Here is a 55,959-nt window from a genome sequence, read left to right as displayed (position 1 = left end):
GCCCGACCGGTGGGAGGAGGAGCGCCGCCGCGGCCTGACCATCGACCTCGGCTTCGCCTGGACGACGCTGCCCTCGGGCCGGGTGGTCGCCGTCGTCGACGTGCCCGGGCACGAGCGGTTCGTCGGCAACATGCTCGCCGGGGTCGGGTCGGTGCCCGCGGCGCTGGTCGTGGTCGCCGCCGACGACGGCTGGTCGGCGCAGACCGCCGAGCACGTCGCCGTCCTCGACGCGCTCGGCGTGCGGCACGCGCTGCTCGCCGTCACCAAGGCCGACCTCGCCGACCCCGCGCCCGTGCTCGCCGACGTCACCGAGCGGCTGGCGGCCACCTCGCTGGGCGCGGTGCCGGGGGTGGCGGTCAGCGCGCCCACCGGCCGCGGCGTGCCGGAGCTGGCCGCCGCCCTGGAGACGCTGCTCGCCGGCCTGCCCGCACCCGACGCCGCCGCGCCCGTGCGGCTGTGGATCGACCGCGCGTTCCCCGTGCGCGGCGCCGGCACCGTGGTCACCGGGACCCTCGCCGCCGGCACGGTGGCCGCCGGCGACCGGCTGCGGCTGCGCGACCGCGAGGTGGGCGTCCGCGGCGTGCAGTCGCTGGGCCGGCCGGTGGCCCGGGCGACGGCGACCGCGCGGGTGGCGCTCAACCTGCGCGGCCTCGCTGTCGAGGACCTCTCCCGCGGCGACGCGCTGCTCACCCCCGGGGCCTACCGCGACACCGCCGAGGTCGACGTCGTCCTCGACCGCGAGCCCGCCGACCGGCTGCCGGCCGAGGCGGTGCTGCACGTCGGCTCGGCGGCGGTGCCGGTGCGGCTGCGGCCACTCGACGGGACCGCGGTGCGGCTGCGGCTGGCCTCGGCGCTGCCGCTGCGGGTGGGCGACCGCGTGCTGCTGCGCGACCCCGGCGCCCGGCGGGTGCTCGGCGCCGACGTGCGCGACGTCGCCCCGCCCGAGCTGCGCCGCCGCGGCGCGGCCCGGCAGCGCGCCGCGGACCTGGCCGGGCAGGACACCGGACCGGCCGGCGCCACGGCCGACCTGGTCCGCCGCCGGGTGATGCGCGCCGACGACTTCACCGCGATGGGCTGGCCGGTGCCCGACGACGCCGTCCGCGCCGGGCCGTGGCTGCTGGCCCCGGGGCTGGTCGAGACGCTGGCCCGGCGGGTGCCCGGGCTGGTGGCCGCGCACCGGCAGGCCTTCCCGCTCGAGCCGGGGCCGCCGGTCGCCGTCGTCCGCCGGGAGCTGGACCTGCCCGACGACGACCTGGTGCGGCTGGCGGTCCGCCCGCCGCTGGCCCTGCGCGAGGGGCGGGTGGTCGTGGCCGCCGCGGGGCTGCCGCCGGCGGTGCAGCGCGCGGTCGACACGATCCGGGCGCGGCTGGCCGTCGACCCCTTCGCCGCCCCCGACGCCGAGGAGCTGCGCGCGTCGGGGCTGGGCCCGCGCGAGCTGGCGGCGGCGGTGCGCGACGGTCAGCTCGTCCGCGTCGCCGAGGGCGTGTACCTGGCCCCGGGCGTCGAGCGGGTGGCGCGCGAGCGGCTGGCCGCCCTGCCGCAGCCGGTCACGCTCAGCCAGGCGCGCTCGGCGTGGGGCACCTCCCGCCGCGTCGCCGTGCCGCTCATGGAGTGGCTGGACGCGCGCGGGGTGACCGAGCGGCTGCCCGACGCGACCCGCCGGCTGCGCTGAGCCCGCGCCCGCCGGCTCGGCCGGGCGACCGCCACCTCCGCGTGCTCGGACACTCGTGCTCCCCAGTCCGCGGGGGACTCAGGGCACGACCTCCGCGGACAGCTGGTCCGTCCCCGCGCCGCTCGTGCTCTGCCCCCGATGCGAGGTCAGAGCACGAGCCGCACGGGTGCGGTAGCCCGGGCACCGGGACGGGTAGCCCCGCACCCCCGGCCGCCGTCCCTGCCTGCCGGGGCCGCCGCCAGGGAGGGCAGCATGGCCGAGGAGACGAGGACCGCGGGCCGCCGCGCAGCCGGTGCCGCCGAGTCGGGGCAGACGCAGCGGGCCGCGCGGTCGGCCGCGGGGCGCCGGTCGCGGGAGACCCGGCCCGAGCAGGTCGTCGTGGCCGACCCGCCGCCCGAGCCGGACTACCCGCGGTACCGGGTGGAGCCCGGCGCCGGCGTCCGGCTGGCCGACGTCGACCCGGACGAGTCCGAGCACTTCGGGCGCAAGAAGGACGCCGCCCCCGAGCTGGCCCGCCACCGCGACCGCATCGCCGACCTGCAGGCCCGGCTGTACGGGGAGAACCGGCGCAGCCTCCTGCTGGTGCTGCAGGCCATGGACACCGGCGGCAAGGACGGCACCATCAAGCACGTCTTCCAGGGCGTGAACCCCCAGGGCTGCCAGGTGTCGTCGTTCAAGGCGCCCAGCGCGGAGGAGTCCGCCCACGACTTCCTCTGGCGCTACCACCAGCGGGTGCCCTCCCGCGGGATGATCGGCATCTTCAACCGCTCGCACTACGAGGACGTGCTGGTCGTGCGGGTCAAGGGGCTGGTGCCCGAGGAGGTCTGGCGGCCCCGCTACGAGGTGATCAACCAGTTCGAGCAGGCGCTGTCGCTCAGCGGCGTCACGGTGCTGAAGTTCTACCTGCACATCTCCAAGGAGGAGCAGAAGCGGCGGCTGGAGAGCCGGCTGGCCGACCCCGACAAGCGCTGGAAGTTCTCCGCCAACGACCTGCGCGAGCGGGGGTACTGGGACGACTACATGGCCGCCTTCGAGGAGGCGATCAGCAACACCTCGACCGACGTCGCGCCCTGGTACGTCGTGCCGGCCAACACCAAGTGGTACCGCAACCTGGTGATCGCCCGGACCATCGCCGACACCCTCGAGGCGATGGACCCGCGGTACCCGGAGGCCGAGGAGGGCCTCGACCAGGTGACCGTCGACGACTGACGGTGCGGAGGTCAGCCCCCGGCCTGGCGCAGCAGGGTGTCCCGCTCGTCGCCGTCGGTGGTGTCCGGCCGCGTCGTGCCGGCGTCCACGGTCTCCACCGTGTCCTCCGGGTCGACCGGCTCGGGCAGGGTGCGGAAGCGCGCGCGGGGGTCCTCGGGTGCGGTCACCGGCGCAGCATCCCGCGCCCGGCCGGCTACAGCGAGGGCACCCAGCGCGCCGGGCGCTTCTCCCGGAACGCCGCGATCCCCTCCTGCCCGTCCTCGCCGGCGAAGGCCCGGGCGGAGAGCTCCAGCAGGTCGTCGAACGAGCCGCGCAGCCCGCCGGCCCGCAGCAGCCGCTTGGTCTCGGCCAGCGCCCACGGCGATCCGGCCGCCAGCGCGCGCACCTGCACGTCGGCGGCGGCGTCGACCTCCCCGTCGGGCGCGACGAGGTCGACCAGCCCGCCGGCGGCGGCCGCCGGCGCGTCGAAGACCTCGCCGGTCAGCATCAGCCGGTGCGCCACGTGCGGCAGCATCCGCGGCAGCACGACGGCGGAGATGACCGCGGGCACCAGCCCCAGCCGCACCTCGGACATGCCGAAGGTCGCCGAGGCCGCCGCCACCACGACGTCGCAGGCGGCCGCCAGCCCCACCCCGCCGGCCCTGGCCGGACCGCGGACGACGGCGACCACCGGCTTGGGCGAGGTCCAGACCGTCTCGAGCAGGTCGGGCAGCTCGCGCACGCCCTGGTCACCCACGCCCGCCCCGGCCGCCTCCGACAGGTCCATCCCCGAGCAGAAGACCCGGCCGGTGTGGTCGAGCACCACCACCCGGACGGCGTCGTCGGCGAGGGCGGCGTCCAGCGCCTCGCGCAGCTGCGCCCGCAGCGGGCGGGAGAGCGCGTTGCGGTTGGCCGGCGAGTCCAGCACGAGCCGGGCCACGCCTCCCTCGACGGTTCGCTGCAGCAGCCGGCCGTCGTCCACGGGTGCAGAGCTCACCCCGGCATCCTGCCCACCCTGGCGGCGGCGCGGCACACTGGGAGCAGATGAACACCGTCCTGCCGCTGCTCCCGGGGTCCCCGGCGAGCCCGTCCGACCTCCCCGACGCCGCCCGCGAGCACCTGCCGACGACGCCGTTCGGCCTCTACGTGCACGTGCCCTTCTGCGCCACCCGCTGCGGCTACTGCGACTTCAACACCTACACCTCCGACGAGCTGGGGCCCGGCGCGAACCGAGCCGAGTACGCCGGCACCGCGATCGCCGAGCTGCGCCGCGCCGCGGAGGTCCTCGGGCCCGACCTGCCCACGGTGTCCACGGTCTTCGTCGGCGGCGGCACCCCGACGCTGCTGCCCGCCGAGGACCTGGCCGCCGTCCTGGCCGCCGTCCGCGAGCTGTTCCCGGTCGACCCCGCCGTCGAGGTGACCACCGAGGCCAACCCGGAGTCGGTCACCCCGGCGTCGCTGGCCACCCTGCGCGCGGCGGGCTTCACCCGGCTGAGCCTGGGCATGCAGTCGGCCGCCGAGCACGTCCTCGCCGTCCTCGACCGGCGGCACACCCCCGGCCGCGCGGCGCAGGCCGCCCGCGAGGCGGTCGAGGCCGGGTTCGGGCACGTCAACCTCGACCTGATCTACGGCACCCCCGGTGAGACCGACGCCGACTGGGCGGCCTCCCTCGACGCCGTCCTCGCCGCGCCGGTCGACCACGTCAGCGCCTACGCGCTCATCGTCGAGGAGGGCACCCGGCTGGCCCGCCGGATCGCCCGCGGCGAGCTGCCGCTGCCCGACGACGACGTCCTCGCCGACCGCTACGTGCAGGCCGACACGGTGCTGCGCGGCGCCGGGTTCGACTGGTACGAGGTCAGCAACTGGTCGCGCGGGGAGGCGGCCCGCTGCCGGCACAACGAGCTCTACTGGGCCAACGCGAACTGGTGGGGGATCGGCCCGGGTGCGCACAGCCACGTCGGCGGCGTGCGGTGGTGGAACGTCAAGCACCCCGCCGCCTACGCGCAGCGCCTGGCCGCGGGGGAGAGCCCGGTGGCCGACCGCGAGGTCCTCGGCGACGCCGACCGCGCGCTGGAGACGGTGATGCTCGGCCTGCGGCTGCGCGACGGGCTCCCGCTGACCGCGCTGTCGGACGCCGGCCGGCTGCGTGCCGCCGACGCCGTCGCCCGCGGGCTGCTCGACCCGGGAGCGCACGCGGCCGGGCGGGCGGTGCTCACCGACCGCGGCCGGCTGCTCGCCGACGCCGTCGTCCGCGACCTCACGGACTGAGCAAGGACCCCGTCCTCCTCACGCCTCGCAGGCTCGGCGCGAGCCTCCGGACGGGGCCGAACTGACGGATGTCAGGGCGGACCGGCGACGTCCCGCACTACTGCCGGCACCGCCCGCCCGGCCAGGCTCGACGGCGTGACCACCCCCGCCCTCGACGTCTCCGGCCTCACCGTGCGGCACGGCGACGTGCTCGCCGTCGACGGCCTCGACCTGCGCATCGGCCGTGGCGAGACCGTCGCGCTGCTGGGCCCCAACGGCGCCGGCAAGTCCTCCACCGTCTCCGCCGCCCTCGGGCTCGTGCGACCCGCCGCCGGCGGCGTGCGCGTGCTCGGCCGCGCGCCTGCCGACGCGGTCCGGGCCGGCTGCGTCGGTGCGATGCTGCAGCACGGCGGCCTGCCGACCGAGGCGCGGGTCGGCGAGGTGCTGCACCTGGTGCGCCGCAGCTACCCCGACCCGTGGCCGCCGGACGACCTGGTCGCCACCACCGGCATCGACGGGCTGCTGGGCCGCCCGGTCGAGGCGCTGTCCGGCGGGCAGCGGCAGCGGGTGCTGCTCGCGCTCGCGCTCGCCGGCCAACCGCCGCTGCTGCTGCTCGACGAGCCCACCTCGGCCATGGACGTCGAGGGCCGCCGCGCTTTCTGGGTCACGATGCGCGCGCTGGCCGCCCGCGGCACCACCGTCGTCTTCGCCACCCACCACCTCGAGGAGGCCGATGCCGTCGCCGACCGGGTGGTGGTGCTGGCCGGCGGGCGGCTGGTGGCCGACGGGTCGTCCGCGGCGGTCCGCTCGGCGGTGTCCGGGCGCAGCGTCCGGCTCACCGCCGAGCGGCTGCCCGACGACCTCCCCGGCGTCACCGCGGTGACCCGCCAGGGCGCCGTCGCCACCCTGGCCACCGCCGACGTCGAGGCCACCCTCCGGGCGCTGCTCGACCACCGCGTTCCGCTGACCGACCTCGAGGTGCGCGGCGCGAGCCTCGAGGACGCCGTCCTCACCCTCACGACGGGAGCCGCCCGATGAGCCCGCTGCTCGCCTTCCAGCTGCGCCGGATCGGGCGCAACCGGCAGTTCCTGTTCTTCACCGCGCTGCTGCCCGCGGGCTTCACCGTCTTCTTCACGCAGGTCTTCGCCGCCGCGCCCGGCGGCGTCAGCCAGGACGTGGCCGCGGCCACGATGGTCGCGATGATGGCCTACGGCGCGATCGGCGCGGCGCTGGGCGCCACGATCCGGCTGTCGTTCGACCGGGCCTCGGGCTGGCTGCGGCAGCTGCGCGTGACGCCGGTGCCGCCGGGCTCGGTGGTCGCCGTCGACGTCGCCGTGGGGATGCTGCTCACGCTGCCGCCGCTGCTCGTCGTGGCGCTGGTCGGCAGGTTCGTCAACGGGGTACGGCTCGAGCCCGGCGCGTGGGTGGCCCTGGTGAGCGTCCTGTGGCTCGGGTCGGCGGTGTTCGTGGCGCTGGGGCTGCTGCTCGGCTGGGCGCTGGAGGAGAAGGCGGCCGGCGGCGCGATCGGCATCACCAGCGTGGTGCTGGCCGCCCTCGGCGGGCTGTGGGTGCCGGTCGAGGTCTTCCCGTCGGGCCTGCGCGTGGTGGCGCACGCACTGCCGTCGTACTGGTACGCCCAGGCGGGCCGGGACGCCGCCGCCGACGGCGTGCCCGCCGCGCTGCCGCTGCTGGTGCTCGCCGCCTTCGCCCTGGCCTTCGCCGCGCTGGCCGTCGTCGTGGCGCGGCGGCGCCCGCTCGCCGCCGTCGCCGGCTGACCCCGGGCTACGGTCGCTTCCCGTGGGACCCCGCACGCGATGGCAGCGCCTCGGGTGGCCGCTCCCGTGGCTGCTGTTCCAGCTCTTCCCGCTGGCCGACCTGTTCTTCGGCGCCGACCGGTCGCCCGCCGTGCAGGTGGTCGCCGGCGCCGGCCTGCTGGTGTTCACCGTCGTCTACCTCGACGTCTTCCGCCGGGGGTTCGACGGCTGCTGGTCGGGGTCGACACTGGGGCGGCTGCTCGTGGTCGCGGGCCTCGGGGCCGCGCTCGCCGTCTGGCTGGGACCGTCCTGGGCCGGGCTGATGATCTACGTGTCGGCCGCCTCGGCGGCGGCCCTCCCGCAGCGCTGGGTGTGGCCGGCGGTGCTGGCCGCCGCCGCGGTCTGCACGGGTGTCGTCACCGCCCACGGGATGTTCGGCGACCTGTTCATCCTCCCGGCCATGTGCCTGCTCACCGCGTTCGCGCTGCGCGGCACGCGCCACCTGGTCGAGGTCAACGGCGAGCTCGCCGAGGCCCGGGAGGAGCTGGCCCGCAACGCCGTCGCCGAGGAGCGGCTGCGCTTCGCCCGCGACCTGCACGACCTGCTCGGCCACAGCCTGTCGCTCATCGCGCTCAAGAGCGAGCTGGCCGGCCGCCTCGCCGAGGTCGACCCCGCCCGGGCGCGCACCGAGATGGCCGACGTCGAGGCCGCTGCCCGCCGCGCGCTGGCCGAGGTCCGCGACGCCGTCAGCGGCTACCGCCAGGTCAGCTGCGCCCAGGCGCTCGCCGAGGCCCGCTCGGCGCTGTCCGGCGCCGGGATCGCCGTGCGGCTGCCCGGCCGGGTGCCCGCGCTGCCCGGTCCGGTCGACGCCGCGCTGGGCTGGGTGGTGCGCGAGGCGACGACGAACGTGCTGCGGCACAGCGGCGCCCGTTCGGTCGCCGTCGCCCTCACCGACGACGGCACCCGAGCGGTGCTCACCGTGACCGACGACGGCCGCGGCCCGGCGGACGACACCGAGCCCGGGTCGGGGCTGACCGGCCTCGCCGAGCGGGTGGGCGCCCTGGGCGGCGCCCTGACCGGCGGTGCCGGCCGCACCGGCGGGTACGAGCTGCGGGCCGTGCTGCCGCTGGCGCCCGCGGCGGTCCCGGCGGGGGCCGCCCGGTGATCCGCGTCCTGGTGGCCGAGGACCAGTCGATGGTCCGCGGCGCGCTGCGGGCGCTGCTGGAGCTGGAGGAGGACATCGAGGTCGTCGCCGAGGTCGGCCGCGGCGACGAGGTGCTCACCGCCGCCCGAGCGCACCGCCCCGACGTCGCGCTGCTCGACATCGAGATGCCCGGGCAGGACGGCATCGAGGCCGCGCGCGAGCTGGCCGCCGCGCTGCCCGCCGTGCGCGCCGTCGTGCTGACCACCTTCGGCCGGCCGGGTTTCCTGCGCCGCGCGATGGAGGTGGGCGCGGCCGGGTTCCTGGTCAAGGACGCCCCGGTCGCCGAGCTGGCGAGGGCGATCCGCGCCGTCGTCGCCGGGGAGCGGGTGATCGACCGGGACCTGGCCGCCGCCGCGCTCGCCCTCGGGGCGACGCCGCTGTCGGCGCGCGAGGCCGACGTCCTGCGCGAGGCCGCCGACGGCGCGACCGTGGCCGACATCGCCCGCCGGCTGTTCCTGTCGGAGGGCACGGTGCGCAACTACCTGTCCTCGGCGATCGGCAAGACCGGCGCCCGCACCAGGGTCGAGGCCGCCCGCGTGGCGGCCGACAAGGGCTGGCTCTAGCGGCTCAGAGCACGGGGTCGGTGACGGGGTCCGTCACCGGGCCGGGTCGGCGGGCATGAGCGCGTCGAGGTCGAGGACCCGCACGTGGATGACGGTGCGCTGCTGCAGCGCGGCCCGCAGCGCCCGGTGCAGGCCGTCCTCGAGGTAGAGGTCGCCGTGCCACTGGACGGCGTGCGGGAACAGGTCGCCGTAAAAGGTCGAGTCGTCGGCGAGCAGCGTGTCGAGGGCCAGCTCGCGCTTGGTGGTGACCAGCGTGTCGAGCCGGATCTGACGGGGCGGGATCATCGCCCAGTCCCGCGGGGCCAGGCCGTGCTCGGGATAGGGGCGGCCGTCGCGCACCGCTTTGAAGATCAGGGACCCGACCTCCGTCCGAACCCACCCCGTGCCGGCACCGTCCGCCGTCACCCTATCGACCGTCCGGGTGATGCGTTCGGCCCCGTCCGGAGGCCCACCGCGAGCTCGCGGGCGGAGAGGAGGACGGGGTCCTTCGCGTATGCTGGTCTGGCACTCAGTCCGTGCGAGTGCCAGCCCGCCGCAGGGCGGCCGGCGCGCCCCGACCGCGCACCCGGGCCCGCCCGCACGACGACGTCGACCGGTACGGGGAGGTGTCACCGTGGCGCACGACGAACGCCGCCTGCAGGTCCTGCGGGCCATCGTCCAGGACTTCGTCTCCACCAACGACCCGGTGGGCAGCAAGGCCCTGGCCGAACGGCACGACCTCGGGGTCTCGCCGGCGACGATCCGCAACGACATGGCGGTGCTCGAGGAGCAGGGCTACATCACCCAGCCGCACACCAGCGCCGGCCGGGTGCCCACCGACAAGGGCTACCGGCTGTTCGTCGACCGGCTCTCCTCGGTCAAGCCGCTGTCGGCCGCCGAGCGCAAGGCGATCGAGCGGTTCCTCGACGGCGCCGTCGACCTGCACGACGTGCTGGGCCGCACGGTGCGGCTGCTCGCGCAGCTGACCCACCAGGTCGCCGTCGTGCAGTACCCCACGCTCTCGCGCAGCGCCGTCCGCCACCTCGAGGTGGTGCAGCTGACCGGCTCGCGGCTGCTGCTGGTGCTCATCACCGACACCGGCCGGGTCGAGCAGCGGGTCGTCGACTGCCCGGCCGACGTCACCCGCGACGACGTCGCCGACCTGCGCACGCTGCTCAATGCCGCGTTCACCGGCGCCCGGCTCGCCGACGCCGGCGGCAAGGTGCCCGACCTGCTCGACACCGCCCCGCCGCACCTGCGCGTGCTGGTCGCCGCGGTCAGCGCGGCGCTGGTGGAGACGCTGGTCGAGCCGGGGGAGGACCGCCTGGTCGTGGGCGGGACGGCGAACCTGGCGCGGGTCGCCGTGGACTTCCCCGGCAGCCTGCGGCCGCTGCTGGAGGCGCTCGAGGAGCAGGTCGTGGTGCTCCGGCTGATCAGCGAGGTCGACTCCGGCGGTGCGGTGCTCGTGCGCATCGGCGAGGAGAACGCCCACGAGGCGCTGGCCGGTGCGTCGGTCGTCTCCGTGGGGTACGGAACCGGCGACCGGGCGCTGGGCGGGCTGGGCATCGTGGGCCCGACCCGCATGGACTACCCGGGCAACATGGCCGCGGTCCGCGCCGTGGCCCGCTACGTCGGCCAGCTGCTGGCCGAGAGCTGAGGTCTGTACACCAGATGGCAACCGACTACTACGGCGTCCTCGGGCTGTCCCGGGGCGCGTCCGACGCCGACATCAAGAAGGCCTACCGGCGGCTGGCGCGCGACCTGCACCCCGACGTCAACCCCGATCCCGAGGCCAAGGAGCGCTTCCAGGAGGTCAGCCGCGCCTACCAGGCGCTGACCGACCCGGACAAGCGCCGCATCGTCGATCTCGGCGGCGACCCCTTCGACGCCGGCGCCGGGGCCGCCGGCGGCTCACCCTTCGGCGCCGGGGCCGGCTTCGGCGGGCTCGGCGACATCATGGACGCATTCTTCGGTGGCGGCGCCATGGGCGGCCGGGGCCCGCGCAGCCGGGTCCGCGCCGGGGACGACGCGCTCATCCGCCTCGAGCTCGACCTCGAGCAGACGGTCTTCGGCACGACCGAGGAGATCACCGTCGACACCGCCGTCCTGTGCGGCACCTGCAGCGGTGCGGGCACCGCCCCGGGCACCCACCCGGTCACCTGCTCCACCTGCTCCGGCCGCGGTGAGGTGCAGAGCGTGCAGCGCTCCTTCCTCGGCCAGGTGGTCAGCTCCCGGCCGTGCCCGACGTGCGCCGGCACCGGCCAGGTCATCCCCGACCCCTGCCCCGAGTGCGGCAGCGAGGGCCGGGTCCGCGCCCGCAGGACCATCCCGGTCAAGGTGCCGGCCGGCGTCGAGGACGGCATGCGCATCCGGCTCACCGGCCGCGGCGAGGTCGGCCCCGGCGGCGGGCCGGCCGGCGACCTCTACGTGGAGATCCGCGAGCGCCCGCACGAGGTCTTCACCCGCGACGGCGAGGACCTGCACTGCCACGTCACGCTGCCGATGACCGCCGCGGCACTGGGCACCACGCTGCCGCTGACCCTGCTCGACGGCGAGGACACCGACGTCGACGTGCGGCCGGGCACCCAGTCGGGCACCGTCCTCACGCTGCGCGGCAAGGGCGCGCCGCGGCTGCGGGCCACCGGCCGGGGCAACCTGCAGGTGCACGTCGACGTCCAGACGCCGACCCGGCTCGACGCCGAGCAGGAGAAGCTGCTGCGCGAGCTCGCCGCGCTGCGCGGTGAGGACCAGCGCCAGCCGGCCGCCGAGGGGCACGGGGGGCTGTTCTCCCGGGTCCGGAACCCGTTCAGGTGAGCGCCCCGGCCACCGACGACCAGCACCCGGCGCAGGACGGCTCCCCGCTGTTCCTGCTCGACGAGCTCCCCGACGCGGCGGAGCTGGTCGTCGGGGACGCCGAGGGCCGGCACGCCGTCGACGTGCTGCGGCTGACCCGCGGCGAGCCGGTGCGGGTGGGGGACGGCCGCGGCACCGTCGTCGAGGCGACCGTGCTCGACGCCGGCCCGGCCGGCCTGCGCGTGCGGGTGACCGCCCGGCACGAGGTGCCCGCGCCGGAGCCGGAGTTCGTGCTGGTGCAGGCGCTGCCCAAGGGCGACCGCGGCCCGCTCGCGGTGGAGCTGGCCACCGAGCTCGGGGTCGACCGGATCGTGCCGTGGGCCGCCGCTCGCTGCGTCACCCGCTGGCGCGAGGACCGCGTGGAGAAGGGCCTGGCGCGCTGGCGGGCGGCGGCGCGGGCGGCGGCCAAGCAGGCGCGCCGGCCGCGGGTGCCCGAGGTCGCCGACCTGCTCACCACCCGGCAGGTGTGCGGCGAGCTCGAGGACGTCGACCTCGCGCTGGTCCTGCACGAGCAGGCCCGCACCCCGCTCACCGGCGTCGACGTGCCGCGCACCGGCACGGTCGCCGTCGTCGTCGGGCCCGAGGGCGGGCTGACCGACGGCGAGGTGGTCGCGCTGCGCGCCGCCGGTGCGCGGGCGGTGCGGCTGGGCCCGGAGGTGCTGCGGACCTCGACCGCCGGCGCCGCCGCGCTGGCCGCCCTGTCGGTCCGCACCCGCTGGGCCTGAGGGCGGGCACTGCCGCGGAAGTGCCCGCCCTCAGGCGCGCCCTAGGGTGCACGACGTGACCGACTGCCTGTTCTGCCGGATCGTCGCCCGGGAGATCCCCGCCGACGTCGTGCACGAGACCGACCGCACGCTCGCCTTCCGCGACGTCAACCCGCAGGCCCCGACGCACGTGCTGGTGATCCCCAAGGACCACCACCCGACCGTGGCTGCGCTGGCGCACGCCGACCCCGACCTGCTGGGCGCCGTGGTGCGGGACGTGTCGGCGGTCGCCGTCCAGGAGGGCCTGGCTACCGAGGACGGCGTCGAGCCGGGGTACCGGGTGGTCACCAACACCGGCCCGCAGGCCGGTCAGTCGGTCGACCACGTGCACCTGCACGTCCTCGGCGGCCGCGACCTGCGCTGGCCCCCGGGCTGAGCCGCGCGGGCGGTGGCAGGGTGGCCGGCATGACCGACGCCGGCAGCGCCGCCCCCGTCCGGATCGAGCGGGACGGCGACGTCGCCGTCGTCGTGCTCGACAAGCCGCCGCTGAACCTCTTCGACGAGCCGGTGTTCGCCGCGCTGGAGCAGGTGGCCGCCGAGCTGGTCGCGCTCACCGCGCCCGGCCGCCCCGACCGCGCCCGCGCGGTGCTCGTCGAGGCCCGCGGGCGGGTCGTCTCCGGCGGGGTCGACGTCACCGCCTTCCGCGACATCGCCGAGGGCCCCGACCCGGCGCAGGTCGGCGCGGCGCTGTGGGCGCGGCTGCTGCGCGTGGCGCAGACCGTCGAGGACCTGCCGGTGCCCACCGTATTCGCCGCGCACGGGCTGACCCTCACCGCCGCCTTCGAGCTGGCGCTGGCCTGCGACCTGCTGCTGGCCGCCGAGCGGGCGTCGTTCGGGCTGGTGGAGATCGTCGTCGGGCTCACCCCGTCGATGGGCGGGCCGCAGCGGCTGGCCGAGCGGGCCGGGCCGGCGCGGGCCAAGGAGCTGATCTTCACCGGCGAGCGGTACCCGGCCGCGGTGCTGGAGCGGTGGGGCGTGGTCAACCGCGTGCTGCCCGACGAGGGCTTCGCCGCGGCCGCCCGCGACACCGCCTCCCGGCTGGCGGCCGGCCCCACGGTGGCGCACGCGGCGACCAAGCGGCTGGTCACCACCGCCGTGCGGCACGGCGCCCGGGCCGCCGACGACATCACCCCGCAGGTCTCCGGGCCGCTGTTCGCCACCACCGACCTGCGCGGCGCCGTCGCCTCGTTCCTCGAGGAGGGACCCGGCAAGGCCACCTACGGGGGCCGCTGACCCCGTCGCGGGCGGGATTCCCGGTGGCGGCCCGCGGGTAGACTCGGGCGGTCAGATCCCCGTGCCAGGAAGGCAGGGTCGAGGGTTCTTGCCCGACACCTCCCCGAACGTCCCCGTGCCCGGCGTGCCCACCTCGCGTGAGGCCTCCGCCCAGGCCGCCGCGGCGGACGTCGCCACCGCCCTCGCGACCCCCGCACCGGCGGCGGTCCGCACCACCATCACCGTCCCGGACTCGGTGTCCATGGTCGGCCTGCTCGGCTCCGGCGACGAGCTGCTGCGGCTGGTCGAGGGCGAGCTCGAGGCCGACGTGCACGTGCGCGGCAACGAGATCGCCGTGACCGGGCAGCCGGCCGACAACGCCTTCGCCGTCCGCGTCTTCGACGAGCTGATCGCGCTGCTGGGCACCGGGCAGGCGCTGCGCCCGGACTCGGTGCGCCGCGTCATCGGCATGCTGCGCAGCGGCGGCTCCGAGCGCCCGGCCGACGTGCTGAGCCTGGACATCATCAGCCGCCGGGGCCGCACCATCCGGCCCAAGACGCTCAACCAGAAGCGCTACGTCGACGCCATCGACGCGCACACCGTCGTCTTCGGCATCGGCCCGGCCGGCACCGGCAAGACCTACCTGGCCATGGCCAAGGCCGTGCAGGCGCTGCAGACCAAGCAGGTCAACCGGATCATCCTCACCCGCCCCGCGGTCGAGGCCGGCGAGCGGCTGGGCTACCTGCCGGGCACGCTCAGCGAGAAGATCGACCCCTACCTGCGGCCGCTCTACGACGCGCTGCACGACATGGTCGACCCCGAGTCGATCCCGCGGCTGATGCAGTCGGGCACCATCGAGGTGGCCCCGCTGGCCTACATGCGCGGCCGCACGCTCAACGACGCGTTCGTCATCCTCGACGAGGCGCAGAACACCACCGCCGAGCAGATGAAGATGTTCCTCACCCGGCTCGGCTTCGGCTCGAAGATCGTCGTCACCGGCGACGTCACGCAGGTCGACCTGCCCGGCGGCGCGCAGAGCGGGCTGAAGGTGGTGCGGGAGATCCTCGACGGCATCGAGGACGTGCACTTCGCGAACCTGACCAGCTCCGACGTCGTCCGCCACCGGCTGGTCGGCGACATCGTCGACGCCTACGAGCGCTGGGACGCCGCCCACCAGCAGGGTGCCGGCCGTCCCGCGACGCCGGCGCGGCCGGCCCGGCCCACGCGCCGGCAGGGGAGCTGAGCGCGGTGCCGGTCGAGGTCGCCAACGAGTCCGAGATCGCCGTCGACGAGGCCGAGCTGACCGGGATCTGCCGGTACGTGCTCGCCGAGATGGGCGTCAACCCGATGGCCGAGCTGTCGGTGCTGTGCGTCGACCCGGACTACATGTCGGTGCTGCACGAGCGCTGGATGGGGGAGAAGGGCCCGACCGACGTCCTGGCCTTCCCCATGGACGAGCTCGACACCGCCCGGCCCGACGACCCCGAGCCCGGCCCGGCGCTGCTCGGCGACGTCGTGCTGTGCCCCTCGGTCGCCGTCCGCCAGGCCCGCGCCGCCGGGCACACCATGGACGACGAGCTGCTGCTGCTGGCCACCCACGGCGTGCTGCACCTGCTCGGTTACGACCACATGGAGCCGGAGGAGGAGCGGGAGATGTTCGGCCTGCAGAACCGCCTGCTCGAGGGCTGGCGGTCCGCGCCGCGGCAGCCGGTCACCGGTGAGCCGGCCGAGCGGGGGCCCGGCACCCGATGAGCGCCGGCGCGGTGACCCTGCTGGTCGTCGCGATCTGCCTGGTGCCGCTGGCGGGCGCCTTCGGCGCCATGGACGCCGCCCTGCAGCGGGTGTCGCTCGCCCGCGTCGAGGAGCTGCGCCGCGACGGCGTCCGGCGCGCGGCCGGCCTCGAGCAGGTGCTCGGCGAGCGCGCCCGCGCCGTGGCGCTGCTGCTCCTGCTGCGGATCGTCTGCGAGATGGTGGCGGCGGTGCTCGTCGCCGTGCTGTTCGTCCGGGTCCTGGGCATGGGCTGGCAGGCGGTGCTGGCCGCGGCCGGCGTCATGGTGGTGGTCAGCTACGTGCTGGTCGGCGTCGGCCCGCGCACGCTCGGCCGCCAGAACGCCTACCCGATCGCGCTGGCCACCGGCGGCGTCGTGCGGTTGCTGGTGCGGGTCCTCGGGCCGGTCGCGACGCTGCTCATCCTGATCGGCAACGCCATCACCCCCGGTCGCGGCTACCGCGACGGCCCGTTCTCCACCGAGGTGGAGCTGCGCGAGCTCGTCGACCTCGCCGAGGAGCGCGGCGTGGTGGAGTCCGGCGAGCGCAACATGATCCACTCGGTGTTCGAGCTCGGCGACACCATCGCCCGCGAGGTCATGGTGCCGCGCACCGACGTCGTCTGGATCGAGCGCACCAAGACCGTCCGGCAGGCCCTGGCCCTGGCGCTGCGCAGCGGGTTCAGCCGCATCCCGGTGATCGGGGAGAACGTCGACGACGTCGTGGGCGTCGTCTACCTCAAGGACCTCGTGCGCCGGTCGCAGAACCTCGGCGACGCCCGCGGTCCGCGGGTCGAGGAGCTCATGCGCCCGCCGGCGTTCGTGCCGGAGTCCAAGCCGGTCGACGAGCTGCTGCGCGACATGCAGGCCCGCCGCACCCACATCGCCATCGTCGTCGACGAGTACGGCGGGTTCGCCGGCCTGGTGACCATCGAGGACATCCTCGAGGAGATCGTCGGTGAGATCGCCGACGAGCACGACGCCGTCCAGCGTCCGCCGGTCGAGCACCTCGAGGACGGCTCGGTGCGGATCACCGCCCGGCTGCCGGTCGAGGACCTCGCCGAGCTCTTCGACGTCGAGCTGCCCGGTGACGACGACGTCGAGACCGTCGGCGGCCTGCTCGCCCGCGAGCTGGGGCTGGTGCCGATCGAGGGGTCCTCGGCCGACGTCGCCGGCCTGCACCTGGTCGCCGAGAGCACCGGTGGGCGGCGCAACCGCATCGACACGATCCTGGTCACCCGCCTGCCCGACGCCGACCCCGATCACCAGTCCGGGGCCACCCGGGCCGAGGTCTCAGCGGCGGTGGAGAGCTGAGTAAGGACCCTCCCGCCCCCCACCGCTCGCAGGCTCGCGGCGGGCCCCTGCGCGAGGGCCGGTTCCACCGGTAGGAGACTTGTCCGGTGCCCGACCTGCAGCCCGAGGACGCCAAGCTCGTCACCCTCGCCCGCTCCGCGCGCGGCCGCACCGGCGCCGCCGAGGGCGCCGCGGTCCGCGACACCGACGGGCGCACCTACGTCGCCGCGTCGGTGGCGCTGCCCTCGCTGACGCTCTCGGCGCTGCAGGCCGCCGTCGCCGCCGCCGTCTCCAGCGGGGTCGAGGGGCTGGAGGCCGCCGCGGTGGTGTCCGGCGCCGACGCCGTCGAGCAGGCCGGGCTGGCCGCCGTGCACGACCTCACGCCGTCGGCCCCGGTGTTCCTCGCCGGCCCCGACGGCGCCGTCCGCGCCACCGTCTGGGTCCCCTGAGCCCGGGCGACCCGATCGGGGAGCGTCCCACCCCACCGTGGGACGTGCGGTGGGACACCGCGGGATCCGGTCACCTGATCACCGCTGCCTCCGCGTGGGTGTCACCCGGCAGTGGGAGACTGGACCGGTGAGCACGCCGGAGCAGCCGTACCGCAGCGGCTTCGCCTGCCTGGTGGGCCGCCCCAACGCCGGCAAGACCACGCTGACCAACGCCCTGGTCGGCGAGAAGGTCGGCATCGTCAGCAACCGGCCGCAGACCACCCGGCACGCCATCCGCGGCGTCGTCCACCGGCCCGGCGGGCAGCTCGTGCTCGTCGACACCCCCGGCCTGCACAAGCCGAAGAGCCTGCTCGGCCGCCGACTCAACGACGTCGTCCGCGACACCCTCTCCGAGGTCGACGTCGTGGTGTTCTGCATCCCGGCCGACCAGCCCGTCGGCACCGGCGACCGGTTCATCGCCCGCCAGCTGCAGGAGGTGACGGCGCCGGTGGTCGTCGTCGTCACCAAGACCGACGCCGCGAGCAAGAAGCAGGTCGCCGAGCAGCTGGTGGCCGCCAGCGCGCTGGTCGAGGCCGCCGAGGTCGTGCCGGTCAGCGCGGTGGCGGGCGACCAGGTCGAGCTGCTGGAGGACCTGCTCGTCGGCCTGCTGCCCGAGGGGCCGCCGCTCTACCCCGAGGAGCAGACCACCGACGAGGACACCGACCGGCAGATCGCCGAGCTGATCCGCGAGGCGGCGCTGGAGAAGGTGTTCCAGGAGGTGCCGCACTCCCTCGCCGTCACCGTCGAGGAGCTCGTCCGCCGCCCCGACCCCAAGCGGGAGGGCGCCGAGCTGGTCGAGGTGCACGCGCTGCTGCACGTCGAGCGCCCGACCCAGAAGCCGATGCTGCTCGGGAAGGGCGGGTCGGTGATCAAGGCGATCGGCACCGAGGCCCGCGCCGGCCTCGAGCAGCTGCTCGGCGCGCGCGTCCACCTCGACCTGCACGTCACCGTCCTCGGTGAGTGGCAGGACGACCCCAAGAAGCTCAACCGGTTGGGCTACTGAGTGAGCACCACGCCGAAGTCGCTCTACCGCGACGAGGGGGTCGTCCTGCGCACCCAGAAGCTGGGGGAGGCCGACCGGATCGTCACGGTCCTCACCCGCCGGCACGGCAAGGTGCGGGCGGTGGCCAAGGGCGTGCGCCGCACCAAGAGCAAGTTCGGTGCCCGGCTCGAGCCGTTCAGCCACGTCGACCTGCAGCTCTACACCGGCCGCAGCCTCGACGTCGTCAGCCAGGCCGAGTCCATCCGCTCCTACGGCTCGGTCATCGCCGCTGACTACCCGGCCTACACCGCCGGCACCGCGGTGCTCGAGACCGCCGACCGGCTGACGGCGGAGGAGAAGGAGCCCTCCCTGCGGCTGTTCCTCCTCGTCGTCGGCGCGCTGCGGGCGCTGTCGGACCGCACCCGCCCCGCCGGGCTGGTGCTCGACGCCTTCCTGCTGCGCGCCATGTCGGTGGCGGGGTGGGAGCCGGCGCTGGGCGACTGCGCGCGCTGCGGCACCGAGGGCCCGCACCGGCACTTCTCCGTGCCGGCCGGTGGCTCGGTGTGCCGCGAGTGCCGCCCGACCGGCTCGGCCATGCCCAGCCCGGTCACCATCGAACACCTGGAGGCGCTGCTGTCCGGCGACTGGGAGCGGGCCGAGGCCAGCGAGAACGCGCAGCGCCGGGAGGGCAGCGGCCTGGTCGCGGCCCTGCTGCAGTGGCACCTCGAGCGCGGCCTGCGGTCGCTGCCGCTGGTCGACCGCTCCGACGTCGCGCCGCGGCGGGAGGCGGGCCTGCTGAGTGAGGCGTGAGGTGAAGGCGCCGAACCCGCACCCCTCGGGTGTCCGGCCGCCGGCGATCCCGGCCGACCGGGTGCCCCGCCACGTGGCGATCGTCATGGACGGCAACGGGCGGTGGGCCAAGGAGCGCGGGCTGCCCCGGACGGCGGGTCACGAGGCGGGGGAGTCCTCGCTGTTCGACTGCGTCGAGGGGGCCATCGAACTCGGCGTCGGGGCGATCAGCGCCTACGCCTTCTCCACGGAGAACTGGCGGCGCAGCCCCGAGGAGGTCCGCTTCCTCATGGGCTTCAACCGCGACGTCATCCGCCGCCGCCGCGACGAGATGCACGAGCTCGGTGTGCGGGTGCGCTGGGCCGGCCGCCGCCCGCGGCTGTGGCGCAGCGTGATCAAGGAGCTCGAGATCGCCGAGGAGCTCACGAAGGACAACGACGTCCTCACCCTCACCATGTGCGTCAACTACGGCGGCCGCGCCGAGATCGCCGACGCCGCCGCGGCCATCGCCCGGGAGGCAGCCGCCGGCCGCCTCGACCCGGGCAAGGTCGACGAGCGCACCGTCGCGCGGTTCCTCGACGAGCCCGACATGCCCGACGTCGACCTGTTCGTCCGCAGCTCCGGGGAGAACCGGACGAGCAACTTCCTGCTCTGGCAGTCGGCCTACGCGGAGTTCGTCTTCCTCGACACCCTCTGGCCCGACTTCGACCGCCGGCACCTGTGGGCCGCGTGCGAGGAGTTCGCCTCCCGCCAGCGCCGCTTCGGCAGGGCCTGAGGAAGGACCTGCCTGCCCCCACCACTCGCACGCTCGCGGCGGGACCCTGCAGGCAGGCCGTTGCATCCCGTCACCAGGGCGCGCGGCGGAATCCGTTGACAGCCCGGCGGACCGGCCCGACAGTGGCGGCTCCCCCGACAGAGGACGGACGACACCACCGTGAGCGAGAGCACCGCCGCGCCCCCGCACGCCCCGACCCCGGCGCAGCCCGGTGACCTGACCGACCACCTGGTCGCCACCGACGTCTGGACCGACCAGATGCTGAGCGACGCGGGCATCCCCGTCGTCGACGTCCCGTTCGTCACCGTCGGCGGCGGCGTCGGCTCGTTCGTGCTCGTCGACTACCTGCGCATCTGCGGTGTCCCCACCGACGCCATCCGCGTCCTGACGCCGCTGCGCACCCCCTGGGAGAGCTACGAGTACCTGACGACGGTCTCCCAGATCCCGCGCGGTGAGCGGCTGCGCTCGGACTCCTCCGGCACCCCGGACAACATCTGGGGGTTCCCCGGCTACGCCATCCGCGAGGCCCTGCAGGGCAACCTCCGGGCGGCGTGGAACGTCCTCGTCGAGCCGGTGTTCGCCGACTACTACACGCCGAAGGCCGGGATGGTCTTCGAGTCGATGGAGAAGGAGATGCACCGGATCCGGTGGCCGGAGATGGTCGTCCCCGGGCAGGTCCGGATGGTCCGCCGGCGGGCCGGCGGCGGGTACTTCACCGTCCTGACCCCGCCGGAGGGCGCCACGCCGACCCGGCGGATCGCCTACCGCAGCCAGTTCGTGCACGTCGCCGTCGGCTACCCGGGCCTGCGCTTCCTGCCCGACCTGCAGCGGTACCGGGCGGAGCACAACGACTACCGGCGGGTGGTCAACGCCTACGAGCCGCACGAGCACGTCTACGAGCGGCTGGCCCTGCGCCCCGGGACGGTGCTGGTCCGCGGCGGCGGCATCGTCGCCTCCCGCGTCCTGCAGCGGCTCATCGACGACCGCGACCGGCGCGGCCTGAACACCCAGATCGTGCACCTGTTCCGCTCCTACGTGGACAAGCCGCACGGGCCGAGCGTCTTCATGCGCCGCAAGGGCGCCGACGGCTGGGCCTACCAGGGCTTCAACTGGCCCAAGTCGACCTGGGGCGGCCAGCTGCGGGCCCGGATGGCCGAGCTCGAGGGCGAGGACCGCGTCCGGATCTACAAGGAGATGGGCGGCACCAACACCCCGATGCGCCAGGACTGGCAGGAGCAGCTGGCCCGCGGTCGGCAGCAGGGCTGGTACCGCGTCGTCATCGGGCAGATCGACGGCATGCGACCGGTCGGTGACCTGGTCGAGGTCTCGGTGGACACCGACCAGGGGCGGCACGTCGGCACGTTCGACCACGTCGTCGACTGCACCGGCCTGGAGGCCGACATCCGCGAGCACCGTCTGCTCGCCGACCTGCTCGACCACTCCAACGCCCAGCGCAACCCGCTCGGCCGTCTCGACGTCGAGGCCGACTTCGAGGTCACCGGCACCCGCAACGGCGGCAAGGTGTACGCCTCCGGCAGCGCCACGCTCGGCGGCTACTTCGCCGGCGTGGACAGCTTCCTCGGCCTGCTGGTGGCCGCCCAGGAGATCACCGACGACCTCGCGGCCCAGGGGTTCGCCCGGAAGCTCAGCCCGGGGCGGTCCACGAGCCAGTGGTGGAAGTGGGTCCGCAACACCACGATCTGACCGCCCTCCCGACCTGCGAGAGAGACACCCGTGATCCCCACCCTCAGCGGCCGCATCCAGACCCGCGTCTTCCTGCTGGCCACCGTCGGCGTCCTGTGGACGCTCGTGTTCACCCCGCTGCTGCCCACCGGGGCGCCGCTGGGCGCCTCCTACGGGGCCACCTTCTCGGTGCTGCTCCTCGTCACCGTGCTCGGCGTGCTCTGGGAGTTCGTCTACCACGGCCTGCAGCAGTTCCGGTGGGAGAAGGACTGGCCGACCTTCTTCACGCTCGTCACCGGCATCCCCGAGGGGCTGCTGGTCTGGTTCCTGCTGGCCGGCGGCGCCACCTGGGTCGACAGCATGCCGGGCCCGGCGTTCGTCCTCCTGTTCTCGACCACCTGGCTGCTGGTGTTCCTCGTCGCCAACGGCCCGATGCGCGTGCCGTTCGTGCACTGGCGCAACCAGGGCGGGAAACTCGTCTGATGTCGAGTCCCCCGCCTCCGCTTCCCGGTGACGCCTCGGCGGGGGCCACGGTCACCCCCTTCGACCAGGTCGCGGTCCAGGTGGCGCAGGGCCCCGACCTCGTCGTCCGGCTGCCCGGCGTGCTCCTCGTCGTGGCGGTTCCTCGGCAGTCCGCCGCGAGTGCCCCGCCCCCGCCCCGCCCGACACTCGCGGGCTGGGGGCCGGCACCGGTGCCGGCCCCACCCGTGGCCGTGCCGGCCGGTGACGCGCCCGTCGGCGAGCTGGTCACCATCTGCCGCCGGGTCTCCGCCGCCGGTGCGCGCGCCCCCGGCGTGCGGCTGCACGAGGAACTGCGCGCCTGGCTGGGCACGGTGGCCACCCCGCCCTCGTTCGCCGTCGTCGCCGCCACCGAGGACGGGCTGGCGCTCGTGCTCGTCGGCGGCGGGACCGCCGAGGTGCCCGACCTCGGGCTGCGGCTGACCGCGGCGCAGGGGGAGGAGCTGGGCCACGGGACGTCGGTCCTCGACCGCTTCGTCGCCTGGCCGCCGGCGGCGCTGCAGGTCTCGGCCGGCTCGCCGGTGACCACGGCGCCGCACCCGCTGGCCGACCTGGTGGCCGGTGTCGTCCCCGGCGCCGCCGCGGTGCTCTCGCCGGCACCGGCGCCCTCCGCGGCGCCCCCGCCGCCGTCCGGGACGGCGGTGGGCCGCCTCCCCGCGCCGCACGCCGCGACGCCGCTGGTCAAGGTCCCGCCGGTGGGCGAGCACCCGGCAGCCGCCTCCGCCGCCGGGCCGGCCCGGCCACCGGCGCCGGCAGCGCCCCCGCCGCCGGCGCCGGAGCTGCCCGCGCCGAAGAGGTCGGCGCGGCTGTTCGACGCGCCGGCCGACGCCGAGCCGCCCCGCGAGCCGCTGCCCATCCCCGGCGCCGAGCCGACGTCGGCCCCGGCCGCGGAGCCGGAGGACGACCGGGCGCGGGTCAAGGGGATCGTCTGCAAGAACGGTCACCTCAACGACCCCCGCGTGAGCTTCTGCGCCCTGTGCGGGATCCGCACGACCCAGCAGACCGCCGTGCTGGTCGAGGGCGTGCGCCCGCCGCTGGGCCTGCTCGTGTTCGACGACGGCGCGACGGTGAGCCTGGACGCGGACTACCTGCTGGGCCGGGAGCCCGAGACCGACGCGCGCGTGGCCTCCGGGGACCTGCGACCCCTGCTCGTCGTCGACCCGACCGGCGGCGTCAGCCGGCACCACGCCGAGATCCGCCTCGAGGGGTGGGACGTGCTGCTGGTCGACACCGGCTCGGCCAACGGCACGCTCGTCGCCCCCCGCGGAGCCCCGGGATGGGGGTCACTGGTGCCCCACCAGCCGGTCCGGCTGACCCCGGGCATGGCGGTCCGCATGGGCGGCCGGCAGTTCGCCTTCGAGTCCCCGCACGGGGCCTACTGACCCGACGGCGCCCGTCCCCCGTGAGGGACGGGCGCCGTCGGGTCGTCGGGGTCCCGCGGACGCTCGTGCTCTGCCCCTCGGTGCGGACCAGAGCACGACCGTTGGCAGCAGGACCCCGGGCGGGAACCTCCGGGGCGACTCCCCGCGACGCGACGGAGCCCGCGTCCCGTCGAACGGGACGCGGGCTCCGGACCGAGCTGGCTCAGGCGGCCCCGGGCCGGGCGGCGATGCCGGCGAGGGTCTCGTCCATGTCCCGGTCGGCGTCGGCCGTGCCCGCGTGCACCAGCAGGATCGGCGTCAGGTCGTCGCCGGCCGGGACGGCGCCCGCACCCGCCGGGACCACCAGCAGCGCGGGCAGCGCCTGGCTCTCCGGCTCGACCTGCACCCCGGCCCGGCGCAGCGAGTCGGCCACGCCGCGCTTGACCCCGCGGCGGCCGTCACCGGCGCGCAGCTGCAGCGGCACCTGGCGGCCCAGCGCGGCGTGCGCGGCCAGCCGGAGCGCGGCCCGGCCGTCGGCGCCGCCGTCCTGCAGCACCGCCACCGGCCCGTGCGGCTGCAGCGCCGCGGAGCCGAGCTCGCCGGAGACGGTCACGACCGAGCCGTTCAGCGACGCGGGCCACGGGGTGTCGCCGTCGGCGGTCAGGACGCCCTCGGCGAGGCCCCAGCCGCTGCGGACCAGCACCACGTCGGCGTCGCTGCTGCCGGCCAGGTCGGCGACCTCGGCCCACGGGTCCTCGCTGAACCGGGAGGCCACCGATGCCCTGAGCCCGCGGGCCTCGACCTGGCGGGCCAGCGTGCGCAGCTCGTCGGCGACGGTGGCCATGAGCTCGAGGTCGGCGCCCAGCCCGGAGGAGACCTCCGGCTTGGGCCGTGACCGCCGCACCACGCGGGTGAGGACGACCTGCGCCGGCTGCTCGCGGCCGACCAGGTCGCAGGCGAGGTCGACCAGGCCGGCGTCACGGTCGACGTCGTCCACCACGACGACGACCGTGTAGGCGTCGGTGAGCCCCATCTCGGCCCGCTCGGCGGCGGCGATGTCGCGGTCGATGATCCGCTGCGGGTAGATGACGTTGAGCAGCGGCGAGGCCATGACCGTGGTGACGACGGCCATGATCACCATGAGCGTGAACATCTCGCCGTCGAGCACACCCTGCTGGACGCCGATGTTGAGGATGACCAACTCGGTCAGTCCGCGGGTGTTCATCAGGGTGGCGAGGGCGCTGGCCTGCCGGTGCGGCACCCGCTGGGCGCGGGCGGCGGCGTAGGCGCCGACGAACTTGCCGGAGATGGCCACCAGCAGGATCAGCGCCAGCTCGCCGAGGCCGGTGAGGTCGATGGCGCCGATGTCGACCTGCAGGCCGGTGACGACGAAGAAGACCGGCAGCAGGAGCAGCACGCTGACCTGCTCGAGCCGGTCGATGATCTCGTGGTTGAGCCGGGCGGCGCCCTTGCGGGGCATGACCACGCCGAAGAGGAATGCGCCGAAGATGAAGTGGATGCCGATCTCCTCGGCCACCCAGGCGCTGGCCAGGATGCCGATCAGCACCCCGGCGAGCATCTCCGGGGTGAGCTGGCCCAGCCGCTCGTAGCGGGTGACCAGCACCCGCAGCACCGGCTTGACCACCAGGAACATCACCAGCGCGAACACGATCGACAGGCCCAGGATGAGCACGACGCCGGAGAACGAACCGGCCGCGACGATCGCCACGACGACGGCGAGCAGGCACCAGGCGAGGACGTCGTCGACCGCGGCGCAGGCCAGCGCGAGGACACCGGTGGGGATCCGGTGCATCTGCCGCTCGGCGAGGATGCGGGCCAGCACCGGGAACGCGGTGATCGACATCGCCACACCGAGGAAGAGCGCGAAGCCGAGGTAGGAGATGGCCGAGGTCGTGCCGTCCTCGGCGGTGAAGACGTCGTGGTGGGTGTGCAGGTAGGTGGCCAGCAGCACGCCCAGCGCGAAGGGCAGCAGGATCGAGGCCAGCGACACCGACACCGCGATCTTCTCGCGTCCGCGGATGAACGACAGGTCGACCTCGAGGCCGATGAGGAACATGAACAGGACCAGGCCGAGCTGGGCCAGCACGTTGAGGAACGGCCGGATGTCCGGCGGGAACAGCAGGGTGTCCAGGTCGCCGGGCAGCGCGCCCAGCAGGGTGGGCCCGAGCAGGATGCCGGCGACGATCTCGCCGATCACCGCCGGCTGGCCGACCCTGCGGGCGAGTCGGCCCATCAGGCGGGCGAGGACCATGATCACGGCCAGGTCGATGAAGACGTAGGCGACGATCTCTGCGACGGGGCGCGGCTCCACGAGATCTCCGGATGGCGTGTGGACGGGTGGGTGCGGGTCACCCGGGGACTGTCGCGACCGCGGCGCGGGCGCGGGCCGTCCGAGGGGTCCCGGGCGGCGACGGGCGCGGAGCGTAACGGCGGTCCGCGGGACGTGGGGGTCTTCGGCACGCGGCTGTGCGGGACCGATCCGGCGGGGCGGATCGGGTTCCCGGACGGCGGTCCGGCAGGCACACTGTCGCGCTGCCGCGTCGCGGCGTCCCGGTCGTTCCGGGGGGAGAGCAGCGTTTCAGGAGGACAGGGATGGATGCCGTCGGCCTGGCGGGCCCGGCGCCTGCCACCATCGCGGACTACCAGGTGGTCCGCGTGCTCGGTGAGGGCAACAACGGCCGCTTCTACCTCGCCCGCCCGCCGGCGCGGCTCGGTCTGCCCGACGAGTACGTCGCCGTGAAGGTGTTCACCGGCACGCACAGCGAGCAGGCCTACGAGCGCGGGGTGCGGGAGCTGCGGGCCTTCGCCCAGGTGGCCTCGCCCTACCTGGTGAAGGTCTACGACGCGGTGCTGCAGGACAGCTTCCTGTACGCCATGGAGTACTGCCCGCTCGGCTCGCTGGCCGCCCCGGCCCGCCCGCTGAGCCGCGGCGAGGTGCTGCGGGCGGTGGCGCACGCCGCGCACGCCGCGCACGCGCTGCACGAGGCCGGGCTGACCCACGGCGACATCAAGCCGGCCAACATCCTGCTCACCGACGACGGCGGCAAGCTCTCCGACCTCGGCCTGGCCCGCTACCTCGCGCCCGGTGTCACGCTCACCGGCATGGCCAGCGCCGCGTCCGTCGAGTACCTCGACCCGGCGCTGCTGCGTGGTGAGCGGCCCTCCCGGGCCACCGAGGTGTTCGCCCTGGGCGCCACCCTCAACCGCGCGCTCACCGGCACCGGCCTCTACGGCGAGCTGCCCGACGGCGAGCCGCTGCTGGCGATCCGCCGGGTGATGAGCGCCGAGCCGGCGATCAGCGCCGGGCTGACCGACGACGAGGCCGCGCTGGTCTCCGGCTGCCTGGCGCCGGTCGGTCAGCGGCCGGCGACCGCGCTGCAGGTGGCCGAGCGCCTCGACGCGCTGGCGGCGGCGACCCGCGCCTGACCACGGCGCCCGACGACGAGGGCCCCGTCCCCACCGGCCGGTGGGGACGGGGCCCTCGTCGTGTCAGGACCGTCGGGTGCGGGTCAGCGCTGCACGAAGTCGCTGTGCGCGCTGTCCTGCCACCACTGGTAGAGGGTGGCCAGGCCCTCCTGGCCGCCGTTGGCGATCACGACGATGCCCTCGGCGGCGAACTCGTCCTGCGTCCAGTACAGGACGGCGTTGTTGTCGGCGTTGACGAAGCAGCCGAGCCGGCCGGCGCTCTGCCCGTTGATCGTGTACTCGTCGTACCCCTGACCGGTGGTGCAGTCCGGCTGGCCGGTGAACGCGCTGACGCCCTCGCGCTCCATGTCGGCGAGGAACACCTCGCTGACGGATGCCGCGTCCTCGTAGAGGTAGAACGACGACGCCTCGGGGCCGGGCTGGGTCGCGGCGGGACCGCAGTTCACGGTCGCGATGTCGCCGTCGCCGGCCGGGTCGCCGGTCTGGCAGGCGGCGGGGTCGAAGTCGCCGGGGATGATCCCGAGCAGCTGCTCCTCCGGGTCGGGCTCGGTGGTGCCCCCGCCCGTGCCGGTGTCCGTGCCGGTGCCGGTGTCCGTGCCGGTGTCGGAGCCGCCACCGCCGTCGGCGGTGGTGTCGGTCGTGGTGTCACTCCCGCCGAAGCCGCCGGCCAGCGCGATGACGCCGATGACCACGGCCACCAGCGCCGCCGCGATCCCGCCGATGAGCAGCGGCATCCGGTTGCGCTTCCGGGCGCCGGTCGGCGTGGCGCCGGCGGGGGGCTGGACGAAGCCCCGGCCCGGCGGGGGGCCGTACCCGGTGGGGGCGCCGGGGTTGGACGGCGGGCCGTACCCGGTGGGAGCGCCGGGGTTCGACGGCGGGCCGTACCCGGTCGGCGGGCCCGGGTTCGACGGCGGCCCGTAGCCGGTGGGGGCGCCCGGGTTGGACGGCGGGCCGTAGCCGGTGGGGGCGCCGGGGTCGGACGGCGGGCCGTAGCCGGTCGCGACGCCGGGGCCCGCCGGCGCCGCGTAGGCCGCCGCCGGGACACCGCTGATCGAGGGGGCGCCGTACGTGCCGGGCGGGCCCGGGTTGGAGAAGCCCACGGTGTGCGGCCGCACGGGCAGCGGCGTGACCGAGGTCGGCGGCGCGGCCTCGGGCCGCGGCGCGACCCCGGCCGAGGACAGCGCCGCCCGCGCGGCCGCGGCGAGCTCACCGCACGTGCCGTAGCGCTCGCCGGGCTCCTTGGCCAGGCCCTTGAGGACGACGTCGTCGAGGCCGTGCGGCAGGCCCGGCCGCAGCTGCGAGGGCGGCGTGGGCGGGTTGTTGAGGTGGGCGAACATGAGCGTGGCCAGCCCGTCGCCGGTGAACGGCCGGCGGCCGGTGAGGCACTCGAACAGCACGCAGGCCAGCGCGTAGACGTCGACCCGCTTGTCGATCGGCTGCTCGAGGAACCGCTCGGGCGCCATGTAGTCGAACGACCCGAGCGCCGCGCCGGTCTGGGTGAGCGCCGGCCCCTGCCCGTCCGACGTCGACCGGGCGATGCCGAAGTCGACCAGGTACACGAACTCGTCGTCGCCGGTGCCGGTGAGCAGCACGTTGGACGGCTTGACGTCGCGGTGCACCAGGCCGTCGGCGTGGGCGGCGTCGAGGGCCCGCGCGGTCTGGCTGACGATCGACACCGCCCGCTCGGGGCTCATCGGCCCCTCCTCGGCCAGCACCGCGGCCACGTCGCGGCCGGGCACCAGGCGCATGTCGAGGAACAGCCGCCCGTCGATCTCGCCGTAGCGGTGGATCGGGACGATGTGCGGCTCGTTGAGCCGGGCCGCCAGGTGCGCCTCCCGCCGGAACCGCTCCCGGTACCCGGTGTCGGAGGCCAGGTGCTCGGAGAGCACCTTGAGCGCGACCGTGCGGTCGTGCTCGGTGTCGAAGGCGCGGTAGACCTCGCCCATCCCGCCGCGGCCGAGCAGCGCCTCGATGCGATAGGGGCCGAACTGTTGCAACTCCACCGGTGTTCCTCCGTGTGCCGCAGCCCGGGCGCTCGCCGGATCCGGGCGCCGGGTGCGGGTCGTCGGCGGAGTCTAGGGACGGCGACCGACCCCGACCAGCGTCCTCGCCACGGCAGGTGGTCGCGGTTGCGCATCGGCGGTCCGGCCCTCGCCCGCACGGGCGAGGTCGCAGAACCGGCGCGCAGGAACCGGTAGGCGGATCGGCGGAGCGTCACTAGCTTGCACTCGCTCTCGGGCCCCCACGCCCGTCCCTGCGAACGGAAGAAGCACGATGAGTCAGCCCCCCGGCCCGTACGGCGCGCCGAGCCAGTACGCCCCGCCCGGTCAGTACGGCGCCCCCGCCCAGTACGGCGCCCCCGGCCAGTACGGCGCCCCCGCAGGCCCCGGCGGCCCCGGCGTCTTCGGGCCGGGCGGTCCGGGCGGTCCGGGTGGCTTCGGCCCCGGCGGCTACGGCCGGCCACCGCAGAAGAAGAGCGTGCTGCCCTGGGTGGTCACCGCCGTGGTCGTCGTCGCGGCCGGCGTCGGCGTGCTCCTGTTCTTCCTGCTCCGCGGCGACGACACCCCCGCCACGCAGGCCGCGGGCTCGTCCTCGTCGGCCGAGTCCTCCGAGGGTTCGGGTGAGGGCTCCGGCGAGGGCTCCGGGGAGGGCGGCGGCAGCGCGGGCGCCGGCGGCGGGATGGAGATGGGCGGCCCCGTCACCGTCCCCGGCGGCGCGGGCACGCCCGGCGGTGGCGGCAGCACCGGTGGCGGCAGCACCGGCGGCGGCAGCACCGGCGGCGGCAGCACCGGCGGTGGCAGCACCGGCGGTGGCAGCACCGGCGGTGGCAGCACCGGTGGTGGGATGACCGAGCAGACCGGCGGGACCGACACCGGCCAGTACGAGGGCTCGGCCGACATCGCGCTCGCCTGGGTGCAGGCGGCCTTCGACCTCGACGTCGCGACGGTCTACAACATCTCCTGCGCCGAGCTGCAGGACGCCGCGGTGCAGGGGTCGCAGGGCACGGAGTTCGCGCCCGACGAGTACCTCACCTACTTCTTCTACACCGAGGTCCTCGGTGGCCTGGCCATCACCGACGGCGTCCTGGTGAGCGTCGAGTACGACGCGGCCAACGCCGTCGACGTCGCCACCTTCGAGCTCACCCTCGAGGACGGCAGCGTCCAGACCGTCCAGCTGTGGGTCGACCAGAACCTGCTCGTCTGCAACTTCGGCTGACCGCACCGACCCGACGGCCGGCTCCGCACCCGCGGGGCCGGCCGTCGGCGTCCGTCCGGCCGCGGCTGCTGCACCATGGGCCGGTGTTCGCGGTGACCCGGTTGCGGGTGTCCCCGTCGGCGGCCGCCGACCTGTCCACCGACCTCGACCGGCTGCTGGGGGCGCTCGCCGCACGCCCCGGCTTCCGCGGCGGCGAGGCCGGCCGGTGCGCCGACGACCCGGGCCTGTGGGCGCTGGTCACCCGCTGGGACGGCGTCGGTGCCTACCGCCGCGCGCTGTCGGCCGCGGAGGTGAAGATCGCTGGCGCGCCGGTGTGGCTGCACGCCGTCGACGAGCCGGGGGCCTACCTCCCGCCGGGATGAGCCGCCGTCACCGCGCGGGTGCGTAGCCTGCGTCGGACAGGACGAGCCGGGGGAGGACAGGCGCGATGACCCAGCCGCCGCAGGACGGGACACCGCCCGACCGCACCCGCGAGGCCCGCCTGCCACCGGTGCCGGGCCGCCCGCCGGCGCCCGGCCGGCCGGCCGTGCCCGACCAGCCCACCGACCGGCTCGCCGGCGGCCCGCCCGATCAGCGGGACCCGACCTTGCGGCTCGGCGGCCCCGCGGCGCCCGGGCCCCAGCCGCCCCCGTACGGCCAGCAGCCCCCGTGGGGCCAGGCGCCGTACGGGCACCAGCCGGGGCACCGGCCGCCCTACGGGCAGCAGCCCCCGTGGGGGCAGCAGCCGCCGTACGGCGCTCCCGGCTACGGCGCTCCGGGCTACGGCGCTCCGGGCTACGGCGCTCCCGGTCACGGCGCCCCCGGCTACGGGCCGCCGCAGCCGCCGAGGCGGAGCCGCGGCCCGCTGATCGCCCTGCTCGCCGCGCTCGGCGTCCTGCTCGTCGGCGGCGGCGTGCTGGCCGTCCTGCTGCTGAACCGGGACGACGGCGGCACCGGGGCGGCGCCGGCGAGCACCTCGGCGACCGCCTCCTCGAGCGCACCGACCTCGTCCTCGGCGCCGTCGTCGCCGGCCGGGCCCACCGGCGGGGGCGGCTTCGGCGGCGGCGCGGGGACACCCACCGGCGGCGGGGGCGGCGGGGCCGGCGCCGGTGAGCTCAACCTCCCCGAGAGCCCGGAGTTCGCCGCGGCCTGGGTGCAGGCGGTGGTGAACCGAGACGGCGAGACGGCCCGCGCCGACCTGTGCGCCGACGGGCAGGCCCAGCTCCCCGACGCCGCCGCGCTGCTGGCCGACTTCGACGCCTTCCTCGGCGGGCAGATCACCGAGGGCACGGCCACCGGCGCGGCACCCGCGGGCGACGTCGACGAGGTCACCTTCGACGTCACCCTCGACGACGGCAGCCAGGCCTCCTTCGTCGTCACCGTCGTCGACGAGGGCGGGCCGGCCGTCTGCGGGTACACGGAGGCCTGACGCGGCCCGGTCAGCCGCCGGAGAGGGTCTGCAGCGGGGCGCGGAAGGTGAGCACCGACAGCGTGCCGAACAGCAGGATCGCCCACCAGGGCACCCAGCCGCACGCCCCGCACCCGGATCGGTGCGGGCAGGATCCTGCGGTTCGACCAGGATCAGCAGGCCCGCGTAGAGGAACATCATGAACCCGCCGACGACGGCGGAGATGACCAGCAGCACCAGCTGATGGTCGAGGCCGGCGAGCAGGACCACGACGCCGATGAGGATCAGGCCCCACACCAGTGCCGAGTAGACCTCGCTCTCCTCGGCGTCGCGGGCGTAGGAGGTCGTGATGACGTCGGCGGCGACGACGCCCGGGCCGATCAGCCGCAGGTACCGGCGCGGCTCCTCGGGCACGTCCCGGACCTCGGGGCGCGGGTGGTGGCGCGTGGGGGAACGCGGCGGCGACGTCCTCCAGCGGGGTGTCCCCGGCGGCTCGGGGGCGGTCTGACCTGGCCACCGGACCTCCTCGGCGTGGCCGCCGGCCCCCGGCGGCGTCTCGGCGCCGCCCAGGGGGGCCAGTGTGGCCGGGGACGGACGGCGACGCCACGTGCCGCCCGACTACCGTGGGCGGGTCAGCCGCCGACCGCCAGCCGGATGGAGCACCGAGCTCGTGAGCGCCAGCACCACCCACGACCCCGCCCGCCTCGACAAGGTGGTCAACCTCTGCAAGCGCCGGGGGTTCGTCTTCCCCTCCGGCGAGATCTACGGCGGCACCCGCTCGGCCTGGGACTACGGGCCCCTCGGCGTCGAGCTCAAGGAGAACATCAAGAAGCAGTGGTGGCGCACCGTCGTCCAGAGCCGGGACGACGTCGTCGGCCTGGACTCCTCGGTGATCCTCCCGCGGCAGGTGTGGGTGGCCTCCGGCCACGTGGGCGTCTTCACCGACCCGCTCACCGAGTGCCAGAACTGCCACAAGCGCTTCCGGGCCGACCACCTCGAGGAGGCCTTCGAGGAGAAGAAGGGCCGGCTGCCGGAGAACGGCCTGGCCGACATCACCTGCCCCAACTGCGGCGTGACCGGTCAGTGGACCGAGCCGCGCGACTTCAACATGATGCTCAAGACCTACCTCGGCCCCGTCGAGGACGAGTCGGGGCTGCACTACCTGCGCCCGGAGACCGCGCAGGGCATCTTCGTGAACTTCGCCAACGTGATGGGCGCGGCGCGGAGGAAGCCGCCGTTCGGCATCGGCCAGATCGGCAAGTCGTTCCGCAACGAGATCACGCCGGGCAACTTCATCTTCCGCACCCGCGAGTTCGAGCAGATGGAGATGGAGTTCTTCGTCGAGCCGGGCACCGACGAGGAGTGGCACCAGTACTGGATCGACGAGCGCACCCGCTGGTACGTCGACCTGGGCATCGCCCGCGACAACCTGCGCCACTACGAGCACCCGAAGGAGAAGCTGTCGCACTACTCGACGCGCACCGTCGACATCGAGTACCGCTTCGGCTTCCAGGGCTCGGAGTGGGGTGAGCTGGAGGGCATCGCCAACCGCACCGACTTCGACCTGAAGACCCACTCGGAGCACTCCGGCGTCGACCTGTCCTACTTCGACCAGGCGAGCAACACCCGCTGGACGCCCTACGTCATCGAGCCGGCAGCGGGCCTGACCCGCTCGCTGATGGCGTTCCTGGTCGAGGCCTACAGCGAGGACGAGGCGCCCAACGCCAAGGGCGGCGTCGACATCCGCACCGTGCTGCGGCTGGACCCCCGGCTGGCGCCGGTCAAGGCCGCCGTCCTGCCGCTGTCGCGCAACGCCGACCTCTCGCCCAAGGCCCGCGACCTCGCCGCCCGGCTGCGCCGGAACTGGAACGTCGACTTCGACGACGCCGGCGCGATCGGCCGCCGCTACCGCCGGCAGGACGAGATCGGCACGCCGTTCTGCCTCACCGTGGACTTCGACACCCTCGAGGACCAGGCGGTCACCGTGCGGGGCCGCGACTCGATGGGCCAGGAGCGCGTCGGGCTGGACCAGGTCGAGAGCTACCTGGCCGCCCGCCTGCCCGGCTGCTGACGCGTGCACTTCCGCGGATCTGCCCCCGTGCAGATCCGCGGAAGTGCACGCCGTCCTACCGGGCCGCGCGCCGGCCCGGGCGCTGCCGCTGCGGCGCGACGGCGGGGGCGGCCGGGTGCACCGCGGGGCCGCCGTCCTCGAGCAGGTCCCGGGCCGCGGCCAGGACGGCCCGGACCGGGACGCCGGCCACCAGGGACCGGTCGTGCCCGCAGCGGGACCGGCTCTGGTCGACCCCGCAGACCGGGCAGTCGGTGCGGGTGGAGACGGCGACGCGGTGCCGCCGCCGGGAGAGCGGCCCGGCGTTGAGCAGGTTGTGCTCGAGGAAGACGCCGACGGTCGCCGTCCCCACCGCTGCGGCGAGGTGCCGCGGCCCGGAGTCGTTGGCGACCACCACCCGGCAGCGCGCCAGGACGCCGGCCAGCGCCCCCAGCGACAGCCGACCGACCAGGTCGAGCACCGGCGCCGGCGCCGCCGCGCGGATCGCGTCGGCCGCCCGCCGGTCGTCGGCGCCCGAGCCCACCAGCACCACCCGCACACCGTCGGCGACGAGGGCGCCGGCGACCGCCGCGAAGCAGGAGGCCGGCCAGCGGCGCCGCGGGTCGCTGGCGCCGGGGTGCAGCGCGACCAGCGGCTCCGGCCCGGCGGGCAGGACGGCGTCGGCGGCCGCGGCGTCGGCCGGGGTGACCGCCAGCCGCGGCTCCAGGGTGACCGGCACCGCGCCCACCAGCCCGACCAGCTCCAAGCAGCGCAGCACCTCGTGCTGGTCGTAGACGTAGGGCAGCCAGCGGTCCAGCGGCGGGGCTCCCGCGTCCCGGGCGCCGGCGGTGACCCGAGCGCCCAGAGCGGTCACCAGCGGGTTGGAGTTACCGCCCCCACCGTGCAGCTGCAGCGCCAGGTCGTAGCCCTCGGCCCGCTGCGCACGCAGGAAGCGCTGCACCTCGGGGCCGTCGCGGGAGGCGCCCGGCGCGTCGTGGACCCCGGGCCACGGCGGGACGGCGACCACGCGGTCCCACGGCCCGGGCCGGCCCTCGAGCAGCTCGGCGTGCCACGGCCGGCCCAGGTAGGTGATCTCCGCGTCGGGGTGGGCAGCCCGCAGCGCGGCGAGCGCCGGGAGGGTCATCACCAGGTCGCCGAGCAGGTTCGCGCGCAGGACGGCGATGCGCTCCACGCCGGGCACCGGCGCGCCCGCGGACGGGAGCAGCGCTGACCTCGACACGCGTCCTCCTGACCTCCGGGTGGGGAGAACCGCAGTGCCCGACTCGGACGCCCTCGACACGTCCGCCGGTCGGGCACACGCGTACACCTCGATGTGTAGGTGGGCCCGTGGGCCGGACGACCATCGACATCGACGACGACCTGGTCGGCCGGGTCATGCGCCGGTACGGCCTGCGCACCAAGAAGGACGCCGTCGACTTCGCGCTCCGCCAGGTCAGCGCGGCGCCCATGACGCCCCGCGAGATGCACGCGATGCAGGGCAGCGGGTGGGACGGCGACCTCGACGGGACCCGCCGCGGGGAGGCCGAGGAGCTGGCCGGGCAGTGGCCGGTGGGCCCCGCCGCGCACGGGTGACCGTCCTCGTCGACTCCTCGGTCTGGATCGCCTACCTGCGCGGGGAGGAGGGCGTCGAGACCGACCTGCTGCACGGGCTGATCGCCCGCGGGGAGGCCGCGGCCACCGACGTCGTCCTCCTGGAGGTCCTCGCCGGGACGACCGCCGAGGAGCGCGCCGGGCAGCTCGCCCGCTTCCTCGCCGGCGCCGAGCTGCTCCGCCAGGAGTCCCCGGTCGACGTGGAGACCGCCGCCGCCCTGTACCGGGCCTGCCGGCGGGCGGGGGAGACGCCGCGCTCGCTCACCGACTGCGTCGTGGCCGCCGTGGCGCTGCGGCACGGGGTCGGCGTCCTGCACCGTGACCGCGACTTCACCGTCCTCGCCCGGCACACCGGGCTGCGGACGGTGCCGGAGCCGGCGTGACCGCTGTGCACTTCCGCGGAAGTGCACGACAGGGCCCGCCTACCCTGGACGGCGTGACGAGCACCCTGGCGCCGGCGGTCGCCCCGCTGCGGCTGGGGCCGCTCACCGTGGACCCCGCGGTGGTGCTGGCGCCGATGGCCGGCATCACCAACCCGGCGTTCCGCACCCTGTGCCGCGAGTTCGGCGCCGGCCTCTACGTCTGCGAGATGATCACCACGCGGGCGCTGGTCGAGCGCAACGAGAAGACGCTGCGGATGATCCGGGCCACGCCGGAGGAGGCGGCGGCCGGCTTCTCCGTGCAGCTCTACGGCGTCGACCCGGCCACCGTGGGGCGGGCGGTGGAGATGCTCGTCGACGAGGAGGTCGCCGGCACCCGCCCGGCGCACGTCGACCTGAACTTCGGCTGCCCGGTGCCCAAGGTGACCCGCAAGGGCGGGGGCTCGGCCCTGCCGTGGCGGCGGGTCCTGTTCCGCGACATCGTCCGTGCCGCGGTCCGCGCCGCCCGCGACGTGCCGGTCACCGTCAAGACCCGCATCGGCATCGACGCCGACCACGTCACCTACCTCGACGCCGGCCGGATCGCGCAGGACGAGGGCGCCGCGGCGATCACCCTGCACGGGCGCACCGCCGACCAGCTCTACAGCGGCACCGCCGACTGGGCGCCCATCGCCCGGCTGGTCGAGGCCGTCGACATCCCGGTCCTCGGCAACGGCGACGTCTGGGAGGCCGACGACGCGCTGCGGATGGTCGACACCACCGGCTGCGCGGGCGTCGTCATCGGGCGGGGGTGCCTGGGCCGGCCGTGGCTGTTCGGCGACCTGGCCGCCGCCTTCGCCGGCTCCCCGCGACGGGCGCTGCCGACGCTGCGGGAGGTGGCCGCCGTCATGCACCGGCACGCGCAGCTGCTGTCGGCCGGGCAGGGCGAGCTGCACGGCTGCACCGACTTCCGCAAGCACGTCGCCTGGTACCTCAAGGGCTTCTCGGTCGGCTCCGACGTCCGCCGTGCCCTGGCCATGGTCAGCTCGCTCGACGAGCTGGCCGGCCTGCTCGACCGCATCGAGGACCAGCCCTACCCGACGGCGGTCCTCGGCGGGCCGCGCGGGCGCACCAGCAGCCCGCGGCCGGTGGCGCTGCCCGAGGGCTGGCTCGACGACCGTGACGACCCGCGCCCCCCGGCGGGCGCCGAGCTGGAGACGAGCGGCGGATGACCGGCCCGTACCTCTACGACGAGGGCCCCGAGCAGCTGCACACCAGCACCCCGCGCCGCCGCAACGGGCTCGTCCTCGGCATCTTCGGCGCCACCGTCGCCGTCGGCGTCGGGATGGTGGTCGCCCTCCCGCTGGTCAAGGGGACGGCGGAGGACCAGGCCCGCGAGGTGGTCGGCGTGTTCACCGCGGCGCTGGCCGCCCGTGACCTCGAGACCGCCGGCGGGCTGCTGTGCCAGGCCGAGCACGACCGTGCCGACGCCGAGGGCGTGGACGTCGGCGAGGTCGCCGCCGGGTACGCGCGGCCGGGCACCGCCGAGATCGTGGCCGTCGAGCCGGGGGAGCTGGCCGACCGGGACTCCCGGGAGGTCCGGGTCCGGTGGGACGACGGCGGGACCGGCACCGAGACGACGCTGGTCGTGGTGCTCGAGGAGGGCCCGCGGGTCTGCGGGACCTCCGGCTGAGGCCGACGCCGCGGCCACGACGGGAGCCCTTTCCCGACCCGCTCCCGGCTGTCACCATGTGCGCCGCCCGGCGGGAGCCGACCGGGCCTGCACGAGAGGAACCCCGGTGTCGCAGCCGCCCCACCCGTCCGCGCCCTACGCCCCGGCCGGTCCGTACGCCCCCGCGGGCCCGTACGTGCCCCCGGCCCCGGCCGCGCCGCCCGCCCCCGTCGGGGTCGCCCCGACCGCGCCGCCGGTGCCGCCGCCGGCCGCGCCCACCCAGGTCGGGTTCCCGGGACAGGTGCAGCTCCCACCGCAGCCGCAGTTCGCGCCCACGCCCCAGCAGGCGGCCGCGATGCAGCAGGGGCCGCTGGCCACCGGCTTCCCGCTCTACGTGTCCCCGCCGCCCTCGCCGGTCAACCGCACCGGCCTCTACGTCGGCGCGCTCGTCTGCGTGCTGACGATCCTGTTCGCCGTCGTCGGCTTCCTCCTCGTCGCCTGACCTCCCCGCCGGCGCGGGCCGCTCCGGCCGCCTGCCCGCCACACCGGTCCCGGCTGCCACGCCCGGCACAGGCCCCGTGTTATCCATGAGCGGTGGCGCGGGTGGGGTCTCTGGTGTGGCGGGTGTTCGCCGCCGCCGTCCTCGCCGCCCTGCTGCTCGTCGCCTCGACGGCGGTCGCGATCTGGTGGACCGCGCGCCAGGACGCCCGCCCGTCGTCGGACGCGATCGTGGTGCTCGGGTCGGCCCAGTACAACGGCGTCCCGTCGTCGATCTTCGAGGCGCGGCTGGAGCACGCCGCGGCGCTGTGGGAGGACGGCGTCGCGCCGGTCGTCGTCACCGTCGGCGGCAAGGCGGCCGGGGACCAGTTCACCGAGGCCGAGGCCGGCCGGGACTACCTGCTCGACGCCGGGGTCCCCGCCGAGTCGCTGCTGGCGGTGCCCGAGGGCGTCGACACGCTGGAGAGCATGCGCGCGGTCGGCACCGCCTTCGACGAGCGCGGGTGGTCCGACGCGGTCCTGGTCACCGACCCGTGGCACGCCATGCGGGCCGAGCGGATGGCCGAGGACGCGGGGATCTCCGCCGAGAGCTCCCCGACCCGGCAGGGCCCGGCGGTGCAGACGCGCGCCACGCAGTTCCGGTACATCCTGCGGGAGACCGCCGCCTACCTGCTCTACCGCGTGACCGGGGAGAGCATCGCGGGCGCGCCGGGCATCGGCTGAGGAGGTGTGAGGACCCCGTCCTCCCCACCCTTCGCCGGCTCAGGGCCGGGCCCGGGACGGGGCCACGAGCGCACCTGCGCTCCACCGACTCTGGAAGGAGGGCTCGATCGCGGTCGTCGGGGACCGCGAGTGGGTCCTCGACCGGCGGCGGGACGGGACCCTGGCCGGCCGGTGGGCGGTCGACCCCGCGGACGCCGTCCGCCTGCGCGCCGAGCAGGTGCCGGCCTGGCGGGGCACCTGGCGGGTCGACCTCGCCGGCACCGCCGTCCTCGCCGAGCCCGCCTCCTGGTGGCGGGGCACCTACCGGTTCACCGCCGGGGAGCGGACGGTGGCCGAGAGCGGGTCCACCGGCGGCTGGTCGCCCCGGCCCACGCCGACCGCGGACGAGGACCTGCCGCTCGACGCGCAGGTGCTCCTGCTGTGGCTGGTCCTGGTGCTGCAGCGGCGCGCCTACGGAGCGGCGGTCGCGGCCTCGGTGGGCGGCGCGGTCGCCGCCGGGAGCGGCTGAGCCCGTCGGCTGCCGGGCCGTCGTCCCGGGAGGGGATGATCGGTGCGGGACGCGCACCGGCGTCCCGGCAGCAGCACGACGGAGGGGGCCCATGGCCGGCCGGGGACGCATCCGAGCGGCGGACATCGCGCTGGTGCGCGAGCGCAGCCGGATCGACGAGGTGGTCGGCGAGCACCTGCAGCTCAAGCGGGCCGGGGGCGGCAGCCTCAAGGGCCTGTGCCCGTTCCACGACGAGAAGTCGCCGTCGTTCCACGTCACCCCCGCGCGCAACCTCTTCCACTGCCTGGCAGGGGAGACAGGAGTCCTGACCGAGGACGGCGTGGTCCCGATCGCGGAGCTCGCCGGGCGGACCGTCCGGGTGCTCAACGGGGACGGCGGCTGGGTCGAGGCGCCGTTCCGGAGCTACGGCGTCCAGCGACTCATGCGCGTCGTCGTCTCCCGGAACGGTCGGGAGAAGGAGCTCTTCGCCACCGACGAGCACCGCTGGTTCGTCCCGTCGGGCGCTTCGCGCTCGGAACGACTGACCAGGCAGCTCCTGCCCGGCGACCGGCTCTCCTCGTCGTTCCCACGGGAACGTGTCCCGGCCCTGACCGTAGTGGCGGCGGCCTCCGGCTCTGGTCACACCGTGCCGGCGCCGCTGGCCCGCCGGCCGGACGGCGACTGGGTCGTCCGGTCGGTCGAGTGGAGCGACCGGGTGGAGGAGGTCTACTGCGCCGAGGTGCCCGGCACGCACGCGTTCACGCTGGAGGACGACATCCTCACCGGGAACTGCTTCGGCTGCGGGGCGGGCGGGGACGTCATCAGTTTCGTCCAGCAGATCGACCACCTGAGCTTCACCGAGGCCGTCGAGCGGCTGGCGGCGCGGGCGAACATCGACCTCAAGTACGAGGACGACGGCGGCCGGCCCACCGGCGCCCCCGACCGTGCGCAGGTCGGGCAGCGGGCGCGGCTGGTCGCGGCCAACACCGCGGCCGCGGAGTTCTACGCCGAGCAGCTGCGCAGCCCCGAGGCGGGGCCGGCGCGGCAGTTCCTCGCCGACCGCGGCTTCGACCGGCAGGTCGCCGTCGACTTCGGCTGCGGGTACGCCCCGGGCGGCTGGGACGCGCTCACCCGGCACCTGCGCGGGAAGGGCTACACGCAGCAGGAGCTGGTGACGGCCGGGCTGGCCAAGGAGTCCTCGCGCGGCACGCTCATCGACCGCTTCCACCGGCGGCTGGTCTGGCCGATACGTGACATCACCGGCGACGTCATCGGGTTCGGCGCCCGCAAGCTCATGGACGACGACCCCGGCCCCAAGTACCTCAACACCCCCGAGACGCCGCTGTACAAGAAGAGCACCGTCCTCTACGGCATCGAGCGGGCCAAGCGCGACATCGCCAAGCGGCACCAGGCCGTCGTCGTCGAGGGCTACACCGACGTCATGGCCTGCCACCTCGCCGGGGTCACCACGGCGGTGGCCTCCTGCGGCACCGCCTTCGGCCCCGAGCACATCAGCGTGCTGCGGCGGCTGCTCATGGACCAGGACGAGTTCCGCGGGGAGGTCGTCTACACCTTCGACGGCGACGCCGCGGGTCAGAAGGCCGCGCGGCGGGCGTTCGAGGAGGACCAGCGCTTCATCGCGCAGACGTTCGTCGCCGTCGAGCCCGACGGGCGCGACCCCTGCGAGCTGCGCCAGGCGCACGGTGACGCCGCCGTCCGCGACCTGGTGGCGCGGCGGACGCCGCTGATCGAGTTCGTCCTGCGCACCACGCTGGCCGAGTACGACCTCGACACCGTCGAGGGCCGGGTGGCCGCGCTCGACCGGACCGCGCCGCTGCTCGCCCAGGTCAAGGACCACGCGCTGCGCCCGGCCTACGCCCGTCGGCTGGCCGGGTTGATCGGCGACACCGACGAGGGCGAGGTGCTCGAGCGGGTCCGGCGGATCACCGGCGGGGAGACCGCGCCACCCCGCCGGCCGCGGCAGCCCAAGCGCACACCCGACGACGCCGCGCTCGCGGTCGAGCGGGAGGCGGTCAAGGCGGCGCTGCAGGTCCCCGAGATCGCCGGGCCGTCGTTCGACGCCGTTCCGCCCGCCGCCTACACCGACCCCGACTACGCCGCCGTCGCCGCGGCCGTCGCGGCGGCCGGGGGCGCGGCGGCCGCCCGGGTGTCGGGTCCGGCGTGGCTCGACGAGGTGGCCGAGCACTGCGAGCGGGAGACCGCCCGCGCCCAGCTCACCGCGCTCGCCGTCGAGCCGCTGCGCTCGGTGGGCGACGCCGACGCCGTCTACGTGTCGGCGGTGCTGGCGCGGCTGCAGGAGATGGCCACCGTGCGGCAGGTGACCGCGTTGAAGGCGAAGCTGCAGCGGATGAACCCCGTCGAGCAGGGCGACGAGTACATGCGCGCGTTCTCCCGGCTGATGGCGCTCGAGCAGGAGGCCATCTCGCTGCGGCAAAGGGCGATCGGCGGGCTGACGTGAGCCTGGGTGAGCGGCTGCGCAGGCGGTTCGCCCGTCCGCCGGAGCCGGTGCGCGCCGTCGTCCAGGCGTCGGCGGACGCCGAGGAGCGGGTGCTGGCGTGGGGGGAGATGGCGCGCGGGCAGGGCTGGCTGGCGGCCACCAGCCGCGGGCTGCGGGTGGTCCCGGCCGACCTGCGACTCGACGAGGCCGGCGACGTCGGCGTGCTGCGCTGGCACGAGGTCGGGGCGGCCCGCTGGGCGGCCACCAACGACGGCGGCGGGACGTTCACCGTGACCGCGCTGGCCGAGGTGGAGCCCGGCGTGCAGGCGCGGGAGCCGGCCGAGCGGTACGCGCTCACCGACGCCGGCGACCTGCCGGCCGTGGTGCGCCGGCGGGTCGACCAGACCGTCGTCGCCAGTCGCCGCTCGCCGCTGCCCGGCGGGGGAGGGGTGCTGCTGGTGGCCCGGCGGGTGCCCGGTCAGGCCGCCCGCGAGTGGACCGTCGTGTTCGACGACGACGCCGACCGCACCGACCCGGAGGCCCGTGCCGTGGCGCGCGCCAAGCTGGAGGAGGCGCTCGCCGCCGAGCAGCCCGGCTGAGCTGCGCGCTCGGGCTGCCGGCGGCGCCGGCTCAGCCGACCGGCGGCGGGTCGGCGGGCAGCGCCGTCAGGTCGGGGGCCTCGGTGGTGGTGGCCGGGGGCAGCGTCGTCGTGCCGGTGCTGCGGGCCGGGGCCGGCTCGGGACCGGTGTCGCGGCCCATCTTCGACTTCACCGAGCTGACGACGTCGTCGGCGCGGGCCTGGGCCATGCCGGCCAGTCCCTGCAGCTGCGGGTTGTCCTTGGCGTCCGACCACAGGCCGAGGATCTGCTCGTAGCGCTCACGGCCGGCCTTCGCGCCGAGGACGTAGCCGGCACCGAAGCCGAGGAGGAAGGAGAGCTTGGCCACGGGGGACCTCCGTGTTCGAGACGTGAACGACCGGGTGATCACGCTACGGGCGGACGCCACCGTCCGCGATCGGAGGAGCCCGCGCAGGACGCCGCAGGCCGTGCGGTACTCTCGACGGGCGCGCGGGCCACGCCCGCCCGTCCCCCGTAGCTCAATTGGCAGAGCATGCGACTGTTAATCGCAGGGTTATTGGTTCGAGTCCAATCGGGGGAGCAGAACCGCAGGTCAGCGGCCTGACGCGGTGTGGGCCCGGGGCCTGCGACCAATTTACGACCAACAAGCGACTGGGCCGGCCCGTCCGCTGGGGCGGCAGACACCGGCTGCGGCGTCGGCGGTCGGCGCGTCGGCGGGGGTGTGGTGGCGTTCCAGCGGTCGAGGACCGCGAGCCGCCGGCTGGGGTTGCAGCTCGCCACCGCCCCGGGCGCGGAGGTACACGGCGGTACGCGGGAAGGTGCCGGTCTCCGCGGCAGTCGTGCGGCTCCCGCAGGGAGCCCGGGTGCCCCAATCGAGCCCGTCGGCACACCTCCGCGACGCTGGCTGGCGTCTGTGACCACCGATCGAGATTCACCACACCGGCGTCGCTGGACGGGTCGACGCGGCACTCACCCAGCGGGCGGATGAAGGCGGTCCTGAGCGGTGCAGTCACCGGTGCCGACGAGTCGTTCCTCCCGACCCACCGGGGTGACACCGCCGGACCAAACCCTGTCGGCCGTAGGCCGGCGCATGGACCCTGCACACCGTGGTCCACCAAGCGTCGACGTCGTTGCCGTACGACAACCTCGAGCGAGCCACCGCCGGGCTGCGCGCCGAACTACGCCACCGGGTGCTCGACGCCGGCGACCCGGGATTGCCGGACTAGTCGACACTGTCAGTGATCGGCCCCGAGGTTGCCGCCGATGCACGTGGCCGGCCCTGGTTCACCTGGACCGCCACAGTGGCAACCCGCCCGACGTGCGCCTGATCCTCAGCGTTTGACTGCATCAAGGGAGCTGGGTCGCACACCCCACGCCACCGTCCGCAGCCCGTGTCGAGTTTCAGCGCCACCTTCTGGGGTCGGTGTCGCCCACGCCGTGCTCGTGTGGCTAGTCGGAGGTCGCCCGGATCGGCCGTCGCCAGCGCTCTCACGGTGTCTCTGAGGGCGGCTTTAGGGACACCAAGCGGGGCTCAAGTTGACGGTGCGCGTTCGCTGCGGCCACAGTGATGATCATGGAAGGGGCTCAGGACCATTCCTCGCGGAAGCGATACGAGGCTGGGGCGGGGCACCGGCAGGCGGAAAACGAGTCATGGATGCAGCGTTGGTTCGGGGTGCCGCTCGGACGAACGGTTCTGTTGACGCTGCCGGAGATGTTGACGGCCTTCCTGGTCGGCTTGTTGTTCGACGGATGGCTTCGCGGTCTGGTTATCGCCGCCGTCCTGCTGGCGGTCGTCCTGGTCGTCCGCGTCTGGGCCCGGCGGCGGTATGGCATCACGAGCGAGCGGCCACCTCTGTCGTCCTGACCTGATTCCAGGTGTCCCGAAGTGGGCCGCTCAGGGACATTTGTCGCAGCGACGCCAAGTGCGTGTCATCGCGGCCTAAGCGGCGGCAGGCAAGGGGCAGCCGAGGAGATGTCGCGTTCACTGAGAGGATAGGTAGATGTCGGAGACGTACGACTTCCGCGTCAGGGCGACCTTGGGCGACACCACCCGTATCGACTCCGATCTAAGTGAGCTCTTGCTCGAAACCGACGGCGGCATCACCGTTGCCATTCGGACTATGGCTGATCGGCCGTTCCGTGACAGCAATGAGATACAGCTCCGGGGCAGCGGCTATGCCGACGAGACAGAGGCACGGACCGCGGGCGAGACGTGGCGTGACGCGGTCACTGTCGGATTTGCGCGTGTCCAGCTTGCAGCGGACTTCAGGGAGCGTGCGCCCCGAGGGTTCATCGCGCCGGCCCACCTCGACGAACTCCGTGCGGCCCATCCTGAGGTCCAGCAGTACAACGACGACCCTGGCGTGCTGGTCTTTCCATCGGCTCCGCCAGCGCTGTTCCATCGCATCGAGGCTCGGGGCGTCGTGGTCAAGCGCGGTGAGCAGGTCGCGGCCATGGTGAAGGAGGCTCATGAACGCGGACTTGGAGTGAGCGACGTCCAGCGTTTGGCGTTTGACCTTTGGAGCGCTTCCTTTTCTCTTTCGGTGGCCGATGCGCGCTTCGTCATGCTGACCATGGCCCTGGAGACGCTCATCGAACAAGTCGACCGTCCGCTGGCCGTCCAAGAGCAGCTCAAGAAGTTGGTTGTCAGCGTTGAGGAGGCCGGCTTGCCGGAGGGTGACGCAGCTTCACTAGTCGGCGGCCTCCGAGCGCTCCGCCAGGAGTCGGTCGGCCAGGCGGGGCGACGCCTCAGCACGGCTCTCGCTGACCGCCTTTACCTCGGCATGCCGGCGCTGAAGTTCTTCAGCTATTGCTACGGCCTGCGCAGCACGCTTGTCCACGGCGCCCATCCGCGGCCAAGTCGCGACGAGGTTGACTTGGCCGCTGCTCACTGGAGCGATTCGTCGGTGACCTGCTTGCACGGGAACTTCTCGACGTTCCGCTGTAGTGAAATACGGCGACGACCCTGTGATCAGAATTGAGTCGCTACCTCCCAAAGTGGGCCGCTATGGGACGGCAGCCAGGCTGGGCTGGGGACTGCTAGCTCGACGTCCGAACGGTTACCAGGAAGTCCAGGCTGTCGGATATGATGACGTCATCGGTCCACGGATCTTCGAGGTGGCCGTCGTCGTCATCGTCGAAGCCCCGCAGCGCTCGCCCGCCCGGTATGCGGAGGACTGACTGCGCGGTCCCGTCCTCCCGGACCACCTGAACCTCGATCACCCGTCCGTGGACCCGCTCATCGGCTGTGACGGTGAGTCCACCGTGGTGCGATTCGGCGAGACGCATCTGGCCGTCCGGCCCCGCATAGCGGATGCATCGGAAGTCGACGAGCTGGTTGCGTTCGATGGCTTCCCCGCAGCACTCGTGCTCCCAGTCGCCTACCTCCACAACGACGTCCACCGCTGCAACCTATGCCCCGCTGCCCTGTCCCTAATGGGGCTGCATCCGGTCGCTTCTGGAGCAGGATCGGGTGTCCGAGCCGCCGGCGGGTGAGCACTGTGCGTCCCGGGTCCGAAGGTCGAGGCCCACGCTTAGATCGTGCCTCCGCCGGTGTGCGAGGAGGAGCCGATGGCCGGTGGGATGTCGTGCCGTGCGAGCACTGATCCATTAGGTCGCCACTGCCTTCTCCTCCAGGCTCCGGGCAGGTGATGCCGATCCGGAGGAGGCCATAGCGCGGTGTTGTTCATCGGAGATGACTGGGCCCAGGCCCATCACGACATCGAGCTCGTCGACGAGTCCGGCAGCCGGCTGGCCCGCCGGCGGCTGCCCGAAGGGGTCGAGGGGCTGGCGGCGCTGCACGCGCTGGTCGCCGATCACCTGGATGAGGACGCCGAGGCCGATCAGGTCGTGCTCGGCATCGAGACCGACCGCGGGCCGTGGGTGCAGGCCCTGATCGCCGCCGGTTACACCGTCCACGCGGTCAATCCGCTGCAGGCCGCCCGCTATCGCGAGCGACACGCCACCTCCGGCGCCAAGAGCGATCCCGGTGATGCCCATGTGCTGGCCGAGCTGGTGCGGCTGGACCGGGCCCATCACCGCACCGTGGCCGGGGACTCCGCGATCGCCGAGCACGTCAAAGTGCTCACCCGCACCCACCAGTCGATGATCTGGTCCCGGCAACGGCAGACCAACGCGCTGCGCTCGATGCTGCGCGAGTTTTACCCCGGCGCACTGGCCGCCTTCGCCGACGATCTCGACGGCCGTGACGCGCTGGCCATCCTGGCGATCGCTCCCTCACCTGAGGCAGGCCGCCGCCTCTCCCTCAGCACGATCACCGCGGCGCTGCGGCGAGCCGGGCGGCAACGCAACCTGCAGGCCACCGCCGAACGCATCCAGGCCGCGCTGCGCGCCCCCCAGTTGGAGGCCCATCCCGGTGTGGTGAGCGCCTACACCGCGGCGGTGCGCTCCCTGGTCGCGGTGATCGGCGAGTTCGTGGTGCAGATCGAGGTGCTGCGGGCGGAGGTGGAGGCGGGTTTTGGCCGGCACCCGGACGCTGAGATCTACCTGAGCCAGCCCGAACTCGGGCTGGTCCTGGGCGCCCGGGTGCTCGCCGAGTTCGGAGATGACCCCACCCGCTACGCCGACGTCCGCGGGCGCAAGAACTACTCCGGCATGGCCCCAATCACCCGCGCCTCGGGCACCAAACGGATCGTGCTGGCCCGCTTCGCCCGCAACAGGCGTCTCGCCGACGCCCTCTACCTGCAGGCCTTCACCGCGCTGACCGCCTCACCCGGCGCCCGGACCTACGACGACCGGCACCGCGCAGCCGGTGCCACCCACCACCAGGCACTGCGGGAGCCTGACCCGGTTTCCCGGACACCTGATCTGAGGCGAGGATCGCCTCGGAGAGGAGTCCTGGATGCCTGCAGCCAAGCCGCCGGAGTTCCGCCGCAGAGCGGTGGAGCTGGCCCGTCGGCGGGAGAAGTCGATCGCCGAGATCGCCCACGATCTGGGGATTGCGGAGTCGTGCCTGCGGCGGTGGCTCGAGCAGGACGACATCGACACTGGCCGCGCCGAGGGACTGAGCACCGATGAGCGGGCCGAGCTGGTCCGGCTGCGCCGGGAGAACCGGGTGCAGGCGATGGAGATCGAGATCCTCAAGCGGGCCAGTGCCTACTTCGCCCGGGAGGCCTTCCCCGGCCCAAAATGATCTACCGGCTGGTCCACGAGCTCGCCGCGGACGGCATCGACGTCGCGGTGGCCTGCCGGGGTGCTGCGGGTGTCCCGTTCGGGCTTCTACGAGTGGCGCGGTCGGGCGCCCAGCGCCCGTGCTGTCTCCGACGAGCAGCTCACTGCCACGATCGCCGAGGTGCATGTCGCCTCTCGCGGCACCTATGGCGCTCCGCGGGTGCACGCCGAGCTGCGCCTCGGGCTCGGGCTGGCCTGCGGGCGCAAGCGGGTGGCCAGGCTGATGCGCACCGCCGGGCTGGCCGGCGTCTGTCATCGCCGCAAACACCGCCGAGCCGGACCGGCGCCGGTGGTGCACGCCGACCTGGTGCAGCGCCGGTTCATCGCCGACGCGCCGGATCGGCTGTGGGTGACCGACATCACCGAGCACCCCACGACTGAGGGCAAGATCTACTGGGCCGCCGTGCTCGACGTCTTCAGCCGCACCGTCGTCGGCTGGTCGATCGCCGACCACATGCGCGCTGAATTGGTCGTCGACGCCCTGGAGATGGCCCGCTGGCGGCGCCGCCCACCGGCCGGCGCCGTGGTCCACAGCGACCGCGGATCGCAATACACGTCCTGGATCTTCGGCCACCGACTGCGCGCCGCCGGGCTGCTGGGCCCGATGGGCCGGGTCGCCTCCAGCGTCGACAACGGCCTGATGGAGTCGTTCTGGTCGACCATGCAACGCGAACTGCTCGACCGGCAGCGCTGGGACAGCAGGGCCGATCTTGGATCAGCGATCTTCGAGTGGATCGAAGCCCTTTACAACCCCCGCCGACGCCATTCCGCGCTCGGCTACCTCAGCCCCGTGCAGTTCGAGGAGCTTCACACCGCCGCACTCACCGCGGCATGATCACCCAACCCGACATGTCCGGAGAACCGGGTCAGGCTCCGTGAACGATGAACGCCCCATCAATTTATAGTGCACCAACCTCACCGGTGCTTCCTCTTCTAGGGCCAACCTGAGAGGCGCCGCCCTCCCCGGAGCGAAGCTGACCGGTGCCATGCTTGTCGAGGCGAACCCAAACCGGCACGGAACTCAGAGCGGCGACCCTGACCGTCGGGGCACTCAGCGAAGAACAACTGTCATACGCTAAGAACAGGAATGCGCAACGTCTTCTTAGGGAGCACTGCCACTGTAGTGGAGGTCCAGGCTCCCCTCTTTCGCGGGAGCCACTGGCGCAGGACCCCTCCCCTCAGGACAGGCTAGACTATTCGTTTCCCGCCATTCCAACGGCTCACTCGCCAGGGATTAACGTATCAATCAATGCGCCAGGCACATTTGTCAGGGGCTCCCCCGCTGTTACCTGACTGACAATAAGACTTCCGGCTACGGCGAGAGTGACACCGTAGGCGGCAATCCAGCGCGTATCCCTGAGTCGCAGGTAATCGATAAACTCCCATCGCTGGCGCTCCACCTTCTTCAGAGTCTTCACGTCGATGATGAGGCCTAGGTGTACTGACCGGAGACGTTGGTCGCGGGCGTGTGACCACGGGATCTGATTGACGGATCTTGTGAGGGAGGACCTCCGGGCGTGGAGTGGAGCTGCTGAAGGCGACCACTGCCACGACACCGGAGGTCCTCGTGCTCCACGCTAATGCCGCGCTGACTCCGCGCCAGCGGCTGCGGATGGCCCGGCTCATCGTCGAGGAGAAGTGGCCGGCGACGCGGGCCGCCGAGCGCTTCGGTGTCTCGGCGACCACCGCCCGGCGCTGGGCCGACCGCTACCGCGCCGAGGGCACCGCCGGCATGACCGACCGCTCCAGCCGCCCGCACTCCAGCCCGGCCAAGACCGACCCAGCGAGGACGAAGCGGATCGTGTCACTGCGGTTGCGCAAGCGCTGGGGCGCGCACCGGCTGGCCGCCGAGACCGGCGTGGCGCCCTCCACCGCCGGCGCGGTGTTACGCCGCTGCGGCGTCAGCCGGCTGTCCCGGCTCGAGCGCCGCGAGCAGGCGCCGGTCCGCTACGAACACCTCGCACCCGGCGAGTTGCTGCACGCCGATGTGAAGAAGCTGGGCAACATTCCCGCCGGCGGCGGCTGGCGCTTTGTGGGTCAGCGGGCCGGCAAGGCCAACCGGCACCTCGATGGCGGCCGCGCCCGCAACCGCTACCGCAACCCGCTGATGGGCCACGGCTTCATCCACGTCGTCCTCGACGACCACTCCCGCACCGCCTACGCCGAGATCTGCGAGGACGAGACCGGTCCGACCGCCGCCGGCGTGCTGCACCGAGCGGTGGCCTGGTTCGCCGCCCGCGGGGTCACCGCCCGCCGGGTGCTCACCGACAACGGCGGCTGCTACCGCAGCCACGATTGGATCACCGCCTGCAGCCAGCTGCGCCTCACGCCCAAGCGCACCCGGCCCTACCGGCCGCAGACCAACGGCAAGGTCGAACGCTTTCACCGCACCATGACCGCCGAGTGGGCCTTCGCCCAGCTGTTCATCAGCGAGGCCGACCGCCGGGCGGCCTTTCCTGGTTGGCTGCACACCTACAACCACCATCGGCCCCACACCGGCATCGGCGGCCACCCGCCCATCAGCCGCCTGACCAACCTCCCCGGTCAGTACAGCTAGCTCTCGCGGTCGGCCAGCTCGACCACCACGGGGGCGTGGTCGCTGGCGCCCTTGCCCTTGCGCTCCTCGCGGTCGATCAGCGCGCCGGTGACCCGGCCGGCCAGCTGCGGCGTCCCGAGGACGAAGTCGATCCGCATGCCCTCGCGGCGGGGGAAGCGCAGCTGCGTGTAGTCCCAGTAGGTGTAGACCCCCGGGCCCGGCGCCAGCGGCCGGACGACGTCGGCGTACCCGGCCTCGACGACGGCGCGGAACGCGGCCCGTTCGGGCTCGGACACGTGCGTGGAGTGCGCGAAGACGCTCGTGTCCCACACGTCGTCGTCCTGGGGGGCGATGTTCCAGTCACCGACCAGGGCCACCTGCGCGGCGGGGTCGGCGGCCAGCCAGCCGCCGGCGGCGGTGCGCAGCGCGGCGAGCCACTCCAGCTTGTAGTCGTAGTGCGGGTCGCCCAGCTGCCGGCCGTTGGGCACGTACAGACTCCACACCCGCACCCCGCCGCAGGTGGCGCCCAGCGCCCGCGCCTCCGCGGCGGGCTCGGCATCCTCCTTGGCCGCCCACGTCGGCATGCCGGGGAAGCCCACCTCGACGTCGCCCAGCCCGACCCGGGAGACCACCGCGACGCCGTTCCACTGCGAGTAGCCGACGTGGGCGACCTCGTAGCCGAGCTCGCGGAAGCGCTCCTCGGGGAACTGGTCGTCGCGGCACTTGGTCTCCTGCAGCGCCAGGACGTCGACGTCGCGGCGCTGCAGCCAGGCGACCACCCGGTCGGCCCGCGTGCGGATGGAGTTCACGTTCCAGGTGGCGAGGCGCACGACCCCCGAGCCTAGGAGCGGGTGGTCCTCCCGGCTTCCGCACCCGGGTCGCTGCTCACCCACCGCACACCTGCGGCGACGCTCCGGACCGGCCCGGCTGCGGGGGAGACGCAGCTCACCCCGCGTCGGGTGGCTCCTGCCCCCACGGGGTACGGAGAGCCCGTGCGCGCCTGTCGTGAGTGGGACCATGGACGGATGACCGTGGCCCGGACGAGCGGAGTCGACGGGAGCGGGCCCGGCCCGTCCCGGGTACGCCCGTGACCGACGACTCCGACCTCACCCGCCCCATCGGCGACAAGCCGGCCCTGCCTCCCGTGCCGCCCGGCGGCCGGGGGCGCAGTCGCCGGCACGAACGGGCGGGGTCGCGGTCGCTGCCCGCCGTCCTCGGCCTGACCGCCCTCAACGCCCTCCTCCCCGGCACCGCCTTCCTCGCCACGGGACGGCGCCGGATCGGTGCCCTCGTGCTCCTGGTCGCCGCGCTGCTCGTGGCCGGCGGCGTCTGGCTGGCCACCGGGGGCCGGCGCACCGCGGTGCGCCTGGCCGTCGACACCAACCAGCTCGCCTGGCTGGTCGGCGGCATCGCCGTGCTGGCCCTCGCCTGGATCGCGGTGATCGTGACCGGCTACCGCGCGCTGCTGCCGCGCCGCAGCAGCCGCCCCCGGCTCGTGGTCGGTGCGGTGCTGGTCGCCGCGCTGGTGGCGGCCGTCGCCTACCCGGCCTACCGGGTCGGCACGGTGGCCGTCGCCCAGCGCGGCCTGCTCGACGGCGTCTTCGCCAGCGACCGCCGGTCGGCCACCGTCATCGACACCCCCGACCCCTTCGGGGACAAGGAGCGGGTCAACGTGCTGCTGCTCGGCGGCGACGGCGGTGAGGGGCGCGAGGGCGTGCGCACCGACACCGTCATCGTGGCCAGCATCGAGACCGCGACCGGCGAGACGACGCTGTTCAGCCTCCCGCGCAACCTGGAGAACCTGCCCTTCCCGGCCGACAGCCCGCTGGCCGCCCTCTACCCCGACGGCTTCGAGTCCGGCAGCGAGAGCGAGAGCCTGCTCAACGCGGTCTACCGCAACGGCCCCACCGACCACCCCGACGTCCTCGGGCCGACCGACGACCCCGGGGCCGACTGGCTCAAGCTCGGCATCGGGGAGGCCCTCGGGCTGCCCATCGACTACTTCGTGCTGGTCAACCTCGACGGGTTCAGCCGGCTGGTCGACGCCCTGGGCGGCATCACGGTCAACGTCAACTACTACGTGCCCATCAACGGCGAACCGACGCTGGGCATCCTCCCCGACGGCTACATCGCCCCCGGCCCGAACCAGCACATGGACGGCGCGACGGCGCTGCACTTCGCGCGTGGCCGCTTCGGCCTGAGCGACTACGACCGCATGGCCCGGCAGCGGTGCACGATCGACGCGATCATCGAGGCGGCCGACCCGATCACCCTGCTCGAGCAGTACCAGGAGCTCGCGGCCACGACGCAGGACATCGTCAGCACCGACATCCCGCGGGCGGCGCTCGACGACTTCGTCGACCTCGCCTTCCTGGTCAAGGACGCCGAGGTGCGCAGTGTCGTCTTCGACACCAGCCTGATCGACCCCGCCTACCCCGACTACGACCGGATGCGGCAGATCGTCCAGGAGACGCTGAGCCAGACCCCGGCACCCACGCCCGCCCCCGCGCCGGGGACGAACGCCGCGGGGGAGGTGCCCGACGGGTCGCCGCCGCAGCCGCAGGAGGGTGCGCCGCCGGCCGCCGACGTCGCGGACGCCTGCGCCTACGACCCCGCCCAGGCCGAAGCCGCGCTCGCCGAGGGCGAGCCGCCGACCCGCCAGGGCTGACGACCGCCCGAGGGGCGTCCGGCTCGCTCCTCGGAGGGGCTTGTGCGTGCGCACGCATATGACCATACTGTGTGCGCACGCACGCATCCCCCGAGAGGATCCCCGATGTCCACCCTCCTGCACGTCGCCGCCTCGCCCCGGGGCGCCGCCTCCGAGTCCCGCGCCCTCGCTGCGACCTTCCTCGACGCCTTCACCGAGACCCACCCCCACGTCCCGGTCGAGACCCTCGACCTGTGGGACGGCACGCTGCCCGCGTTCGGGCCCGCGGCCACCGAGGCCAAGATGGCCGTCTTCGCCGGCCGGGAGCCGTCGGGTGAGGGGGCGGCGGCCTGGCGGGCGGTCGAGGCGACCTTCCGGTGGTTCGACTCCGCCGACCGCTACCTGTTCAGCGTCCCGATGTGGAACGCCGGGGTGCCCTACGTCCTCAAGCAGTTCATCGACGTCGTCAGCCAGCCCGGGATGCTCTTCGGCTTCGACCCGGCGACCGGCTACCGCGGCCTGCTGACCGGCAAGCGGGCCGCGGTCGTCTACACCAGCGCCGTCTACGGGCCCGACCGCGGACCGGCCTTCGGGTCGGACTTCCAGAGCACCTTCTTCACCGACTGGCTGCGCTGGGCCGGGATCGAGGACGTCACCGAGATCCACCTTCGCCCCGACCTCGTCGCCGACGACGTCGACGTCCGGCGGGCGCTCGCCCACGCGCAGGCACGCGACGCCGGCAAGGCGTTCTGAGCCCACGGGTCAGGTGCGCGGCGGTTCCTCGGCCGCGAGCACCCGGCCCAGGGCCCGGGCCAGGGCGGCGACCTCCTCGTCGTCGAGGTGGCGGGTGAAGTGCTCCTCGATGCCGGCGAGGTAGGCCGGGGCGGCGGCGCGCAGCCGTTCCCGGCCCTCGTCGGTGAGGACGGCGAACAGCGAGCGGCGGTCCTCGGGGTTGGGCTCCCGGCGGACCAGGCCGGCCCGCTGCAGCTCGTCGACGACCCGGCTGACCCGCTCCCGGCTGAGCACCACCCGGCTGCCCAGCTCGCTCATCCGCAGCCGCCGGCCGGGGGCCGCGTTGAGCTCGAGCAGCACGTCGTACCAGGCCAGCGGCAGCTGGTGGGCCGCCAGCGCCCGCTCCAGCCGGGGCAGGACGGCGGCGTGGACCCGCAGCAGCAGCGCCCACGGGAGCACGCGGTCCCCCGGCTCCGGCACGGGAGGACCCTAGGGCATGTCCGGCCGGCGCCGGCTCAGGCGGCCGGGGCGCTCGCGATCTGAAGCAGGTTGCCGCAGGTGTCGTCGAAGACGGCGGTGATCACCGGCCCCATCTCCAGGGGCTCCTGGGTGAACCGCACGCCGAGGGCCTTGAGCCGCGCGGTCTCGGCGTGCACGTCGGCGACCGTGAAGGACGTGTAGGGGATGCCGTCGGCCACCAGCGCCTCCTTGAACGGCCGCGCCGCCGGGTGGCCGTCGGGCTCGAGCACCAGCTCCACGCCGTCGGGCGCCTCGGGCGAGACGACGGTCAGCCAGCGGTGCTCCCCCAGCGGCACCTCCGTCCGCTTCACGAAGCCGAGCACCTCGGTGTAGAAGCGCAGCGCCTTGTCCTGGTCGTCGACCAGCACGCTGGTCAGGGTGATCCGCACGGGCCCTCCTCCGTGTCGAGCCGCCACCGCTCGACGATGGCGCGCAGGGGCGAGGTGTCCAGGTGGTGGAACTTGTAGCGACCCTCCCGCCGGGTCCGCACCAGGCCCGCCTGCTCGAGGACCTCCAGGTGCTGGGAGACGGCCTGGCGTGACGAGCCCACCCCGTGCCGCTGGATCAGCCGGGTGCACAGCTCGAACAACGTCTGGCCGTCCCGCTCCTGCAGCTCGTCGAGCAGTGCGCGCCGGGTCGGGTCGGCGAGGGCTCGGAACACGTCGCCCACGCCGGGACGATACGCAAGTTCCTGCTTGCCTGTCGAGCCCCGGCGCGCCGGCCGCGGACGTCTGGTTGGCTCGACGGACAGGCCGCGGCGGAGCGCCGGGCCGGGAGCGGAGGCGAGATGGCAGGCACCCCGGCACCACGGGACGACGACGGGCGGTCGCGGCGCCGGCGGCTGGTGGCGCTGCTCGTCCTCGGCGTCGGCGTCGTGCTGCTCGTGTCCGCGTCGACGTGGTTCGTCGGGCAGCGCGGCGGCGTCGGGGCCGCGCAGCTGTCCGTGGGCGTCCTCCTGCTCGCCGTGAGCGCGTTCCTGTTCGGGCGGTCCCGGCCCCGCTGAGCGCCGTGTCCGTCACCGCCGTCCGGTTGCCGCCGCGGGGTGAGGCGCACCACACTCCGGGAGGATCGGCGGTCCCCAGAACGGAGGAAGCGCGTGAAGCTGGACAAGCAGGAGCTGGTGCGGGTGCTGCGCACCGAGGGCGACAACGACACGGCCGACAAGGTCGAGGCGCAGCTACCCGACGACATCGACACCGACCGGGACGGCGACGCGCTGGCCGGCGTGGGACTCGATCGCACGCAGCTGATGGCCAAGCTCGCCGGCGGGGGGTTCGGCTCGAGCCTGACGCCCTGACCCCGGGCACGCGACGGGGCCGGCACCACGCGGTGCCGGCCCCGTCGTCGTTCGTCAGCCCACGTAGGGGCGCTCGCGGGCGAGCTCCTCCTTGGCCACCGACCGCAGGTGCACCGCGTCGGGCCCGTCGGCGATGCGCAGCGTGCGGGCCGCGGCGTAGAAGCGGGCCAGCGGGGTGTCACCGCTGACGCCGGCGCCACCGTGGACCTGGATGGACCGGTCGATGACGTCGCAGGCGACGTTGGGCGCGATCACCTTGATGGCGGCGATCTCGGTGCGGGCACCCTTCGCCCCGTACTTGTCGATCAGGTCGGCGGTGCGCAGCACCAGCAGCCGGGCCTGGTCGATCTCCATCCGCGAGCGGGCGATGGTCTCCCGGACGGTGCCCTGCTCGGCCAGGGGGCGGCCGAAGGCGACCCGCTTCTGCGCGCGGTCGACCATGAGCGCCAGCGCCCGCTCGGCCATGCCGAGTGCGCGCATGCAGTGGTGGATGCGGCCGGGACCGAGCCGGGCCTGGGCGATCATGAACCCGTCGCCCTCGCCGGCCAGCAGGTTCGACGCCGGCACGCGGACGTCGGTCAGCCGCAGCTCGGAGTGGCCGTGCTGGTCCTGGTACCCGAACACCGGCAGATGGCGCAGGATCTCCAGGCCGGGGGTGTCCCGCGGCACGAGGATCATCGACTGCTGGCGGTGCGGAGCGCCCTCGGGGTCGGTCTTGCCCATGACGATGAAGATCTGGCAGCGCTCGTCGGCGGCACCGCTGGTCCACCACTTGCGGCCGTTGATCACGTACTCGTCGCCGTCGCGCACGATCGAGGTTTGGATGTTGCGGGCGTCGGAGGAGGCGACGTCGGGCTCGGTCATGGCGAAGGCCGACCGGATCTCGCCCTCGAGCAGCGGCTCGAGCCAGCGCTGCTTCTGCTCGGGCGTCCCGAACAGCATCAGCGTCTCCATGTTGCCGGTGTCCGGGGCGCCGCAGTTGGTCACCTCGGGCGCGATCACCGGGGACCAGCCCATGATCTCGGCGACCGAGGCGTACTCGAGGTTGGTCAGCCCCCCGAGCTCGTGGTGGAAGAGGTTCCACAGGCCCCGGGCGCGGGCCTCCTTCTTGAGGTCCTCGAGGACCGGCGGGTGGGCGTGGTCGTCGTGGCCGCGGGCGGCCCGCCACTCCTCGTAGACGGTCTCGGCGGGGAAGACCTGCTCACGCATGAAGTCCCACATCCGGCCGCAGACGTCCTCGGCTCGGGCGGAGAGGGCGAAGTCCATGTCTCGGAAGGTAGACCGCTGGGTGACCGGCGTCGCACCGGGGGGCGAGGTCCGGGACGACGGGAGCCGGGCCCCGCCGCGGTGGCGGGGCCCGGCTCCTGGTCGTCCGGCACGGTGCCGGACGGGAACGTGCCGGTCACACGCGCGAGGGGCGCGCTGCGGTGTTCACCGGTCCCAGCGCCATCACCAGGCCGACG

60 protein-coding genes, 1 tRNA gene and 3 pseudogenes (2 of these 64 cut by a window edge) are annotated in these 55,959 nt (G+C 74.6%); 48 read left to right on the top strand and 16 right to left on the bottom strand.

What is annotated here, in order from left to right; all coding sequences use genetic code 11:
- Both selB and CHC04_RS05600 read left to right on the top strand, forming a co-directional pair.
- Positions 1-1,672 carry the 3' portion of a selenocysteine-specific translation elongation factor gene (gene selB, locus CHC04_RS05605; protein WP_089402909.1) on the top strand. Its footprint begins 74 nt before the window's first position, so only the last 1,672 of its 1,746 coding nucleotides appear in the window; its start codon lies off the left edge, out of view; its stop codon occupies positions 1,670-1,672.
- Positions 1,673-1,924: 252 nt separating this feature from the next.
- Complete coding sequence (locus CHC04_RS05600; protein ID WP_089402908.1) at positions 1,925-2,881, top strand: polyphosphate kinase 2 family protein; 957 nt, start codon at positions 1,925-1,927, stop codon at positions 2,879-2,881.
- An 11-nt stretch (positions 2,882-2,892) separates the two neighbouring features.
- Here CHC04_RS05600 and CHC04_RS23440 read toward each other — a convergent pair whose 3' ends face one another.
- Complete coding sequence (locus tag CHC04_RS23440; protein WP_141233695.1) at positions 2,893-3,048, bottom strand: heme biosynthesis protein HemY; 156 nt, start codon at positions 3,046-3,048, stop codon at positions 2,893-2,895.
- Positions 3,049-3,074: 26 nt separating this feature from the next.
- Positions 3,075-3,857, bottom strand: coding sequence for an enoyl-CoA hydratase-related protein (locus CHC04_RS05595; RefSeq protein WP_245817008.1), 783 nt, complete (start codon positions 3,855-3,857; stop codon positions 3,075-3,077).
- A 47-nt stretch (positions 3,858-3,904) separates the two neighbouring features.
- Between CHC04_RS05595 and hemW the strand changes: the two genes are divergently transcribed.
- The 5 genes from hemW to CHC04_RS05570 all read left to right on the top strand — a co-directional run bounded on the left by hemW (position 3,905) and on the right by CHC04_RS05570 (position 8,628).
- Entirely contained in the window at positions 3,905-5,128 is a 1,224-nt protein-coding gene (gene hemW, locus CHC04_RS05590; RefSeq protein ID WP_089402906.1) for a radical SAM family heme chaperone HemW, read from the top strand.
- Positions 5,129-5,263: 135 nt separating this feature from the next.
- Positions 5,264-6,145 (top strand): ABC transporter ATP-binding protein, encoded by an 882-nt coding sequence (locus CHC04_RS05585; protein WP_089402905.1) that lies wholly within the window; start codon positions 5,264-5,266, stop codon positions 6,143-6,145.
- Positions 6,142-6,882 carry an ABC transporter permease gene (locus tag CHC04_RS05580; RefSeq protein ID WP_089402904.1) on the top strand — a complete coding sequence of 247 codons (741 nt, stop codon included), beginning with the start codon at positions 6,142-6,144 and terminating at the stop codon, positions 6,880-6,882. The genes CHC04_RS05585 and CHC04_RS05580 overlap by 4 nt, the downstream gene beginning before the upstream one ends.
- Positions 6,883-6,904: 22 nt before the next feature.
- On the top strand, positions 6,905-8,026 hold the full coding sequence (locus CHC04_RS05575) for a sensor histidine kinase (RefSeq protein ID WP_089402903.1): 1,122 nt from the start codon (positions 6,905-6,907) through the stop codon (positions 8,024-8,026).
- Positions 8,023-8,628: a response regulator transcription factor gene (locus CHC04_RS05570; RefSeq protein ID WP_089402902.1), complete on the top strand. Its 606-nt coding sequence runs from the start codon at positions 8,023-8,025 to the stop codon at positions 8,626-8,628. The genes CHC04_RS05575 and CHC04_RS05570 overlap by 4 nt, the downstream gene beginning before the upstream one ends.
- 33 nt (positions 8,629-8,661) lie before the next feature.
- Here the strand turns inward: CHC04_RS05570 and CHC04_RS25500 are convergent, their stop codons facing one another.
- Positions 8,662-9,282, bottom strand: a complete 621-nt coding sequence (locus CHC04_RS25500; protein ID WP_425432449.1) for a type II toxin-antitoxin system VapB family antitoxin — start codon at positions 9,280-9,282, stop codon at positions 8,662-8,664.
- Between CHC04_RS25500 and hrcA the strand changes: the two genes are divergently transcribed.
- From hrcA to CHC04_RS05495, 15 genes are all read left to right on the top strand, one after another.
- Entirely contained in the window at positions 9,242-10,264 is a 1,023-nt protein-coding gene (gene hrcA / locus CHC04_RS05560) for a heat-inducible transcriptional repressor HrcA (RefSeq protein WP_089402900.1), read from the top strand. The two genes, CHC04_RS25500 and hrcA, sit on opposite strands and share 41 nt — an antisense overlap.
- A 14-nt stretch (positions 10,265-10,278) precedes the next feature.
- Positions 10,279-11,421 carry a molecular chaperone DnaJ gene (gene dnaJ, locus CHC04_RS23435; protein WP_141233694.1) on the top strand — a complete coding sequence of 381 codons (1,143 nt, stop codon included), beginning with the start codon at positions 10,279-10,281 and terminating at the stop codon, positions 11,419-11,421.
- Positions 11,418-12,185: a 16S rRNA (uracil(1498)-N(3))-methyltransferase gene (locus CHC04_RS23430; RefSeq protein WP_141233693.1), complete on the top strand. Its 768-nt coding sequence runs from the start codon at positions 11,418-11,420 to the stop codon at positions 12,183-12,185. Before dnaJ ends, CHC04_RS23430 begins: the two co-directional genes overlap by 4 nt.
- 55 nt (positions 12,186-12,240) lie before the next feature.
- Positions 12,241-12,600 carry a histidine triad nucleotide-binding protein gene (locus CHC04_RS05550; protein ID WP_089403347.1) on the top strand — a complete coding sequence of 120 codons (360 nt, stop codon included), beginning with the start codon at positions 12,241-12,243 and terminating at the stop codon, positions 12,598-12,600.
- A gap of 29 nt (positions 12,601-12,629) precedes the next feature.
- Positions 12,630-13,457, top strand: a complete 828-nt coding sequence (locus CHC04_RS05545; RefSeq protein ID WP_089403346.1) for an enoyl-CoA hydratase/isomerase family protein — start codon at positions 12,630-12,632, stop codon at positions 13,455-13,457.
- Positions 13,458-13,581: 124 nt separating this feature from the next.
- On the top strand, positions 13,582-14,679 hold the full coding sequence (locus CHC04_RS05540) for a PhoH family protein (protein ID WP_245817007.1): 1,098 nt from the start codon (positions 13,582-13,584) through the stop codon (positions 14,677-14,679).
- Positions 14,680-14,684: 5 nt separating this feature from the next.
- Complete coding sequence (gene ybeY / locus CHC04_RS05535; RefSeq protein WP_089402898.1) at positions 14,685-15,188, top strand: rRNA maturation RNase YbeY; 504 nt, start codon at positions 14,685-14,687, stop codon at positions 15,186-15,188.
- Positions 15,185-16,516 carry a hemolysin family protein gene (locus CHC04_RS05530; protein ID WP_089402897.1) on the top strand — a complete coding sequence of 444 codons (1,332 nt, stop codon included), beginning with the start codon at positions 15,185-15,187 and terminating at the stop codon, positions 16,514-16,516. The genes ybeY and CHC04_RS05530 overlap by 4 nt, the downstream gene beginning before the upstream one ends.
- A gap of 86 nt (positions 16,517-16,602) precedes the next feature.
- Positions 16,603-16,944, top strand: coding sequence for a cytidine deaminase (locus tag CHC04_RS05525; RefSeq protein WP_089402896.1), 342 nt, complete (start codon positions 16,603-16,605; stop codon positions 16,942-16,944).
- A gap of 127 nt (positions 16,945-17,071) precedes the next feature.
- On the top strand, positions 17,072-17,986 hold the full coding sequence (gene era / locus CHC04_RS05520) for a GTPase Era (RefSeq protein ID WP_089402895.1): 915 nt from the start codon (positions 17,072-17,074) through the stop codon (positions 17,984-17,986).
- Entirely contained in the window at positions 17,987-18,775 is a 789-nt protein-coding gene (gene recO / locus CHC04_RS05515) for a DNA repair protein RecO (RefSeq protein ID WP_089402894.1), read from the top strand.
- On the top strand, positions 18,765-19,529 hold the full coding sequence (locus tag CHC04_RS05510; protein WP_089402893.1) for an isoprenyl transferase: 765 nt from the start codon (positions 18,765-18,767) through the stop codon (positions 19,527-19,529). Before recO ends, CHC04_RS05510 begins: the two co-directional genes overlap by 11 nt.
- A gap of 159 nt (positions 19,530-19,688) precedes the next feature.
- Entirely contained in the window at positions 19,689-21,233 is a 1,545-nt protein-coding gene (locus CHC04_RS05505) for an FAD/NAD(P)-binding protein (RefSeq protein WP_089402892.1), read from the top strand.
- A 30-nt stretch (positions 21,234-21,263) separates the two neighbouring features.
- Positions 21,264-21,695, top strand: a complete 432-nt coding sequence (locus CHC04_RS05500) for a hypothetical protein (RefSeq protein WP_089402891.1) — start codon at positions 21,264-21,266, stop codon at positions 21,693-21,695.
- Positions 21,695-23,113, top strand: a complete 1,419-nt coding sequence (locus CHC04_RS05495; protein WP_089402890.1) for an FHA domain-containing protein — start codon at positions 21,695-21,697, stop codon at positions 23,111-23,113. Before CHC04_RS05500 ends, CHC04_RS05495 begins: the two co-directional genes overlap by 1 nt.
- Positions 23,114-23,315: 202 nt before the next feature.
- On the opposite strand, the gene CHC04_RS05490 is transcribed toward CHC04_RS05495, so the two are convergent.
- Positions 23,316-25,424, bottom strand: coding sequence for a cation:proton antiporter (locus tag CHC04_RS05490; protein ID WP_217897189.1), 2,109 nt, complete (start codon positions 25,422-25,424; stop codon positions 23,316-23,318).
- Between the two features lie 281 nt (positions 25,425-25,705).
- On the opposite strand from CHC04_RS05490, the gene CHC04_RS05485 reads away from it, so the two are divergent.
- The gene (locus tag CHC04_RS05485; protein WP_089402889.1) at positions 25,706-26,539 is read left to right on the top strand and encodes a protein kinase domain-containing protein; all 834 of its coding nucleotides are present in this window, start codon (positions 25,706-25,708) and stop codon (positions 26,537-26,539) included.
- A gap of 83 nt (positions 26,540-26,622) precedes the next feature.
- On the opposite strand, the gene CHC04_RS24480 is transcribed toward CHC04_RS05485, so the two are convergent.
- Positions 26,623-28,542: a serine/threonine-protein kinase gene (locus tag CHC04_RS24480; RefSeq protein WP_217897188.1), complete on the bottom strand. Its 1,920-nt coding sequence runs from the start codon at positions 28,540-28,542 to the stop codon at positions 26,623-26,625.
- Positions 28,543-28,813: 271 nt separating this feature from the next.
- On the opposite strand from CHC04_RS24480, the gene CHC04_RS05475 reads away from it, so the two are divergent.
- The 3 genes from CHC04_RS05475 (at position 28,814) to CHC04_RS24750 (ending at position 31,163) form a co-directional block, all read left to right on the top strand.
- Positions 28,814-29,755: a hypothetical protein gene (locus tag CHC04_RS05475; protein WP_089402888.1), complete on the top strand. Its 942-nt coding sequence runs from the start codon at positions 28,814-28,816 to the stop codon at positions 29,753-29,755.
- A gap of 83 nt (positions 29,756-29,838) precedes the next feature.
- Positions 29,839-30,117: an antibiotic biosynthesis monooxygenase family protein gene (locus CHC04_RS05470; RefSeq protein WP_089402887.1), complete on the top strand. Its 279-nt coding sequence runs from the start codon at positions 29,839-29,841 to the stop codon at positions 30,115-30,117.
- Positions 30,118-30,182: 65 nt separating this feature from the next.
- Positions 30,183-31,163: a hypothetical protein gene (locus tag CHC04_RS24750; RefSeq protein WP_089402886.1), complete on the top strand. Its 981-nt coding sequence runs from the start codon at positions 30,183-30,185 to the stop codon at positions 31,161-31,163.
- Between the two features lie 153 nt (positions 31,164-31,316).
- Here the strand turns inward: CHC04_RS24750 and CHC04_RS25495 are convergent.
- Positions 31,317-31,556 (bottom strand): annotated as a pseudogene (locus CHC04_RS25495) (Nramp family divalent metal transporter); the annotation flags it as partial.
- Between the two features lie 256 nt (positions 31,557-31,812).
- Between CHC04_RS25495 and CHC04_RS05460 the strand changes: the two are divergent.
- On the top strand, positions 31,813-33,213 hold the full coding sequence (locus tag CHC04_RS05460; RefSeq protein WP_089402885.1) for a glycine--tRNA ligase: 1,401 nt from the start codon (positions 31,813-31,815) through the stop codon (positions 33,211-33,213).
- 55 nt (positions 33,214-33,268) lie between these two features.
- Here CHC04_RS05460 and CHC04_RS05455 read toward each other — a convergent pair whose 3' ends face one another.
- Positions 33,269-34,429, bottom strand: a complete 1,161-nt coding sequence (locus CHC04_RS05455) for a glycosyltransferase family 9 protein (protein WP_217897187.1) — start codon at positions 34,427-34,429, stop codon at positions 33,269-33,271.
- 107 nt (positions 34,430-34,536) lie between these two features.
- Between CHC04_RS05455 and CHC04_RS24745 the strand changes: the two genes are divergently transcribed.
- The 9 genes from CHC04_RS24745 (at position 34,537) to CHC04_RS05410 (ending at position 41,596) form a co-directional block, all read left to right on the top strand.
- Complete coding sequence (locus CHC04_RS24745; RefSeq protein ID WP_176449835.1) at positions 34,537-34,782, top strand: type II toxin-antitoxin system VapB family antitoxin; 246 nt, start codon at positions 34,537-34,539, stop codon at positions 34,780-34,782.
- Positions 34,779-35,183, top strand: coding sequence for a type II toxin-antitoxin system VapC family toxin (gene vapC / locus CHC04_RS24470; RefSeq protein ID WP_176449834.1), 405 nt, complete (start codon positions 34,779-34,781; stop codon positions 35,181-35,183). Before CHC04_RS24745 ends, vapC begins: the two co-directional genes overlap by 4 nt.
- A gap of 53 nt (positions 35,184-35,236) precedes the next feature.
- Positions 35,237-36,391 carry a tRNA dihydrouridine synthase DusB gene (gene dusB / locus CHC04_RS05445; protein ID WP_089402884.1) on the top strand — a complete coding sequence of 385 codons (1,155 nt, stop codon included), beginning with the start codon at positions 35,237-35,239 and terminating at the stop codon, positions 36,389-36,391.
- Positions 36,388-36,852, top strand: coding sequence for an Rv0361 family membrane protein (locus tag CHC04_RS05440; protein ID WP_089402883.1), 465 nt, complete (start codon positions 36,388-36,390; stop codon positions 36,850-36,852). The genes dusB and CHC04_RS05440 overlap by 4 nt, the downstream gene beginning before the upstream one ends.
- Before the next feature lie 106 nt (positions 36,853-36,958).
- Positions 36,959-37,333, top strand: a complete 375-nt coding sequence (locus tag CHC04_RS23915; protein ID WP_089402882.1) for a hypothetical protein — start codon at positions 36,959-36,961, stop codon at positions 37,331-37,333.
- 101 nt (positions 37,334-37,434) lie between these two features.
- On the top strand, positions 37,435-38,052 hold the full coding sequence (locus CHC04_RS05430; RefSeq protein WP_245817005.1) for a YdcF family protein: 618 nt from the start codon (positions 37,435-37,437) through the stop codon (positions 38,050-38,052).
- A gap of 217 nt (positions 38,053-38,269) precedes the next feature.
- Positions 38,270-38,560: a hypothetical protein gene (locus tag CHC04_RS05420; RefSeq protein WP_089402880.1), complete on the top strand. Its 291-nt coding sequence runs from the start codon at positions 38,270-38,272 to the stop codon at positions 38,558-38,560.
- A gap of 91 nt (positions 38,561-38,651) precedes the next feature.
- A complete protein-coding gene (gene dnaG / locus CHC04_RS05415) occupies positions 38,652-41,018 on the top strand; it encodes a DNA primase (protein ID WP_089402879.1) in 2,367 nt (788 codons plus the stop codon).
- Positions 41,015-41,596 (top strand): hypothetical protein, encoded by a 582-nt coding sequence (locus tag CHC04_RS05410; protein ID WP_089402878.1) that lies wholly within the window; start codon positions 41,015-41,017, stop codon positions 41,594-41,596. Before dnaG ends, CHC04_RS05410 begins: the two co-directional genes overlap by 4 nt.
- 31 nt (positions 41,597-41,627) lie before the next feature.
- Here the strand turns inward: CHC04_RS05410 and CHC04_RS24465 are convergent, their stop codons facing one another.
- A complete protein-coding gene (locus CHC04_RS24465) occupies positions 41,628-41,942 on the bottom strand; it encodes a YtxH domain-containing protein (protein WP_089402877.1) in 315 nt (104 codons plus the stop codon).
- A 140-nt stretch (positions 41,943-42,082) separates the two neighbouring features.
- On the opposite strand from CHC04_RS24465, the gene CHC04_RS05400 reads away from it, so the two are divergent.
- The 3 genes from CHC04_RS05400 (at position 42,083) to CHC04_RS05390 (ending at position 44,556) form a co-directional block, all read left to right on the top strand.
- A tRNA-Asn gene (locus CHC04_RS05400) sits at positions 42,083-42,155 on the top strand.
- A 1,074-nt stretch (positions 42,156-43,229) separates the two neighbouring features.
- Positions 43,230-43,439 carry a hypothetical protein gene (locus CHC04_RS05395; RefSeq protein WP_141233690.1) on the top strand — a complete coding sequence of 70 codons (210 nt, stop codon included), beginning with the start codon at positions 43,230-43,232 and terminating at the stop codon, positions 43,437-43,439.
- Positions 43,440-43,575: 136 nt separating this feature from the next.
- Complete coding sequence (locus CHC04_RS05390) at positions 43,576-44,556, top strand: hypothetical protein (protein WP_089402875.1); 981 nt, start codon at positions 43,576-43,578, stop codon at positions 44,554-44,556.
- Positions 44,557-44,614: 58 nt separating this feature from the next.
- Here CHC04_RS05390 and CHC04_RS05385 read toward each other — a convergent pair whose 3' ends face one another.
- The gene (locus tag CHC04_RS05385) at positions 44,615-44,977 is read right to left on the bottom strand and encodes a DUF6578 domain-containing protein (RefSeq protein ID WP_089402874.1); all 363 of its coding nucleotides are present in this window, start codon (positions 44,975-44,977) and stop codon (positions 44,615-44,617) included.
- A gap of 276 nt (positions 44,978-45,253) precedes the next feature.
- On the opposite strand from CHC04_RS05385, the pseudogene CHC04_RS05380 reads away from it, so the two are divergent.
- The 4 genes and pseudogenes from CHC04_RS05380 to CHC04_RS25485 form a co-directional block, all read left to right on the top strand.
- Positions 45,254-46,372, top strand: a pseudogene (locus CHC04_RS05380) (IS110 family transposase); the annotation flags it as partial.
- Between the two features lie 64 nt (positions 46,373-46,436).
- Positions 46,437-46,727 carry a transposase gene (locus tag CHC04_RS25490; RefSeq protein WP_089402872.1) on the top strand — a complete coding sequence of 97 codons (291 nt, stop codon included), beginning with the start codon at positions 46,437-46,439 and terminating at the stop codon, positions 46,725-46,727.
- Between the two features lie 60 nt (positions 46,728-46,787).
- A complete protein-coding gene (locus CHC04_RS05370; RefSeq protein ID WP_089402871.1) occupies positions 46,788-47,600 on the top strand; it encodes an IS3 family transposase in 813 nt (270 codons plus the stop codon).
- Between the two features lie 88 nt (positions 47,601-47,688).
- A pseudogene (locus CHC04_RS25485) lies at positions 47,689-47,844 on the top strand (pentapeptide repeat-containing protein); the annotation flags it as partial.
- 141 nt (positions 47,845-47,985) lie between these two features.
- Here CHC04_RS25485 and CHC04_RS23405 read toward each other — a convergent pair.
- The gene (locus CHC04_RS23405) at positions 47,986-48,183 is read right to left on the bottom strand and encodes a hypothetical protein (protein WP_141233689.1); all 198 of its coding nucleotides are present in this window, start codon (positions 48,181-48,183) and stop codon (positions 47,986-47,988) included.
- Positions 48,184-48,332: 149 nt separating this feature from the next.
- On the opposite strand from CHC04_RS23405, the gene CHC04_RS05360 reads away from it, so the two are divergent.
- Entirely contained in the window at positions 48,333-49,322 is a 990-nt protein-coding gene (locus tag CHC04_RS05360; protein WP_089403341.1) for an IS481 family transposase, read from the top strand.
- Here the strand turns inward: CHC04_RS05360 and CHC04_RS05355 are convergent.
- Positions 49,319-50,131, bottom strand: a complete 813-nt coding sequence (locus CHC04_RS05355) for an exodeoxyribonuclease III (RefSeq protein WP_089402869.1) — start codon at positions 50,129-50,131, stop codon at positions 49,319-49,321. The genes CHC04_RS05360 and CHC04_RS05355 overlap by 4 nt on opposite strands.
- Positions 50,132-50,388: 257 nt before the next feature.
- On the opposite strand from CHC04_RS05355, the gene CHC04_RS05350 reads away from it, so the two are divergent.
- Positions 50,389-51,969: an LCP family protein gene (locus CHC04_RS05350; RefSeq protein ID WP_245817004.1), complete on the top strand. Its 1,581-nt coding sequence runs from the start codon at positions 50,389-50,391 to the stop codon at positions 51,967-51,969.
- A 105-nt stretch (positions 51,970-52,074) separates the two neighbouring features.
- Positions 52,075-52,701 (top strand): FMN-dependent NADH-azoreductase, encoded by a 627-nt coding sequence (locus CHC04_RS05345; RefSeq protein ID WP_089402868.1) that lies wholly within the window; start codon positions 52,075-52,077, stop codon positions 52,699-52,701.
- A gap of 9 nt (positions 52,702-52,710) precedes the next feature.
- Here the strand turns inward: CHC04_RS05345 and CHC04_RS05340 are convergent, their stop codons facing one another.
- From CHC04_RS05340 to CHC04_RS05330, 3 genes are read right to left on the bottom strand one after another with little or no spacing between them, the layout of a single operon-like run.
- On the bottom strand, positions 52,711-53,160 hold the full coding sequence (locus tag CHC04_RS05340; protein ID WP_089402867.1) for a MarR family winged helix-turn-helix transcriptional regulator: 450 nt from the start codon (positions 53,158-53,160) through the stop codon (positions 52,711-52,713).
- Between the two features lie 35 nt (positions 53,161-53,195).
- The gene (locus CHC04_RS05335) at positions 53,196-53,588 is read right to left on the bottom strand and encodes a VOC family protein (protein ID WP_089402866.1); all 393 of its coding nucleotides are present in this window, start codon (positions 53,586-53,588) and stop codon (positions 53,196-53,198) included.
- Entirely contained in the window at positions 53,573-53,869 is a 297-nt protein-coding gene (locus CHC04_RS05330) for an ArsR/SmtB family transcription factor (RefSeq protein WP_089402865.1), read from the bottom strand. The genes CHC04_RS05335 and CHC04_RS05330 overlap by 16 nt, the downstream gene beginning before the upstream one ends.
- A gap of 117 nt (positions 53,870-53,986) precedes the next feature.
- On the opposite strand from CHC04_RS05330, the gene CHC04_RS05325 reads away from it, so the two are divergent.
- Positions 53,987-54,202 (top strand): hypothetical protein, encoded by a 216-nt coding sequence (locus CHC04_RS05325; RefSeq protein WP_089402864.1) that lies wholly within the window; start codon positions 53,987-53,989, stop codon positions 54,200-54,202.
- 93 nt (positions 54,203-54,295) lie between these two features.
- The gene (locus CHC04_RS05320; protein WP_089402863.1) at positions 54,296-54,496 is read left to right on the top strand and encodes a hypothetical protein; all 201 of its coding nucleotides are present in this window, start codon (positions 54,296-54,298) and stop codon (positions 54,494-54,496) included.
- A gap of 54 nt (positions 54,497-54,550) precedes the next feature.
- On the opposite strand, the gene CHC04_RS05315 is transcribed toward CHC04_RS05320, so the two are convergent.
- Both CHC04_RS05315 and CHC04_RS05310 read right to left on the bottom strand, forming a co-directional pair.
- Positions 54,551-55,762 (bottom strand): acyl-CoA dehydrogenase family protein, encoded by a 1,212-nt coding sequence (locus CHC04_RS05315; RefSeq protein ID WP_089402862.1) that lies wholly within the window; start codon positions 55,760-55,762, stop codon positions 54,551-54,553.
- 136 nt (positions 55,763-55,898) lie between these two features.
- Positions 55,899-55,959 carry the end of a DUF4383 domain-containing protein gene (locus CHC04_RS05310; protein ID WP_089402861.1) on the bottom strand. Its footprint extends 377 nt past the window's final position, so 61 of the gene's 438 nt are visible here — the last part of the coding sequence; its start codon lies off the right edge, out of view; it ends in the stop codon at positions 55,899-55,901.

The sequence above is a fragment of the Geodermatophilus saharensis genome (assembly GCF_900188205.1).
Classification (GTDB): domain Bacteria; phylum Actinomycetota; class Actinomycetes; order Mycobacteriales; family Geodermatophilaceae; genus Geodermatophilus; species Geodermatophilus saharensis.
Note: the sequence above shows the minus strand (reverse complement) of the source record. Positions and strands in the feature narration are given on the sequence as shown.

Coding starts and splice junctions, on each gene's coding strand:
- CHC04_RS05600 (WP_089402908.1), top strand. CDS start 1,925: ATGGCCGAGGAGACGAGGACCGCGGGCCGCCGCGCAGCCGGTGCCGCC.
- hemW (WP_089402906.1), top strand. CDS start 3,905: ATGAACACCGTCCTGCCGCTGCTCCCGGGGTCCCCGGCGAGCCCGTCC.
- CHC04_RS05580 (WP_089402904.1), top strand. CDS start 6,142: ATGAGCCCGCTGCTCGCCTTCCAGCTGCGCCGGATCGGGCGCAACCGG.
- CHC04_RS25500 (WP_425432449.1), bottom strand. CDS start 9,282: ATGGCCCGCAGGACCTGCAGGCGGCGTTCGTCGTGCGCCACGGTGACA.
- dnaJ (WP_141233694.1), top strand. CDS start 10,279: ATGGCAACCGACTACTACGGCGTCCTCGGGCTGTCCCGGGGCGCGTCC.
- CHC04_RS05545 (WP_089403346.1), top strand. CDS start 12,630: ATGACCGACGCCGGCAGCGCCGCCCCCGTCCGGATCGAGCGGGACGGC.
- CHC04_RS05530 (WP_089402897.1), top strand. CDS start 15,185: ATGAGCGCCGGCGCGGTGACCCTGCTGGTCGTCGCGATCTGCCTGGTG.
- CHC04_RS05495 (WP_089402890.1), top strand. CDS start 21,695: ATGTCGAGTCCCCCGCCTCCGCTTCCCGGTGACGCCTCGGCGGGGGCC.
- CHC04_RS05485 (WP_089402889.1), top strand. CDS start 25,706: ATGGATGCCGTCGGCCTGGCGGGCCCGGCGCCTGCCACCATCGCGGAC.
- CHC04_RS05475 (WP_089402888.1), top strand. CDS start 28,814: ATGAGTCAGCCCCCCGGCCCGTACGGCGCGCCGAGCCAGTACGCCCCG.
- CHC04_RS24750 (WP_089402886.1), top strand. CDS start 30,183: ATGACCCAGCCGCCGCAGGACGGGACACCGCCCGACCGCACCCGCGAG.
- CHC04_RS05440 (WP_089402883.1), top strand. CDS start 36,388: ATGACCGGCCCGTACCTCTACGACGAGGGCCCCGAGCAGCTGCACACC.
- dnaG (WP_089402879.1), top strand. CDS start 38,652: ATGGCCGGCCGGGGACGCATCCGAGCGGCGGACATCGCGCTGGTGCGC.
- CHC04_RS05395 (WP_141233690.1), top strand. CDS start 43,230: ATGCAGCGTTGGTTCGGGGTGCCGCTCGGACGAACGGTTCTGTTGACG.
- CHC04_RS05390 (WP_089402875.1), top strand. CDS start 43,576: ATGTCGGAGACGTACGACTTCCGCGTCAGGGCGACCTTGGGCGACACC.
- CHC04_RS25490 (WP_089402872.1), top strand. CDS start 46,437: ATGCCTGCAGCCAAGCCGCCGGAGTTCCGCCGCAGAGCGGTGGAGCTG.
- CHC04_RS05345 (WP_089402868.1), top strand. CDS start 52,075: ATGTCCACCCTCCTGCACGTCGCCGCCTCGCCCCGGGGCGCCGCCTCC.
- CHC04_RS05325 (WP_089402864.1), top strand. CDS start 53,987: ATGGCAGGCACCCCGGCACCACGGGACGACGACGGGCGGTCGCGGCGC.
- CHC04_RS05315 (WP_089402862.1), bottom strand. CDS start 55,762: ATGGACTTCGCCCTCTCCGCCCGAGCCGAGGACGTCTGCGGCCGGATG.